This window comes from Nocardia sp. NPDC050175 (assembly GCF_044459885.1).
In the GTDB taxonomy this organism is placed as follows: domain Bacteria; phylum Actinomycetota; class Actinomycetes; order Mycobacteriales; family Mycobacteriaceae; genus Nocardia.
The window spans coordinates 579,560-637,230 of the sequence record NZ_JBITJI010000003.1 but is presented as its reverse complement, the minus strand read 5'-3'; the positions used below and the strand labels follow the sequence as shown (position 1 = coordinate 637,230).

Sequence of the window (57,671 nt, the reverse complement as noted above, 5' to 3'; positions counted from 1 at the left end):
ACGATCCAAGAAGCGGCGCGCCGCGTTGGCGATGGACCGGTAGTCGTCGCCGATCTTGTACACCACCACCCCGCCCAGTTCCAGGTTGATCTTCTGCTGGCTCACGCACGGCACCAGGATCTGGCTCTCGTGCGCCTCCAGCGAGATGAAGCGCACCTTGGTCAGGCCGGGCATGATGAAACTGCCGCGGCCGGTGACGATGCGGAACCCCATGCTCTCGCCGACCCCCGACGGTCCCTCACCGGCTCGGAAGCCCGAAATGATCAGCGCCTCATCGGGTTCGGCGACCCGCCAGGACAGGCGGAACAGCACAGCCAACACGATAAGAGCGACGACGATCCCGATGACGACCAAGATTTGGACGTCCATGATGCACCTTCATTTCAAGGGAGTGACTTCGACCGTGCGCCCACCGAGGCTCCCGATCACGAGAACCTGGGTGTGCTTCGGAATGGTTGTCTCCCCGTCGGCGGCCCGCGCCAGGAATCGTTCGGTCCCCGCCCGCACCTCGATCACCACCTCACCGAGATGGTCCGGCCGGATTGCCGCGGTCACGCGCGCAATCTTGCCGATTACGTCTGTCGCCACCACTCCTCCGACCCCGCCGCAGTTCGACCCTTCACGGTGACCCCACCGAATCCCTTGCCGCAAGCATCTTTACGGATTCGATACGGGCAAGTTCACCCCACCACGTCGACATCCGCACTCCCCTCAATATCCACACCCACCCCTCGACGCCCAGAAGCACCGCGAATCCCGAGAAAGAGTGCGGCTGTTGCGAACAGCGGTCCCGGCGATCATGCCCACACCCTCAGTGCCGGGCGCTCACCGTTTCTGTGAGCCGAACACCCGCTGTAGCGGGTGTGCAGGTTAAGGAAAGGGTGTTCGGCCACCGCAAAGGGCGCGCATCGGAGCCCCAGCGGCCCCGAAAACGTCCACACGACACGCTTATTCCTTCGAAAGCGCTCGAGAACAGCACCACAGCCAGATGACCACGCTGGAACGCGACATCACGCACCTGACCGATAACTAAGGTCGGGGACCCCACCTCACGTGCCCAGCACTACTCCGGTCATCCGATGAACCAGTCGACAACCTCTGGGACAGCACACCACCGGAGATCTCTCGGCACACCAACCCGGACCAGTACACCCAGAGACCCTCGGAAAGGTGGACCTTTCCGGGCAAGTGCTGCTTAGGACTCCGCAGGTGGACAGTCCATAGAAGCTGAAGACCTATCCACATTTTCCCGTGAGTAGTGTGGTCGCGTCGCCTGCCGTACCCGGCTTTAGGTGCACGTCAGGTGCGCGATGTCGCGTTCCCGAGGTGGTCATCTGGCTGTGGTGGCGTTTCGAGAGGCCAAAAATCAGCGAATCCCGGCTCCCGAGGTGGTGAAGCTACCGCCGTACACCCACTGCGTCAGCCCCACACCCAGTACAGGCGGTGTGGGGCTGACACAACGGGTGTACGGATGGGTTCTCACGCCGCGATCGGGTTGCGGTCGCGTCCCAAGCGCTTTGGACAACAAGCGGATGGCCGGATGTCGGCATTCGGCCCGTCGAGTGGTCCGGCGGTGGTCGCTGCGCATGAATTGTGCAGCCGCGCACGAAATTGCCAGCAATACCGTGCGCAGCTGCATAACCCGTGCGCGGGGAGGCTTCCTTGCCGATGGCGGCGCGGATCTGCACTCTCACTCGGGACCTGCACTCGCTCTAGGACCCTAGAGCCAGTGCAGATCCCGAGTGAGAGTGCAGCTGTTGCTGACTGGTGCTCCACGGTCTGCGGTAGATACAGACGCGCCGTCAAATCAGCGAATGCGGGCGCCAGGCGCGGCCGGTCGTGGTCGCCGCGCATGAATTGTGCGGCCGCGCACGGTATTGCTGGCAATCTCGCGCGCAGCGGCACAACTCGTGCGCGGGGAGGGCTTCCTTGCTGTTGGCGGGGTGGATCTGCACTGGGGCTCGGGATCTGCACTGGGTTTAGGGCCCTAGAGCGCGAGTGCAGGTCCCGAGTTAGTGGGCGGATTTCGTCGATAGCGGTTGCGTTGGCGATGTGGGTAGGAGGGTTAGTTGAGAGGGGCGGTTGGGTTGGGGCCGGTCCACTGGTCGAACAGGCGGTCTACGTCGCCGGTGGCGAGTTGGGTGGCCAGGTAGGTGTTAAGGGTGGTGGACAGGAGTGGGTCGTCCTTGCGGAGTAGCAGTACCTTGCCGAAGGAGTCGAAAGGCTTGTCCGGGTGCAGGACCTGGAGACCCGGGTGCTGGCGGACGCGGTAGCGGCCCTCGACGGCGTCGGTGACGAAGACGTCGGCTCGGCCCTGGTCGATCTCGTCGAAGAGGGTGAGATTCTCTGGCCAGAGGGTCAATTGGGCGGCGGGGAAGTTCTTGCGGGCGAACTCCTCGTTGGTGCCACCGCGATTCGCGATCACCCGCACCTCGGGGCGGTTGATCTGCTCGATCGTCGCGTACTCGGTCTCGTTGCCGCGGCGGGTGATCGGTGTCTTGCCGTCGGTGCCGTAGGTGATCGAGAAGTCGGCGAAGGCGCGGCGGGCGGGCGAGTCGGAGATGCCGCCGACGGCGATATCGCAGTGCAGCGCAGCGAAATCCGTCTTCATGGACGCCCAGGTGACCGGTACGAACTGGACCGGGCGACGGAGTACCTCGGCGAATCCACGCGCCAGATCGATGTCGATGCCGCGATATTCGCCCGCGCCCTCGGCGATCGAGTACGGCGGATAGTCCCCCGGCGTGCATACGCGCAGGGCGTTGGCGTCGTCAGCTCCCGCCGGAATCGCCGGTGCCACAAGGACTGTCCACCCGGCAAGCAGCACCGCCGCGATGCGACCGAACAGCCGCGTCACTCGCATCGCTCAGTTCTCGTTGCGCGCCTTGGGGAATTTCTTCTGCCGGGCTACCCAGCCGGCCATCTTGGTCCAGTGCGACTTGCGCGGGGTGACGATCGAGGTCAGCTCGCGGTCCCACTCGTCGGCCTCGGTGAGGCCGTCGACGGTGGCGACGAGTTCCTTCGCGGTGGCCAGATCCGCGACGACCCGGTCGCCGAGGATGCCGTCGGCGCCGACCAGCGTCACGCGGACACCCGCGCGGCCGACCGGCTGCAGTACGGCGGTGGCCGAACCGTCGTGATCGGCGACGAATCCCTTGACGGACTCCACGAGGGCGCCAGACAACTTCACCGGGACCGTGGCGGCATGAGCACTCATGGACGTTAGTTTACCGACCAGTAGGAAACGGTCCAGCCCCCGTGCCGAATTCTCGGCGTGCGCATACTGGCTCCTCCGAATCTGACGCGCCTGCCGAACGGGTGTAGAACAGATCCCATGCGTGCGATCCAGGTGTCCGAACATGGTGGTCCCGAAGTACTGCAGTACGTCGAGGTGCCCGACCCGCGAATCGGACCCGATCAGCTGCTCGTCGACATCCAAGCTGTTGGCATCAACTACATCGACACCTACATCCGCACCGGCCGCTACCCGCAGGCCGTGCCCTATATCCCCGGCTCCGAGGCCACCGGCGTGATCGCCGAGGTCGGTGCGAACGTCACCGAGTTCGCCGTCGGCGACCGAGTCGCGTGGGCGACCGGACCGGGCAGCTATGCCGAGCGCGTTGCGGTGGACGCCGCCGTGGCCATCGCGGTGCCCGACGATGTCGACCCGACGGTCGCCGCCTCCGCGCTGCTCCAGGGCATGACCGCGCACTACCTGCTCGAATCGATCTACACACCGCAGCCGGGCGAGACCGTCCTCGTGCACGCGGGCGCGGGTGGCGTCGGGCTGATCCTGACCCAACTCGCCGTGGCGCGCGGCGCGCGGGTGATCACCACGGTGTCCACCGACGCGAAGGAAAAGCTGTGCCGCGAGGCGGGCGCCGCCGAGGTGCTGCGCTACGACGACGATCTCGCCGACCAGGTCCGCGCGCTCACCGACGGTGTCGGCGTGGCGGCGGCCTACGACGGCGTCGGCGCCGCCACCTTCGAAGCCAGCCTCGCCTCGCTGCGCGTCCGCGGCATGCTCGCCCTCTTCGGCGGCGCCAGCGGCCCGGTTCCCCCGTTCGACCTGCAGCGCCTGGCGGGCTCGGGCTCACTCTTCGTCACCCGTCCGACGTTGGCCCACTACCTCCGCGACCGCACCGAATTGCTTTGGCGCGCAACAGATGTCCTCAACGCTATCGCCAACGGCACCGTCCAGATCCGCGTCGGCGCGACCTACCCCCTCGCCGACGCCGAACAGGCGCACCGCGACCTGGAGGCCCGCAAGACGACCGGCTCCATCGTCCTGCTCCCCTAACCCGCCGCACGCCTTCTGACGTCCCGCACCACGACTCACCGCACCAACACGCGTGCGGATGTCAGAAGTCGTGCGCCTGTTGGCCAGACCGTCGCGCCGGACTCCTCCGCGCGAGTGAGGCCCAGCAGTTCCTCGGCGTGACCTCGGCCGGCGGCCCGCCCGCTGCACTACCAGCCGCACGCCTTCTGATGTCCCGCACCAGAACTTGCCGCACTGACACGCGTGCGGGTGTCAAAAGGCGTGCGGCGGTACGCATCCGCGGGCGCTAGTAGTCGAGGCCGGTCAGCCCGCGGTAGATGAACCGGGTCAAGCCGTCTACGGCCTGTTTGTCGGTCAGCTCGACTGCACCGTCTTCGACGGCCTGCACCATGCTCGTGGCGAGCAGGAACATCATGGCCAGACTGGCATCGGGCGTGCTGGGCAGGGTGAGGCCGCGCGGGCCGAACGCGTCCAGGTGATCGGCGATGTCGCGGCGCTGCTGAATCGCGAACTGCCCTGCCTGCCTGGCGAATTCATCGTTGACCAGGGCCGCCTGCTGGATCGATCGGAACACCGCCCAGTGCTGCCGCGCAGCGACCCAGTACCCCTCGACGTGGAAGCGGATCGCCGCCGGATCGGTGAAGTCCGCGTTGTGGTCCGGCCCCTCGGCCGTCACGTCACTCGCCGCCGCGACGTCGTTCAACAGCGCCTGAAGTAGTTCTTCCTTGCCCGCGAAATGGTTGTAGAACGACCCGGCCGCACGCCCTGCCGCGGTCGTGATGTCGACGATCTTGGTGTTCAGGTAGCCACGCTCGGCGAACAGCCGTAGGGCCGCTGCCTTCAACGCGAGCTCGGTCTCGGCCGACTTCTCTTTGCGACTCATCGACACCTGCACCCACCTCCTTGACAGGGAACGTACCAACTCTCATACTGAATTCACATTCACTGAATAGTGGTTCATATAGGAGAAAAAGTGCAGAACCAGGTACTCATCGCGGGTGCGGGCCCCACCGGATTGACCCTCGCCCTCGAACTGGCCCGCCGGAACACGCCGGTGCGGATCATCGACCAGGCCACCGAGTTCTTCGCAGGCTCGCGCGGCGACGGCATCCAGCCCCGCACGCTGGAGGTGTTCGACGACCTCAGCGTGATCGACGCGGTGCTCGCGGCGGGCATCCCGGTGCCGATCATGCGGGCTTACCTCGGCGGTGAGTTCGTCGGCGAGCGCCGGATGTGGGAGCCGATCGAGCCGACACCCGCGCTCCCCTACCCCAATCCGTGGGTGCTCGGACAGTCCAGGACCGAGGGGATCCTGCGCGATCGGCTCGCGGAATTCGGCGTGCGGGTCGAACTCGGCACGGCGCTGGCGGAATTCACCCAGGACGCGACCGGTGTCACCGCGACCCTGACCTGCGATGGCGTCGCGGAAACCGTACGCGCCGCCTACCTGGTCGGCGCCGACGGCGGCCGTAGCACGGTGCGCAAAGCGCTGGGTATCGCGTTCGAGGGCACGACCGACGAATCGCTGCGGATGCTGCTCGGCGATGTCCGGGCCGACGCCCTCGACCACGAGTTCGGCTACTGGTTCGCCGGGGCCGACCGCCCGATGGAGGGAATCGCCATGTCCCCCTTGCCCGGCGGCCGCCAATTCCAGTTCGCGGCCCCGCTGACCGGCGACGCCGAGCCGACCCTCGCGGTGCTGCAGGAGTACGTCGACCGCTACTCCGGCCGCACCGACATCACGCTGACCGACCTGACCTGGGTGACCGTGTGGCGGCCGAATGTCCGGCTGGCCGAACGGTTCCGGGACGGACGTGTCTTCCTGGCCGGCGACGCGGCCCACGTGCACCCGCCGACCGGCGGGCAGGGCATGAACACCGGCATCCAGGACGGCTACAACCTCGGCTGGAAGCTGGCCGCCGCGCTCGACGGCGACGAATCACTGCTGGACAGTTACGAATCCGAGCGCAGGACGGTCGCCGCCCGCGTGCTCGGCGTCAGCTCCGAGCTGCTCGACAAATTGGTCGACGGTCACGAGGACGCGATGCGGCGTGGCCCGGAGACCCAGCAGTTGGACATCAGCTACCGCGACATGAGCGACCGCCGCCCGCTCGTGCTGGGTGATCGCGCCCCCGACGCCCCGCTGAAAGACATGGCGGGCAATCCGATTCGCCTGTTCGACCTGTTCCGCGGCCCACACGCGACGCAGCTGTACTTCGGCGGAACCGGCGAAATCCCGACGGACGCCTACGCGGTCGTCCGCCCCGGCAGCACCGCATCCGGACGCTACGTCGTCGATGTCGATGGTCACGCGTTCGCCGCCTACCACGCGGTCGACGGAACCCGGGTCACCATCCGGCCGGACGGCTACATCGGCGAGATCAGCTGAAGAAGCTGCCCAGGGTGTCCCAGCCCAGCACGGAATCCACCGCGAGACCGCAGAACACCACGGCGAGATAGTTGTTCGACTGCAGGAACAACCGCAGCGGCTTCACCGACTCGCCCCGTCGCACGCCCGAGTAGAGCTGGTGCGCCATGAGCAGGAACCACGCTCCGGCCACCAGCGCGACGGCGGTATAGACCACGCCGGCCGCGGGAGCCAGGGCCAAGGTGGTGAGCACGGTGAGCCAGGTGTAGATGACGATCTGCTTAGTCACCACCTGCTCGGTCGCCACCACCGGCAGCATCGGTACGCCCGCCGCGCGGTAGTCCTCCTTGTAGCGCATGGCCAGCGCCCAGGTATGCGGCGGCGTCCAGAAGAAGATGACACCGAACAGCGCGATCGCGGGCCAGCCGATGCCGCCGGTGGCCGCGGACCAGCCGACCAGGGCGGGCATGCAGCCCGCGGCGCCGCCCCACACCACGTTCTGTGAGGTGCGGCGCTTGAGGCCGAGGGTGTAGACGAAGACGTAGAACAGGATCGTCGCGACCACCAGCACGCCACTGAGCAGGTTCGCCTGCCACCACAGCCAGGCGAACGAGGCGAGGCCGAGCACCACACCGAACACGAAGGCGTGCGAGGTGGGCACCGCCTCCCTGGCCAGCGGGCGCTTCGCGGTCCGCTTCATCACCTTGTCGATATCGGCGTCGGCGACGCAGTTCAGGGTGTTCGCACTGGCCGCGCCCATCCAGCCACCGAACAGGGTGACCAGGATGAGGCGGATGTCGATGTGCCCGCGATCGGCCAGCAGCATCGTCGGAATCGTCGCGACGAGCAGCAGTTCGATGACCCGCGGCTTGGTGAGCGCGATATACGCGAGCACCCGCCGGGTCAATCGGGACGGCAGGCCCGGACCCGTGAACCGGTCGGCCAGCGCCGTCGGAGCGGAGCCGTGCGCGTCATTGCCACCCGGCTGTTGCCCAATCCGCACTGTTTCTCCTCGCACGCTGTGCATCGCATCCGGCATGGACCAAGCAGCGCGCTCGGTCCCGCCGACCTGGATGCGCGAGAGCTGGACCTTCGCCCGCCTCGGCGCCCCTTCAGCCGTGCGGCGCGGCTACTACTACAGAGGATGGTAGACCCCCGCCGACCCTGCTCCGCGCATAGCCCCACGCAACAACATCCGAAATGTGGTCCAGCACACGGGGCGATCCACACCGCCGCAGCACACACGGCTGCGGCAAACCTCGTCGTCACCTATCGACCCAACCCACCTCACACAAAGCGAGTCTTACGAGCGCCGTTCGCGGCCCGTCTCGCGTCCCGCCCGCGCGGCAAATAAACACAGGGTTCCCCTCGTGCCGCTCAACGGGCACATCTAGGGTGGTTGGGTACACACCCGGTAAGCACGCGCGCTGCCGTGCGTTCATCGCCGCCAGTATTGCCGCCGTCGACGAAACCAATGTCAGGAGAACCTCGGTCGTGTCAGTCACAGACGACATCCGCGCCCTCACTCAGCCGACTCACCCGGACGACTGGACGGATCTGGACACCAAGGCCGTCGACACCATCCGAGTGCTCGCCGCGGACGCGGTGCAGAACGCCGGAAACGGGCACCCTGGCACCGCGATGAGCCTGGCGCCGCTGGCGTACTCCCTGTATCAGCGCACCATGCGGATCGACCCGAGCGATCCGAGCTGGGTCGGCCGGGACCGCTTCGTGCTGTCCTGCGGTCACTCCAGCATTACTCAGTACATCCAGCTGTACCTGGCCGGTTTCGGCCTGGAGCTCGATGATCTGAAGAACCTGCGCAAGTGGGGCTCGCTCACCCCGGGCCACCCTGAATTCCGGCACACCGACGGCGTCGAGATCACCACCGGCCCGCTGGGTCAGGGTCTGGCCTCCGCGGTCGGCATGGCGATGGCCGCCCGCCGCGAGCGCGGCCTGTTCGATCCGAACGCCGCGGCAGGCGCCAGCCCGTTCGACCACTTCATCTACGTGATCGCCTCCGACGGTGACATGGAGGAGGGCGTCACCTCCGAGGCGTCCTCGCTCGCGGGCACCCAGCAGCTCGGCAACCTCGTGCTGATCTACGACGACAACAAGATCTCCATCGAGGACGACACCACCATCGCGTTCACCGAGGATGTCGCCAAGCGCTACGAGGCGTACGGCTGGCACGTCCAGGTGGTCGAGGGTGGCGAGGACGTCGTCGCCATCGAGTCGGCGCTGGCCGCCGCCAAGGCGGAGACCGGCAAGCCGTCGATCATCGTGCTGCGCACCATCATCGGCTACCCGGCGCCCACCAAGATGAACACCGGTGCCGCGCACGGCGCCGCACTGGGCGCCGACGAGGTAGCCGCCACCAAGAAGGTGCTCGGCTTCGATCCGGAGCAGAGCTTCGAGGTCGACGCCGCGGTCATCGAGCACACCCGCAAGGCCGTCGAGCGCGGCAAGCAGGCGCACGCCGCCTGGCAGCAGCAGTTCGACGCGTGGGCCCAGGCCAACCCGGACAACAAGGCCCTCTTCGACCGGCTCGCCAAGCGCGACCTGCCGAAGGGCTGGGCCGAGAGCCTGCCGACCTACGAGCCCGACCCGAAGGGCGTCGCCACCCGCAAGGCGTCCGGCAAGGTGCTCGCCGCGCTGGCGCCGGTGCTGCCGGAACTGTGGGGCGGCTCGGCCGACCTCGCCGAGTCGAACAACACCACCATGTCCGGCGAGGGCAGCTTCGGCCCCGAGTCGATCTCCACCGGCATGTGGAAGGCCAACCCGTACGGCCGCACCCTGCACTTCGGTGTGCGCGAGCACGCCATGGGCGCGATCCTCAACGGCATCGCGCTGCACGGCCCGACCCGCCCGTACGGCGGCACCTTCCTGGTGTTCAGCGACTACATGCGTCCCGCGGTGCGCCTGGCCGCGCTGATGCGCGTGCCCGCCATCTACGTGTGGACGCACGACTCCATCGGCCTCGGCGAGGACGGCCCGACGCACCAGCCGATCGAGCACCTCGCCGCGCTGCGCGCCATCCCCGGCCTCAACGTCGTCCGCCCGGGCGACGCCAACGAGACCACCTACGCGTGGCGCACCATTCTCGAGCGCGACAGCAGCGAGCACACCTCGCACTTCTCGGTATCCGAGCTGCCGCACCAGGACGGCCCGTCCGCGCTCGCGCTGACCCGCCAGGATCTGCCGATCCAGGAGGGCACCAGCTACGAGGGCGTCGCCAAGGGCGGCTACATCCTCGCCGAATCATCCACCGGCACTGCGCAGGTGATCCTCATCGCTACCGGTTCGGAGCTCCAGCTCGCCGTCGACGCCAGGACTACATTGGAGGCGCAGGGCATCGGCACCCGGGTGGTCTCGATGCCGTGTGTGGAGTGGTTCGACGCGCAGGACAAGGCGTACCGGGACGAGGTGCTCCCGCCCGCGATCCGCGCTCGGGTCGCCGTCGAGGCAGGTATCTCGATGCCATGGCACCGGTTCGTCGGTGACGCGGGCGAGACGGTCTCGATCGAGCACTTCGGTGCTTCCGCCGATCACAAGACCCTGTTCCGCGAGTTCGGATTCACCGCCGACAACGTCGTTGCCGCTGCGCAGCGCACACTCGAGAACGTGAAGGGATAAGCGCTCATGGCACAGAACGCGAATACCGCCGCCCTCTCCGCGGCAGGCGTATCCGTATGGCTCGACGACCTGTCCAGGGATCGGATCCAGTCCGGCAACCTGGCCGAGCTGATCGAGACCCGCAGTGTCGTCGGGGTCACCACCAACCCGACGATCTTCCAGGGCGCACTGAGCAAGGGCCACGCCTACGACGGACAGCTGAAAGAGCTTGCCGCCCAGGGCGCGGACGCCGATGCCGCGATCCGCACCATCACCACCGACGACGTGCGCGCGGCCTGTGACGTCTTCGCCGGCGCGTTCGAGGCGTCCAACGGCGTCGACGGCCGCGTCTCCATCGAGGTCGATCCCCGGCTCGCGTTCGACGCGGACAAGACCGTCGCACAGGCCATCGACCTGTGGAAGACGGTCGACCGGCCGAACCTGTTCATCAAGATCCCGGCCACCGAGGCGGGCCTGCCCGCGATCACCCGGGTGATCGCCGAGGGCATCAGCGTGAACGTCACGCTGATCTTCTCCGTCAAGCGCTACCGCGCGGTGATGGGCGCCTACCTCGACGGGCTGCGCGGCGCCAAGACCGCGGGCCACGACCTCGGCAAGATCCATTCGGTCGCTTCGTTCTTCGTGTCCCGGGTGGACACCGAGATCGACAAGCGGCTCGAGGCGATCGGCTCCGACGAAGCCCTCGCGCTGCGCGGGCTGGCCGGAATCGCCAACGCGCGCTTGGCTTATGCCGAATATCAGGACGTGTTCGACGGTGGCGCGCACACCTCGACCTACAACCACCTCGGTGCTGCGGGCGCGAATCGGCAACGGCCGCTGTGGGCTTCGACCGGTGTGAAGAACCCGGAGTACTCCGACGTCATGTACGTCACCGAGCTGGTCGGCACGAACACGGTGAACACGCTGCCGGAGAAGACCCTGGAGGCGGTCGCCGATCACGCCGAGATCCGCGGCGACACGCTCAGCGGCACCGGCGCGGCGTCGCAGGAGGTGTTCGACAAGCTCTCCGCCGTCGGCATCGACCTCGACGACGTGTTCGAGGTGCTGGAGCGCGAAGGCGTGGACAAGTTCGAAAAGTCTTGGGCGGAACTGCTTTCCGCCACGACCGAAGAGCTGGCAGCAGCCGATACGGCCAACGCGGGGCCCTCCGTGGCCACGCAAGCTACCTCCTCCGGGCCTGACGCGTCGGCCGAGGCCGGGAAAAACTGACGACGATGGCCGGCCCCAAAACCCCGACCTGGCAGAACCCGCTGCGCGACGAGCGGGACAAGCGGGTGCCGCGCATCGCGGGCCCGTGCAGCGTGGTGATCTTCGGTGTCACCGGTGACCTGTCCCGGAAGAAATTGATGCCGGCCATCTACGACCTCGCGAACCGGGGGCTGCTGCCCCCGGGTTTCGCGCTGGTCGGCTTCGCCCGACGGGATTACGCGGACGAGGACTTCGCCAAGGTCGTGCTCGACTCGGTGAAGACGCATGCCCGCACGCCCTTCCGCCAGGAGGTCTGGGACCACCTGGCCGAGGGCATCCGTTTCGTGCAGGGCAGTTTCGACGACGATCAAGCCTTCGCCACCCTCGCCGACACCTTGGCGAAGCTGGACAAGGACCGCGGCACCGGCGGCAATCACGCCTTCTACCTGTCGATTCCGCCGAACATGTTCCCCGTGGTGCTCAACCAGCTCTCCGAGCACGGGCTCGCGCAGCCGAGCTCCACCGACGCCGCAGGCCGTAAGCCGTGGCGGCGGGTGGTGATCGAGAAGCCGTTCGGGCACGATCTGGAAAGCGCCCAGGAGCTCAACGCGCTGGTCAACGGCGTGTTCCCGGAGGAGACGGTCTTCCGCATCGACCACTACCTCGGCAAAGAGACGGTGCAGAACATCCTGGCGCTGCGCTTCGCCAACCAGCTCTACGACCCGATCTGGAACGCCAACTACGTCGACCATGTGCAGATCACCATGGCCGAGGACATCGGATTGGGCGGGCGCGCAGGCTATTACGACGGCATAGGCGCGGCCCGCGACGTCATCCAGAACCACCTGCTGCAGCTGCTCGCGCTCACCGCGATGGAGGAGCCGATCAGCTTCCAGCCCAAGCAGTTGCAGGCCGAGAAGATCAAGGTGCTCTCGGCCACGAAACTCGTTGAGCCGCTGGACGAGACGACCGCGCGCGGGCAGTACGCGGATGGCTGGCAGGGCGGCGAGCAAGTGGTCGGCCTGCTCAACGAAGAGGGTTTCGATCCGGAATCGCGCACCGAGACCTACGCCGCGATCACCCTCGAGGTCGACACGCGTCGCTGGGCCGGGGTGCCGTTCTACCTGCGTACCGGAAAACGGTTGGGGCGCAGGGTCACCGAGATCGCGGTGATCTTCAAGCGGGCGCCGCACCTGCCGTTCGATCAGACGATGACCGAGGATCTCGGCCAGAACGCGCTGGTGATTCGGGTGCAGCCGGACGAGGGCATCACCACCCGGTTCGGCTCGAAGGTGCCGGGGTCGAGCATGGAAGTGCGCGACGTCAACATGGATTTCAGCTACGGCGAGGCGTTCACCGAGTCCTCCCCCGAGGCCTACGAACGGCTCATCCTCGACGTGCTGCTCGGAGTTCCGTCGCTGTTCCCGGTGAACGCGGAGGTCGAATTGTCCTGGGGCATCCTGGATCCGGTGCTGGAGCGCTGGGCCGAAGAAGGTAAACCCGAACCGTACGAGGCGGGCACCTGGGGTCCGTCCTCGGCCGACGAGATGCTCGCCCGCACCGGGCGCGAATGGCGGCGGCCGTGATCATCGACATTCCGAACACCACCACCGGCGAGGTCACCAAGCGGATCGTGCAGCTGCGCGAGAGCAACGGCGTAATCACCATGATGCGGGTGCTCACCCTGGTGGTGTGCACGCTGGACAGCTCCGAGGCCGAGGACGCCATCGACGCCGCCAACGACGCCAGTCGCGAACATCCTTGCCGGGTGGTCGTTTTGGCGCGCGGCGATCGAGACGCCGAGACCCGCCTCGATGCCCAGATCCGGGTCGGTGGCGACGCGGGCGCGGCCGAGGTGATCGTGCTGCGGCTGCAGGGTGAGCTGATCAATCACGAAAGCAGCGTCGTCATCCCGTTCCTGCTGCCGGACACCCCCGTGGTGGCCTGGTGGCCGCGCGGCGCCCCGGAGTTCCCGTCCAAGGATTCGGTGGGGCGCTTGGCGACTCGGCGCATCACCGACGCCACCTTCGCCGCCGACCCGCAGGCCGCGATCAAGAAGCGGCTCGCCTCCTACGCCACCGGCGACACCGATCTGGCGTGGAGCCGGATCACCTACTGGCGCGCGCTGCTGGCCGCCGCGCTGGACGAGCCGCCGTTCGAGCCGGTGGACTCGGTGCTGGTCTCCGGGCTACGCGACGAACCGGCGCTGGACACCCTGGCCGGTTGGCTCGCCATCCGCCTCGGCTGCCCGGTGATCCGCCGCTCCGGTGCGCTGCGGGTGGAGATCCACCGCCCGTCGGTGTCGGTCACCATCGAACGCCCGCAGACCGGGCGCACCGCGACACTGACCCGCACCGGCGATCCGGATCAGCGAATCGCCCTGGCACGCCGCGAAACTCGCGACTGCCTGGCCGAGGAACTGCGCAGGCTGGACGCCGATGAGATCTACGCCGAGGCGCTCGCCGGAATCGAGAAGGTGACCTATGAGTGAGTCCGCCAGCGACACAGTCGAAGTCCACATCGATACCGAATCACTGGTCGCCGCCGCGGCGGCCCGGTTTGTCGAAGTGGTCGTCGCCGCCCAAGCCGAGCGCGGCACCGCCTCGGTCGTGCTGACCGGCGGCGGCACCGGCATTGGTCTGCTCGAACTGGTCCGCAAATCTCCCGGTGATATCGACTGGTCCAACGTCGATTTCTTCTGGGGCGATGAGCGTTTCGTGCCCGCCGGTGATGCGGAACGCAACGACCTCCAGGCCCGCCAGGCCCTCCTCGACCACGTCCCTGTGGAACCGGCCCGAGTACATCCGGTCGCGGCCTCCGACGGCGAATACCCCGACCCGATCGAGGCCGCCGCCGAATACTCCACGGCCGTACACGCCTACCTCGCCGAACACGGCTCCTTCGACCTGCACCTGCTCGGCATGGGCGGCGAAGGCCACATCAACTCCCTGTTCCCGCACACCGACGCGGTCCGCGAGCAACACGAACTCGTTGTCGCCGTAACCAATTCACCCAAGCCCCCACCGGTCCGCGTCACCCTCACCATCCCCGCCATCCGCCGCACCCGCCACGTGGTACTGGTCGTCGGCGGCGCGGCCAAGGCCGAAGCGGTCGCCGAAGCCATCTCCGGCGCAGACCCCGTCGACATCCCCGCCGCGGGGGCGGTTGGCCTCGAATCCACCGCCTGGCTGCTCGACCAAGATGCGGCGTCAGCCCTGCAACTCCCGGACTGACCGCCGCGTTCGGGCAGGTGATTGCGCCCATCGCACAGGGAGGATCCGCCCCTTCTCGAGACCGGCACTCGCTGTCGGCGACGTGACGTGCTGCCAATTGAGACTCACGATCGGCGCCCACAACCGTCCCGAGAAAGAGTGCGGCCGTGGCTAACTCGGGCGGGCGCCAGTGCAACGAGGCCAGCAAGATCCCACTCAACGCACCGCTCCAGGCTGCCGATCGCCAAACGGGACCTGGTGGCGGACATCGAGTAGGCCCCGCCACCATCACCCACTCAACGCACCGCTCCAGGCTGCCGATCGCCAAACGGGACCTGGTGGCGGACATCGAGTAGGCCCCGCCACTATGTCCCATACGATGCATCAACCCCGGGCTGCCGGTCGCGCCATACCGGCCATGGCGCCGGACATCGAGTGGCGCCGTCACCATGTCCCATTCGGCGACCGCCCAAAGCGGTCCCCAACCCGTGACGGTTCAGTTGCCGTCCGGCGAGCCGGCAATGCTGAGGCAGACATTGTGGCCGGATCTGGCGCCTTCAGTACGGCGAACCTGTTCGGCATTCAGCCCTGATTGCCAACTATTCGCATGCGGCGAGCTCGTCGCACGGGAATTAGTCCGGCGAGACCGTCGATGACGCGCAAAATCATCGGATGACCGATAAGCTGGCGCGAATGAGCGAGCGGGACGCGAACCCCGGATCCAGCCCGGGCAAGGTTCTTGATGATCGGTTTCGGGCGGCGGTCGGTGCGCTGACGCCGGGGCGTGCGGCGGTGGACGACATCGCACCCGGGATCACCGGCGAGGTCTTGCTGGAGTTGTTCGAGTCGCAGGCGACGAGCAGGCAGCTGGATCTGGCGGCTCGGCAGTTGGGGGCGAGTAAGCGCGGGTATTACAGCATCGGGTCGTCGGGGCACGAGGGGAATGCGGCGCTCGGGGTGGCGCTTCGGGTGACCGATCCGGCACTGCTGCACTACCGGTCCGGCGCGTTCTTCGTGCAGCGCACCCGGCAGGTGCCCGGCCTCGACCCGATCCGTGACGTGCTGCTCGGCATCGTCGCCGCGGCAGCGGATCCGATCTCCGGCGGGCGGCACAAGGTGTTCGGCAGCAAGCCCGCCGCCATCATCCCGCAGACCTCGACCATCGCCTCCCACCTCCCCCGCGCCGTCGGTCTCGCCTTCGCGATCGATCGTGCCGCGCGGCTTGGCATTTCGAGCGAGTGGCCGTCGGATGCGGTGGTGCTGTGCAGTTTCGGCGACGCTTCCGCCAACCACTCCACCGCGGCGGGCGCGATCAACGCGGCGATTCACACTGCCCGCCAAGGCGTTCCGCTGCCCATCCTGTTCCTCTGCGAGGACAACGGCATCGGCATCAGCGTCCCCACGCCCGCCGATTGGATCCAACAGGCCTACGGCTCCCGCGCCGGCCTGGAGTACTTCGGCGCAGACGGCTGCGATCCCATTGACGCACTGACCACGTCGACCGCGGCCGCCGCCTGGGTCCGCGAGCACCGCAAGCCCGCCTTCCTGCACCTGCGAACGGTCCGCCTCTTGGGCCACGCCGGTTCCGACGTCGAAGCCGCCTACCGCCGCCCCGCCGACATCGCCACCGACCTCCTCCGCGACCCGGTCACCGCCACCGCCCGCCTGCTCGTCGCCACTGGCGTAGCCACCCCGGCCGAAGTCCTGGCCCGCTACGACGACATCGCCCACCGCGTCACGACGACAGCCGAAACCGTCTGGCGCGAACCGAAATTGACGTCTTCGGCGGCGGTTCTGGCACCACTCGCCCCTTCCCACCCTGCACTGATACGCGAGGACGTGCTGCGAATCGGCACAAGACTAGGCGATTCGGCGGCACCCAAGACCGGACGGCCAGCGGTCGAAGCCATGTCCAACACCGTGGCACCCGAGACCGGACGGCCGCCGACCGAAGCCCTGTCCAATACTGCGACACTCGAAGCCGGGCGGCCTGCGGTCGAAGCGCTTCCCGGCACGGCAGTGCCACCCTATAGATCGACAATCGGCGCGACCGACACTGCGGTTGCACAGAATGGCGTGCAACCGGGCAGTCCTGCGGGCAACCTAGGAGCGTCGGCCGACCCATCACCAAGTACTGCGCCCCAAGCGGCCGCATTGCACACCGATGCCGCACGCGCCACCTCCGTGCCGCAGGCTGCGGAACAACCCGCCGATAGCGGACCGAATCATGGTGCAGCGGTGGCGGATCCGATGACTCTCGGCCAAGCAATCAACCGAACCCTGGCCAACCTGCTGACCCGCGACCCCGACGTACTCGTCTTCGGTGAGGACGTCGGCCGCAAGGGCGGCGTGTACGGCGTAACCAAGGGTCTGCAAAAGCAATTCGGCAAGCGCCGCGTGTTCGACACCCTGCTCGACGAGCAGAGCGTGCTCGGTACCGCCCTCGGCACCGCGCTCGCCGGTTTCATCCCGATCCCCGAAATCCAGTACCTGGCCTACGTGCACAACGCCGCCGACCAACTGCGCGGCGAGGCCGCCACCCTCTCCTTCTTCTCCAATGGGAGTTACCACAATCCGATGGTGGTCCGCATCGCCGGCTACGCCTACCAAAAAGGCTTCGGCGGCCACTTCCACAACGACAACTCCATCGCGGCCCTCCGCGACATCCCCGGCGTCATCGTCGCCTCCCCCGCCCGCGCCGACGACGCCGCCGCCCTCCTGCGCACCTGCGTCTCCGCCGCCCGAGTAGACGGCCGCGTCTGCATCTACCTAGAACCCATCGCCCTGTACCACACCCGCGACCTGCATGAACCAGGCGACAATGCCTGGCTCGCACCACCTTCCGACACCACCCACGCCGAAATCGGCCGCGCCCGCATCTACGGCGACGGCACCGACCTCACCATCGTCACCTTCGCCAACGGCGTCCCCATGAGCCTGCGCGTCGCCCGCCGCCTGGCCGACCGAGGCATCCGCACCCGAGTCCTCGACCTCCGCTGGCTCTCCCCCCTCCCCCTGGACGACCTCCTCCAACACGCCCGAGCCACCGGCCGAGTCCTCATCGCCGACGAAACCCGCCACAGCGGCGGCGTCTCCGAATCAATCTGCGCAGCCCTGATCGACGCAGGCTTCGAAGGCCGCATCTCCCGAGTAACCAGCGAAGACACCTTCATCCCCCTAGGCCCCGCCGCCGACACAATCCTCCTCGACGAAGCAAAGATAGAAACCGCCGCCGGAAAACTCCTGGCGGAGTAAACGTGTCAGGCCACCACGAGGACACCGTCCCTGAAGAACACCTGCGATACCAGCGATACCAGCAAGGCTTGGCTGCCGTAACCGACGCGGCCGAATCCGAACTCGTGGCCACCGTCCGACGCGACCCAGATCAGACCATGGCCGAGTCAGCCGTGTCGGAACATCTGAATACCCGTGCGGCGCAACTGATTCAACTCGGCGCCCGCCAATTCGATCAATGGGCTGTCGTTATCACCGAACAGGTCGCCGGCCACGACTTCCTGATCCGCCGTCTACAGGAATGGTCCCTCCTGAAGTCGATCACCCTGAACCATCCATGGACCCCCGAGGACGTCCTCGCCACCACCGACTGGTTCCAACGCAAGGTCGTCGACACCGCAACCTCCCCCGCCGCCCTAACCCTGCTGGCCGCCAAAGGCCGAACCCGACAAGTCCGCACCACCGCCACCCTCCGCCTGCGCCCCCGCAGATAGAAACCCGCACCCTGACTCGGGATCAGCACTCGGAATAGGGCCCTATTCTCAGTGCCGATCCCGAGTCAGGGTGCAGATCTTGGTCACATACGGGCGGGGCGGTGGGAGTGGGGCCTGGGTGATGTAGCCGTCGTATGGCGTGCTTCGCTGGCGAGCCAGTGCTGCGCGTATTCGGGTTGCGGGGTGTTCGGTGGTCAGGTCTTGCCATGTCCATCGGACGAGTTGGAATCCGCACGCGCGCATCGCATCCTCGCGAAGCTTCTCGGCGAACACCGCATCGCCGGGTTCTTGCCCGGAGCGAAGCAGTCGTCCGTATTTGATCCGGCCGTCGAACTCGCACAGCACTCCGGTGCCCTCGAGATAGAAGTCGACTCGTCCCAAGACCTTGTGCGCCGAGGTGAAGACATTTCCTTGGGAAACCGGTGCGGGCAACTCGAGCCGCGCGAACATCGCGCGGCTACGTGACTCGCCCACGCTCTCACTGTGCCCGTCCAAGAACGACACCACGCGATGCGCAGCTGCGATGCCGCGGCGGGACTTCGCCACCTCTAATTCGGCCGCGAGGTCGTTTCCTGACAAGCCGAAGTCACGTACCAGCGCGTCTCCGGTAACGACTGCCGACTCGAACGGCAATGTCCGCGCCAGATCTACCACCGTCCTGGCCGGCGTCGTAACCAACAGACCATCCATCTCGACCACAGCATCCATCGGCGCACAGTGAACCTTGACGTCCGACTTGATCCGACCGCCGTAACGGCGGTTTCGCGTGACCATGACCCGGTCCAACGGTGCCTGCCACAGTGGTGCCCCATAGATCACTGCGGCGGACTGATGACTGACGACCGCGTCATCCGCCATGGTCGGCTCGATGGCGTCGATGAGCGTCCGGTGCCGATCGACGTCATCGAGTTCCTCATATTGCAAGCGCTCGACATAGGCACCCCACCGCAACCGATGCCAGTCGGTGCCGGTATATCGGCGACGAATCTCTTCGTCACTGAGCCCACGCCGCAACTCCGCACCCCGCCGATGCACATCCAACTGCCCCATGCCAGCGATCATCACCGCCCCTCCCCCCGCCCACCACCCACCACCCCGTAAATGTGCATAACTCGGGCCCTGTGGATAGAAATCCGCACTCTCACTCGGGACATGCACTCGGAATAGGGCCCTATTCCGAGTGCATGTCCCGAGTGAGAGTGCGGGTGCTGTGCGCGTGCGCGGCGCTTTTACGTGCGCGGATCGTCAGCCCAGGTGGATGGGGAACGCGGCCAGGTCGTTTTGGGTGAGGACCGGGAAGTTGCGGATTTCCTCGTCCGGCACCGCGAGGCGGAGGTTGGGGAAGCGGTCGAAGAGGGCGGGTAGGGCGATGCCGGCTTCGAGGCGGGAGAGGGCGGCGCCGGGGCAGATGTGGGGGCCGTGGCCGAAGGTCAAGTGGCGGTTGGAGGTTGAGCGGGTGATGTCGAAGTCGTCGGAGTTCTCGCCGTGTACCGCGGTGTCGCGGCCGATGGCGCGGTAGGACATGACGACGCCCTCGCCCTTTTCGATGACGGTGTCGCCGATGGTGATGTCCTCGGTGGCGAAGCGCATCAGGAGGTGGCTGACGGGGCTGTCCCAGCGCAGCGTTTCCTCGACGACCTGCTTCCACTCGATGTCGCCGCTGCGCACCTTGTCCAGCTGTTCGGGCCGGGCCAGCAGGGCGCGGACAGCGTTGAGGATGAGGCCGACGGTGGTCTCGTGACCGGCGGCGACCAGCGCCTTCAGGTTGCCGACCACTTCCTCTTCGGTCAGCGGCTCGCCACCGTCGGCGGCCAGGATGAGGGCGCTGGTGAGGTCGTCGGTGGGGTTGGCGGTCTTCTTACGCACCAAATCCGTGTAGTAGACATCCATTTCATCGATCACCCGCAACCGCTCGTCCTGCGGGGTGACCAGTGAGAAGAAGGCTTTGTACCAGGTGAGCAGCATCGGGTGATCGGCGCGATCCACCCCCATCAGCTCACCGACGACGCGCATCGGCAGCGGGTAGGCGAAGACCTCTTTCAGATCAACGACAGCATCGCCACTGCTCGAGGCGCTGAGATCGTCCAGCAGCTCGGCGGTTAGTCGCTCGATGACGGGCCGGATCTCCTCTAGTCGACGCGGCGACAACGCCTGCGTCGTCTTGATCCGCAGCCGCCGATGCTCGGCCCCATCCACCGTGAACATGGACCGACCGGCATCGATCATTCCGATCAACGGCCACTGCCGCGTCACCACGCCGGAGTTCCACAGCGACCAGCCGCTGATGTCCTTGATCAGCCGAGGATCGACGAGCAGCTGCCTGGCGACGGCATGCTCGGTGATCGTCCAGGCGGGCACGCCGAGCAGTTCGATCCGCGCGACCGGACCATTCGTGCGCAGATAGCTGGTCTCACCAGCGAGGTCACCGACCATCGGATCGATGGCGAATGGACATGTTTGGGTCACGGGGTACCTCCGACTGCACGAACTGGGGTGAAACGAACCGGCAAAGACGTCATGCCGCGCAGGAACGCCGACGGGCGGCGCACCAGGTTCTGCGCGGGAACCATGAGATCGATATCGGGCAGCCGATCGAGCAGCACCTCGATGCTGGTCCGCGCGATGATCTCGGCCAGTTGCTGAGCCGGGAACGGGCACCGGTACTCGCCATAGCTGAACGCGAAGTGCGCACTGTTACCCGTGTGCGCGGGCTCGACACCGTCGACCAGATGTTGGCGCACATGCGGATCCGCGTTGGCGGCGGCCAGGCCGAGCAGCAGCATGTCGCCCGCCCGAATCACCTTGTCCGCCAACCGGGCATCGCGCGCCGCCCAGCGCCCGGCGAGGATCTGGGTGGGCGTGTCCTCCCACAGTACCTCGTTCATCGCCTCGCCGACACTGCGCCGCCCGCCGCCGAGCGCCGCGGCGAACCGATCGTCGGTGAGCATGAGCCGCACCGAGTTGCCGATCCAGTCGGCGGTCGGCAGATGCCCCGCGGCGGTGACCGCCATCAGGTCCTGCACGTACTCTTCGTCGCTGAACGAACCGGGATGCGCCAGCATCCGCGACACCAGGTCGGTGCCCGGCCGCGCCTTCTTCGAGGCGAGCACCTGCTGCATCTGCTCGTAGTACCGCCCGTACGCGGCTTGCGCGTCGGCGCCACCGTCGGCGAGCGCCTTCATGCTCCACGCCAGGCGCGGCCCGTCCTCGTCGGGGAAGCCGAGCGCCCAGGCGAGCGCGAGCACCGGCATCGGCACGGCGAACTCGGCGACCAGATCCGCCTCGCCCCGGCCGCAGAACCCGTCGATCAGCCGGTCTGCCAATTCCTCACAGGTGCGGCGCAATTCGAACGGATCGACCGATTCCAGCGCGGGCTCGACCATCGCCAGATGCCTGCGATGCTCGGCACCGGCGGTGAAGTAGATCGACGGCCGCGGCTGCCCGACCATCGGCAGCAGCGGCCAGTCCTCGGGGATGTTCGGCCACTGGTTCCACAGGCTGACGTCGCGCGGGAACAGCTCCGGATCGCTGGTGACCTGGTGCAGCTCGCGGTACCCGATGACGAGCCAGGCCGGAACATTGCCCGGCAGCTCGACGGACACGACAGGCCCGTGCTCACGGCGCATCTCGCGGTAGAGATGCTGCGGGTCGGTGTGGAAGCGCGGGCCGCTCAACGGCACCGCGTCGTGGTCGACCGGGCAGCCGCCGGTGGCAGCCGATGATGCGGCGCTCGAGATGGTCATGATGCGGTCTCCGCTCGCGGTGCATCGGCATAGATGTGCTCGACCAGGCTGATCAGCACGCTCTTACAGGATTCGCGCGACCTGGCGTCGCAGTCGACCAGCGGCACCTGCGGATCCAGGTCAAGGGCGTCGCGGACTTCGTCGAGTCGAGAGGGCCCGCCGAAGTTGTTGCACGCCACCACGAATCGGGTGTGCTGGGCTTCGAGGCGGTCGATGGCGTACCAGGAGTCGGCGATCCGGCGCTGGTCGACCAGCACGATCGCGCCGAGGGCACCGGAGAACAACCGGTCCCAGAGGAAGAAGAAGCGTTCCTGCCCCGGCGCGCCGAACAGGTAGAGCACGTTTTCGGCGTCGATGCTGATGCGCCCGAAATCGAAGGCGACCGTTGTCGTCGACTTGCCCGGCGCACCGCTCGGATCATCGATGCCGATGCCCGCGTTGGTCATCGTCGCCTCGGTGTCGAGCGGGCGGATCTCGCTGACCGCGCGGACCATGGTGGTCTTGCCGACCCCGAAACCGCCGACGATGACGATCTTCAGTCCCTGGCGGGTCGCGCTGTTCAGCGGTGCGTCGGCACGGGCGGGCCGAGCGTCAAAGGTTGCGGAGTCCAACGAGCACCTTCTCGAGGGTGGTGGAGTCGGGCACCGAATTCCACGGCGCGTCAGGGTAAGCGGGGCCGTTGCTCGGATGCCGGACGGTGATCTTGCCTGCGTGCAACAGGTCCGACAGCAGGATGGTGGCGATGCCGACCGGGATGCGCAGCTCGGCGGCGATCTCGACGACCGCGGTGGGCGCGCGGCACATGTCCAGGATCGCGACGTGCTCGGACTGCATGCCCTGGGTCGGATCGCATTCGCTGACCACGAGGGTGACCAGGTCGAAGCTGTCGGAGTCCGGTTTGCTGCGTCCCCCCGTCAGTGTGTAGAGCCGGTCGGGATCGTCGTCGCGCCCTGGCCTGTTCACGACACGCTCGCTCCCCCGACTCGTGGCTTGGACGCGAGATGATGGCCTAGCTGCTCGACCAGCTCCCGCATGTTGTGCCCGACCAGGCCGGCGTCCGCGTCCTCGGCGGCGACGACCGCGATATGCGCGGCCAGCCCCGCCTCGACGATGAACAGGATGCCGCCGTAGAACTCCGTCATCGACTGGCGCACACCGCCTCTGCCGTCACCGAATTCGACGGAGGCGCCGTGCGACAGGCTCTGGATGCCCGCGGCGATGGCCGACAGCTGGTCGGCCTTGTCCATGCTGAGTTCCGGGGTGTGGCAGATCTTGAGGCCGTCGCCGGAGAGTAGTAGCGCGTGGCGGGTGCGCGGGGTGCGGGCGAGCAGTTGCTCCAGCAGCCAGCTGAGTTGCGACGGAACAGACGTTGTCATCGATCATTCTCCACGGCAACGGTAGGGGACGGGGAAGGTGTTGCGGCAGCGGAGTTGTCGGTGTCACGACCGGCCAACGCACGCTGGAACGCACCGAAGGCCGCCGGTGTCGACGCGGGCGGGGTCGCCGCGGGCGCGTCGAGCGAGGGTAGCGAGAGGCCGGCGGGATGGACCGCGGCCAAGGTGCTGCCGCGGCGCCGTTTCGGCAGGCCCATGCTGGTGTGCTCGGCGGCGGGCTCGGGCAGCGCGGCGGGTTCCGGCAGCGCCTGTTCGGCGGCCAGGGGTGTCGGCGCGGCGGGCTTGGGTGTCAGCGCGACGGGCTGGAGTGTCGGCGCGACGGGCTTGGGTGCGATGGCGACCGGCGAGGTCGCGCCGGGCAACGTCGAGGTCGGTATCGCCGGGTTGGTGGCCAGGGACGCCGGTTGTGAACGGTCAACGCGCGCAGTGAGATCCCGAGGAACCACCACGACCACTGCGGTGCCGCCGATGGCGGACGGCCGGTAGGACACGGTGAGACCGTGCTTGCGGGCGAGGTGCCCGACGACCGCGAGACCGAGCCGCGTGCCGCTCAACGACGACAGGTCCGACGAACGCTGGCCGCGCCCGTCCTGGGGTGCGTTCGACACGGTCTGTTCGGCGCGGCGCAGCGCCGATTCGCTCATCACCAGGCCACTGTCCTCGATGGTGAGCACCACGCCCGCAGGCACTTCGGCGGCATAGACATGCACCTCGGTGGTGGGCGGGGAGAAATTACAGGCGTTGTCGAGCAGTTCGGCCAGCGTGTGCATCACGCCCTCGGCCGCGTGACCGGCGATGGCGATCTCCGCGATGGCGCGCAACCGGACCCGCTGATAACCCGCGACGCGGCCCATCGCGCCACGCAGGATCGACTCCATGGCAATGGGTTTGGCCCAGCGCCGCCCGGATCGGGCGCCGCTGAGTACGGCGATGCTGTCGGCGAGGCGGCCTGCCTGCGCGGTGCGATGGTCCAGGTGCAGCAGGTCGGCGAGCACCTTGGGATCGGCGTGCCGGTGTTCCATCTCGCGCAGCTCGGCGAGCATGCTGGTGGTCATCGCCTGCATGCGGCCCGCCGCACCGGCGAACGCGGCCATCGCGGCGGACCGGCGGCTGTCGCTGCTCTTCGCTTCCCACGCGTGCACGCCGGCGGCCTCGCTCGCGGCCGCCATCCTGGCCGTGGCCTCGGCGGTGATCGCCGCTGCGGACTCGCGGGCCCGCCGGGCGGCACCGCGATAGTGCACGGCCGCAGTTGCCGTGGCGCACAACGCGATAGCGGCGGTGACCGCACCCGCGGTCAGCGGAATGCGGAAGTCGGTCGGCGCGTAGTACACCGCGATCACCACGACCACCGAGGTGATCGCGGCGCAGGTGAGCAGGGCTAACAAGGGCATGCGCAGACGTCGAAAGAGTGGTTCCCGACGCTCGCCTTCCGGCGCATTCAATGACTGTGACAAGTTCCGTACTTTCGCACTCACGTTCACGACGAAGGCATGCTCTACGAGTCCCGACCCCTCCTGCGCAGTTCGGGCTGCACCAAATGTACAGACCACCAACCGGTTCCGCATCTCGGCGAACGCATCTAATATGCGTTGTTAGCAAGTTGCGCAATAGTTGTATTGTATTGCGCTACTTTATTTTTCAACGATGGTTGCGAACCGGCTTGCTACCGATCGGTAGTTTTCCGATCATCGCTTCGTCACACGGCGGTCACACTGCCGCCGTCCGTTGTCCTCGTCGAGGCCACGTCGAATCCCGTGTTGGCACGCCGGACCCGTATCCCCACGATTCGGATTCGACCGGGGAATACTGGATAGCCAATGGCAGGTGACGACCAGCAGTGGAGGGCACGGGATGACGATGATGTCCATGCTCGGCGAGGTTCGGCCGGAGCACGATCGCGCGGCGGACGGCGAACTCGTGCTCCTGCACTATCTGCGATCGTTCCGTAAGCCGGTGCTCGAGGTGTGGTCGGCGGCGACCGATCGCGGGCAGTTGGCGCGGTGGCTCGGCGCGGTGTCGGGCGGCAGCGGGAATCTGACGATCGAACCGATGGACGGACCGGTGTCACGTCCGGTCGCGGTCCGGGTCGGGCACTGCCAGGCGCCGCACGAGTTGATCGTGCACATCGACGGGTGTCTGCTGGAGATTCGGATGACTCAGGTCGGTGTGGTCACCAATGTCGAGCTGGTCCGTCGTCATGTCAGCCCAGCCGACGCACGCGAAATCGGCCCGCGCTGGCAGTACCTGCTGGATCGGCTCACCGCCTACCTGGACTACCAACCGCTGCCGCAGTGGGCCGACTACCCGAAGCGGGAAGACGAATACCGCTGAGCTCCACCCTCAGACGAAGAAGCCCGCGATCCCCCAGCCCGGCCTGGCCTGTGCCTCGCGGATCCACTCCATGCACGATTCGATCGCGGCGAGCACCTCGTGGTCGATCTCCTCACGCTGTCGAAGGGTGGTCGATTCCCATTGCACCAGGGCTTCCGCGCATTGCTCCGGGGTCCATTCGCCGTAGCCGGGTAGCTCCTCAGGCTCCGGGAGGGCGGCGGGTAGCGCGTGGTAGACGAAATCGGCGAGGCTGATCGCCTTGATGCCGAGCTCGGCGAGACCCTCGTCGACCTGTTCCAGCCAGCTGCCACGGAACGGCGAGAAGTAGCGGTTGTCCAGGAATCGGCCGTAGAACTGGCAGATCGTTTGATATGCGTACGCGTATTGGAAGCCGTAGCCCTGATCGAACGGCCCACCGTCGATGACCGCGCGCACCGCGTCGTAGCGCGGCGGGGCACCGTTGGCGATCTCCTCGGCGAACCAGTCGTCGGCATGCGCCAACTGCGCCTTGAACCGGCCACCGATCATCCGCCGGAGCTTGTCGTCCCGCGAACCGATCGCGGCCCTGACCCTATCTAACTCGACGACGTAAACGCTCAGGCTGTAACTCATGATCGAACATTAGCGACACCCACCGACACGAACGGCGCACCAGCCGAGGGCCTTTGGCATCGCCAGCTGTCAGAGCGCCGGACAGTCAGTGGTCGCACTCGACAGCGGTGCCGGTTTCCTATCTCGGACAAAGAGTGCGAACCCCAACCCTGTTGCGATCGCAGTTGCGCTGCCCGACAACAGGAATGCCCGACTGATACCGAAATCGGCGATGACCATCCCGGCCACGGCCGCGCCGAGCCCGGACCCACCGTTGCATGCCACGTTGACCAGAATGGCACTGTGGGTCTTGTGGGCAGCTCCCTCGGTCAGGGCGTCGGCCAGCAGATATACCGTCATGACCGCAGGACCTATCGCCACACCGACCAAGACCAGCAGCGGAACCGCGAGACCCAGTCCGTGCACGGTGGCAAGCAGCGCGGCGCCGACTCCCAGCAGCAACGCAAGAACTATCAGCCGCACCGAGGCGCTCGTACTCCAGTTCCGACGGCCGTAGAGCAGTGCGGCAACCGCGCTGCCCAACGCCAGCACGGCGAGCAGCCCACCCGCGAGCGAAGCACGACCGGCCTCGGTCGCCAAGGCAGGCACCGTCACTTCCATCGCGCCGATCGTGAACCCGACCCCCGCGAACACCACCAGCAGCCATCGAATTCGCCTGGCCACCACCGAGAACTTGCCGCCACCGGCCTTGCTCTCGGTCGATTCCAGACGCCCCTTCTCCGCCGCCGAAGCCATCAGCAATCCGCCGAGCACACACACCGAACCAGCGACCAGCACGGCAACACCGGGCCCCGCGAGTGCCACCGCGCCGGTCGCTACCAAAGGCCCGACGACCAGCGTCGATTCCTCGACTACCGAGTCCAACCCGAACGCACGAGCAACCCACTGCTGCGGCAACTTCCGCGACCATCCGACCCGCATCAAGGCACCGAATGGTGGTGCGCTGCAACCCGATAACGTCACCAATGCGGCCAACAGCCATGGCGTGTCACTGCGCGCGGCCGGCACCAGGATCACCAACGCCGATCCGCTGACCAGTGACAACACCAGCAGCGCCGCACTGTGCCCGACCCGTACAGAAATCCAGGACCGAACCGGCCCCGCCACCACCATGCCGATCGCGAACCCCGCCATCGTCAGACCCGCGACCGAGAACGATCCCGTGGCCTGCTGAATGAACAGCACCACCGCGACCGGGATCATCCCCACCGACATTCGGCCGACGAACGCACCCGCGAACAGCAACGGAATACCGCGCGGCCGCAACAGATCCAGATAACCTGGGGAACTCTCGCCGATCTCCGACTGACTCACGATTCCGCCCTCCCCGACGAACCCGATCGAACCCCTACCACAGCGATCATCATCGATCGTCCAGGTGGTCACAAACTATTTTCGGTTCGACAGCCGTGAGTTGTGCCTAGCGAATACCGCCAACAGTCATGCCTGACAACGCCTTTGGTGGCAGATGCGGTGGTCGGCGAGTGCTAGGCGGGCACGTCGGATGGGTTGGTGACGAGTTCGCGCAGGTGGGCGGTGAGTAGGTTGTTGACCTCGGTCGCGCGTTCCAGTTGGACCAGATGGCCCGCGTCGGCGATCTTGGTTACTTCGCGCAGGTCGGGGACGGAGTTGCGCAGGGTCGTGAGCGGGTCGCGGCCGCTGAAGCCTTCCATGTCCGGGTCGTGGTCGCCATACATGAAGTAGGCGGGGACGGTGACGGAGGCGTCGGCGTAGTCGGCGGTGAGTTCCCAGTTGCGGTCGAGGGCCCGGTACCAGTTCAGGCCGCCGGTGAAGCCGGTACGTTCGAAATCCTGGGCCAGGGTGTCGAATTCGCTCAGGGAGAGCCAGCGCCATGGCAAGGCAGGTGCCTCGGGGAGGACGTCGAGATATCCGGTGCCCTCAGCGGGGAACTGCCAGGTGTCGAGGTAGTGATAGTCGGCGCTGAGCGAGTAGTAGACCCGGGTCAGGAATTCCCTTGTGCGAGCTGCCAGTTCGGCATCAGCGACGCCAGGTGTCTGAAAGTAGTGCAGGTGCAGGAAGTGTCGCGCAGCGGCCTTCGCCCAGAGTTGGGACGGCGAGCGTGGCGGGCGGGGCGCGAAGGGGTTGTTCAGCACGATGACGCCGCGCACTCGCTCCGGCGCGCGTAATGCCAACTCCCACACCAGCGCCGCGCCGAAGTCCAAGCCGACGAACACCGCCTGTTCGGCTCCGATGTCGTCGAGCAGGGCGAGCAGGTCACCGATCACCGCTTGATTCGTGTAGGACTCGACGTCGGTCGGCACATCGGTCTGCCCGTAACCGCGCAGGTCCGGAGCGATGGCTCGATACCCGGCGGCTGCTACGGACTCCAGTTGGTTGTGCCAGATGAACCAGGTGTGCGGGAAGCCGTGACAGAAGATCACCGGATACCCCTCGCCCTGCTCGGCGACGTGCATTCGGACGCCGTTGGCGGTCACGAACCGATGCGTCAACTCCACTGCGGCCTCCAAAACCTAGAACGTGTTCTCGTTTCACGGTAGTGTCCTGAAGTCGTGAGCGGAATACCTAACCCACTGACCGGCAAGATCGCGGTGGTCACCGGCGCGAGTCGCGGCATCGGCAAGGGCATCGCCTTGGAGCTCGGTGCGGCGGGTGCGACGGTGTACGTCACCGGGCGCACGGATACCCCGGGTCGACTGCCTGGCACGGTTGGCGAAACCGCCGCAGCGATCGACGCGGCTGGTGGCGTCGGCGTTCCGTTCGTCTGCGATCACCGCGACGACGAGGCGGTGCAGCGCCTGTTCCAGCAGATCCGCGACGACCACGGACGCCTCGACGTACTGGTGAACAACGTCTACAACTCCCCCGCCGCGGCACGCTGGCTCGGCAAACCGTTCTGGGAGGTCCCGCCGAAAGCCTGGGACGAGACCTTCGACATCGGCGTCCGATCCCATTACGTAGCAAGCGTTTACGCGGCACCGCTGCTGATCGAGTCGGACGGCTTGATGGTCAACATCTCGTCACCCGGCGCACAGCGCTACATGCACAACGCGGTATACGGCGTCGCGAAGACCGCACTGGACCGCCTCACCGCGGACATGGCCCACAACCTGGCCGATACGAAGGTCACCGTCGTCTCACTATGGCCCGGCATCGTGGACACCGAACTCCTGCAACTAGTTCCAGCCGACGCCCAAGGCCAACGCCTGGTCACCTTGCCAGGCGAAGGCACCTTCGACCTCACCCAGGCCGAAACCCCCCACTTCCCCGGCCGCGCAGTAGTCGCCCTCGCCAACGCCCCCGACCGCCACACCCGCACCGGATCCGCCTGCCGCGTAGCCGATCTCGCCGACGCCTACTCCTTCACCGACCTAGACGGCCGCATCCCCCGCACCGACTAACCCCACCCACCGCTTCCACAAACACCCGCACCACTTCCCAGAATCCGCGCACCCTCTCGGGATCTGCACCGACATTAGGGCCCTATTCCGAGTGCAGATCCCGAGAGAAGGTGCAGATCCGCGCCGCCAACGGCAAGGAATCCCCTCCCGCGCACAAGTTGTGCAGCTGCGCACAAAATTGCTGGCAATTTCGTGCGCAGCTGGACAATTCACGCGCGCCGACCACCGTGGATCACTCGACAGTCCGACCAATGACTACTCGATCTTGTCCAAAGCGCTTGGGATACAACTCCAGCCAGACGACCACGCTGGAACCGCCACCACCCCTTCCTCCAAAGCGCTTGGAACGCAACCACAGCCCGATCGCCCCGCGAAAACCCATCCGTACACCCGTTGTGTCAGCCCCACACCCAGTACAGGGGGTGTGAGGCTGACACAACGGGTGTACGGCTTGTATCTTCCCCACCCCGGGAGCCGGGGTTCGCTGATTATCGAACTCTCGCAACGCAACCGCAGCCAGATGACCACGCTGGAACCCGCACTACGCCGCCCTGGTCTAAACCGCTTGGACACAACCCAGGCCAGATGACCCCCGCTGGAACCGCCACCACCCCACCTCCCCTTCCTCCAAAGCGCTTGGAACGCAACCACAGCCAGATGACCACCTCGGGAACGCGACATCGTGCACCTGACGTACACCTAAAGCCGGGTACGGCAGGCGACGCGCCCAGCACTACTCACGGGAAAACGTGGATAGGTCTTCAGCTTCTATGACCTGTCCACGTGCGGAGTTCCTTAGAAGCTCTTGCCCGATAGGTTCACCTTTTCGGGGGTCTGTGGGTGTACTGGTTCGGGTTGGTGTGCTGAGAGATCTCCGGTGGTGTGCTGGCCCAGGGGTTGTCGACTGGTTCATCGGATGACCGGAGTAGTGCTGGGCGCGTCAGGTGGGGTCCCCGACCTTAGTTATCGGTCAGGTGCGTGATGTCGCGTTCCAGCGTGGTCATCTGGCTGTGGTGCTGTTCTCGAGCGCTTTCGAAGCAGTGAGTGTGTCGTGTGGGCGTTTTGGGGGCCGCGGGGGCTCCGATGTGCACCCTTTGTTCTGGCCGAACACCCTTTCTTCAACCCTCACACCCGGTGCAGGGGGTGTGAGGGGTACAGAAACGGTGAGCGGCCGACCGAGGGGGTGTGAGGTGCACGATCAACGACACCCGAGGTGGCGCTATCAGCGAAATCTGCACTCTCTCTCGGGATCTGCACTCGGAATAGGGCCCTAAAGCCAGTGCAGGTCCCGAGAGAGAGTGCGGATTTCGACGGCATGGGGCTTAGGCGACGGCGAGGAAGCGTTGGACTGCGCGGGAGGGGGTGGTGTGCCATGCGAGGTAGACGTGGGTTGGTGGGGCGTCCGGGATGTCCAGGTAGACAACTCCAGGATGGGGTGCGCGGGTGCGGGCAACGGCGGGGGCGCCGCCGATGCCGCGGTTGGCCGCGACCAGTTCGATCCACTCCTCGAAGTTCCGGCAGGTGATGATCGGGCGGTTCGGGTCGCGCTGATCCCACGATTCGGCGTGGGTGGTGCCGGATACCACGTTCACCACGAGCGGATATCCGGCGAGATCTGCCCAGCGCAGATCGGTTGCCGTCGTGAGCGGTGAGTTCGCGGCGACGGCGAGTATCCGCTGTTCGGTGGCGATCAGCCGCGATTCGAGATGGCCGGGCAGTTGGGTCTCGCCGCGGTATATGGCGATATCGATGGACCTGGCGTCGAGCGCGGCCAGCGGATCATCGATGCGTCGGAGCGTGATGCGACCGCCGAGTGCCTCGTAGCGGCGACGGGTCGCGGCCAGCCAGGTGGTGGGCAGCAGCCAGGCGAACCCCACCTCGACGGCGGCACGGGACCGGAGCTGAGCGGTGACCGTGTCGACGTCGGCGAGGATTCGCCTGGCATGCGCCAGCAGTTCGGCACCCTCCTCGGTCAGTTCGAAGCGCCGGGACGTGCGTTCGATGAGACGGCACTCGATGTGCCGCTCCAGTTGCTGGATCGTCCTGGTCAGCGCGGGTTGGCTCAGGTGGAGTCGGACGGCGGCGCGGGTGTAGTTCGACTCCTCGCACAGCGCGACGTACGCGCGGAGATGCCGTAGCTCGATATTCGCCGCCCCACCTACGCTCGGACCTCCCGCCGCAGACGAAGGCGCTCTGTCCGGCAGCGCATCTTCGTCCATGCTTCCAGCGTATACATGGTGCACAGAAAGCATTTCACAGACGAAAAACCAGACCGTACGGTCACTGTAGTGACCGCAACCCTCGCTCCCGCACCGCGCCACAGCCTCGCACCCGCCTTCGCCGCCGCCGCGGGATTGGCCGCCGCGATGGGTGTCGGCCGGTTCGTCTACACGCCGCTGCTGCCGATCATGGTGGACGCGCACCAGATCACCACCAATGACGGCGCGGTGATCGCGACCGCCAACTACGCGGGCTATCTACTCGGCGCCATTCTGCTCACGCGCTGGCCGGAACTGAACAGCCGCAACATCTTCCGCATCTCCGCCGTGCTGCTGATCATCAGCGAGTTGCTGATGGCCGTGCCCGCGCCGACGATTTTCCCTGCGGCACTGCGCCTTATCGCCGGTGTCACCAGCGCCGTCATCTTCGTCGCGTGCGCCGGGGTCGCCGCCAGACACGGCAGCAGTCGGGACGCGGCCGGAATCGCCATCAGCGGAGTCGGTTTCGGCATCGCGCTCACCGGGTTGCTGGTTTTGGCGGTGCGACCGTTCCTGGGTTGGCAGAGCATGTGGCTGGTCTCGGCAGCGCTGACCGTGGTGTTGCTGATGCCCGCGTTGCGTCTCGATATCCAGCCCGGTCGCCGCGCGGGCAAGGCCACCATCCGGTCGAAGGGTGCGTGGCGGGCGCTGCTGGTCTCCTATTTTCTGGAGGGCCTCGGGTACATCGTGATCGGCACGTTCCTGGTGGCAGCGGTCAGTGATCAGCGCGGACAAGTAGTCGGCGCGTGGATTTGGGTGGTGGTCGGCGCGGCCGCGGTGCCTGCCACCGTGCTGTGGGGTGTTGCCGCGCGCCGCTGGAGTCCGGCGGTCGCGATGCCGATCGCGCTACTGGCGCAGTGTGTTTCGGCGGTGCTGCCCGCCGTGTCGGCCGCGGTGTGGCCTGCCCTGCTGTCGGCGGCGCTGTTCGGCGCGACCTTCGTCGGCATCGTGATGCTGGCGATTCGGATCGGCGGTGAACTGTCGGACGGCAACGTGGCGGCACCACTCACCGCCGTCTATGGCGCGGGGCAGATGCTCGGTCCATTGGTGGTGGCGCCGGTAATCGGCGACAGCTATCCGGCCGCGTTCGTCATCGCCGCCATGGTGCTGGCGGGCGCGACGATCGCGGCCGGTGTGGTGACGCGCCTGATCAGGCGAACTTGATCTCCAGGCCGATGCCGACGATGGCGATGAGCCAGACCAGGCCGGTGAAGACAGTGATTCGGTCGAGGTTTTTCTCCACAACGGTCGAGCCAGAGAGGCTGGACTGCACACCGCCGCCGAACAGGCTGGACAGACCTCCACCCTTGGCGCGGTGCAGCAGCACCAGCAGCACCAGCAGCACGCTGGCGATGATCAGGAGGATATCGAGGAACATCCGCATGCCGGACAGTGTATGCGGACGATCCGATCCCACCGAATCAGGCACTCGGCAAGGGCGATCCTAAGCAGGCAAGATCGCGACCAAGTGGGTGATCTGGTCGTCCCCAATGGTGAATTTGTACGCCTCCTGCTCGCGGATCTGATCCTGCGCGGTGAGCCTGACCTGGTGCTGGTGCATGTGCTCGGCCCAGGACCGGACCACGAACGCCTCGACGTAGCGGTCCAGCACGCCGATGTCGCGATACAGCCGCCACTCCATCGCGCCGGTGCGCTGCCGGGACCGGCCGACGAACACCATCGCGGTCATGAACTCGTCCAGATTCTCCGGCGGCACGTCATAGGTGCGCAGCACCATGACCGGTCCGTCGGCCGGATCGGGTTCGACGACGACCTGCGGTTCCGGCCAGAACGCCGCAGGCGTCTGATCCATGTTCTCCGCGTTGTGACTGATCGGCAGCCACACCGTGCTCACCGCGCAGAGCCCGAGCAGCACCGCCGCGGTCAGCAGCGCGAACACCGGCCCGGCCGCGCCGGCCACCACACCCCAGACCAGCGAGCCGATCGCCTGCCCGCCCATGAACACCAGCAGATACACCGAGAGCCCGCGCGCACGCACCCACGCGGGCAGCAGCAACTGCATGGTCGAGTTCATCGTGGACATGGCGAGCAGCCAGGCGAAACCGGCGAAAACCAGCAGCACCAACACCAGCGGCACCACGTGCAGCACCGCGGTGCCCGCCGACGCGATCCCGAACAGCACGGCGGCCGTGCTCAGCCGCTGCGTGGGCGTCATCAGGGTGCGCAGCCGCGAAAGACCGACCGCGCCGAGCACCGCACCGATGCCGAGCGCAGCGAGCATCAGCCCGTAGCCGGACGAGCCGAGCCCGAGTTCGTCGCGCGCGATCACCGGCAGCAGCGCCCAGATCGCGCTCGCCGGTGCGATGAACAGGATCGAGCGCAACAGCACCCGCCGGATCGCGGGTGCCGCCTTGATGAACCGGGTCCCGGCCTGCAGCGCCGCCAACGGGCGCTCGCTCGGCAGCAGCCGATCCGTCGCGGGCCTGCGCCACAACGCGAGCACCGCGACGATGCCGCCGAACGACACCGCGTTGAGCACGAACACGAACGTCGGCCCGGACAGCGAGACCAGCACACCCGCGATCGCGGGCCCCACCGCTCGCCCGATATTGATGCTCATGCTGCCAAGCGCGGCCGCCGACGGAATCTGTTCGCGCGGCACCAGTTCCGGCTGAATCGCCTGCCAGGCGGGCCCGGTGAGCGCCTGCCCGCAGCCGATCAGGAACAGCAGAATGAGCAATACCGAGGGGGTGGTGTGCCCGGTCGCCGTCGACACCGCGAGCACCGCGGCGAGCACCGCCATCGTCGACTGCGCGCCCAGCAACAGCCTGCGCCGATCGACCAGGTCGGCGATCACGCCGGACGGAATGGCAAGCAGCATCACCGGCAGCGTGATCGCGGTCTGCACGAACGACACCAGCACGGCCGCATTCGGCTCGTCGACCAACACCCACTGCGCGCCGACGGTCTGCATCCAGGTGCCCAGGTTCGACACCAGTTGCGCGATCCACAACGCGCGATACACCCTCGACCTCAACGGAGCCCAGGTCGAGACAGCGGTGTTAGGCGCGGTGATCACTCACCGAAGCTTAGCCATCCGAACGGCAGGGTCGCCGCGCCGGTCGTGACGGCACGCCGTCGCGGCTGGACCGCGCCAGCCCGATCCTGGTCGGCGCGCCGAGGAATGTCGTCGAGGCGCTCCCATGGTGATCGAACGTACGAGGATCGACATCGTCGCGCATCGTGCGCGAGCTGATGTGACGTCGCGTGAGCGAGCGTCAGCGAGAAGACCGAAAATACAGCGCGCCGGTGCGCACGACGGGACCGAGGGCCAGCGAGGTGGAGTCGTCTATGTGTCGGCCTCCGCCACGGTAGGAGCGGATCGGTTGCGGCTCAGTCCATCCGGCCCGTGGTTTCGCCGGTGCTCGGGCGACTGCTCGCGAGAATCAGTGCCACAGTGAGGAGGGCGGCACCGAGCATACCCAGTGGAGTCAGTCGTTCGCCGAGGACGATGGCGGCGAGGATTGCGCCGGTGAGAGGTTCGAGCAGAGCGAGGATCGCGGCGGTGCCGGGTCCGGCGTCGGGTAGGCCGCGGAAGTACAGGGTGTAGGCGATTGCTGTCGGCACCAATCCGAGGGCAGCGAGCAGGGCGAAGCTGCCGATGTTCGGGGCGAACGTGATTCCGGTGGTGATCGCCAGTGGGGCGAGTAGTGCTGCGCCACCGGTGAATCCGAGGCCGGTCGTGGTCATCGGGTCGAGGCCGGGTACCGGCCGGGCACTGATCACGGTGACCGTCGCGAACGCCGCTGCGGCCACGACGGCGAGAGCCGCACCGGCAAGCAGTCCAGCGGATCCCACCTCATCAGACGGAACGCCGACCAGCAGTGCCAATCCGGACAGGGCCAGCCCGATAGTCGCGGCCCGCCTGCGATCCACGACACGCCGGCCGGTGAGCTGTTCCAGCACTGCGACCACCACTGGTGACGCACCGATGGTAATCAGCGTGGCGACGCTGACCGACGACGCCGCTACCGCCCCGAAATAGCACGCCTGGAAGGTGGCGGCCAATACCGCGACCGCGCCGATTCTGCGCCAGGCCAAGAGATTTCGAGGCCAAGGCCGCCGGGTTGCGGCAAGGAGGGCAACAAGCAACAACCCGCCGACGGCAAGTCGGCACGTGGCCACCGCGATCGGTGACAACCCGGTGGCACGCCCGAGCAGCGTACCGAGCAAACCGCCGGTGCCCCAGAGCATTCCGGCGCCGACGAGGTAGACCAACCCGGAACGGCCGGTCGTAGACAGAGATATGGACATGAAAGGTTCGCGCTCCTGCGACAGAGAGGGATGGGGTCGCGGAAGCGAGGTGCACAACGAATGCCGAACAGACGCACAAGCCCGTACCGTCCGTCCTCAGACCACGCATCGCCACAGCGAATGCGCAGATACGCGGAACGAGCATCACCGAACTCGGCTGCTCAGACCGCACATCGCCGTAGCGCGCAGTAACGGGGGCACCACCCGACGCGGTCCGTCAGACCGCGCTTGGCTGGGCTGATACGGAAGTACGCCTACACCTCGCTCAGGAGGCAGGCGGCGGAGTAATCGGGAAGCATCGATGCACGGGGCCGATCCTAATGGCCAGCGGCGCGGCTTGTCGCATGCATTGCCGCTCGGGCGCTCGCAGTGCTGGATCTGCCGCAGTCCTGCCCGCCGACTCGACACTCAGCCGATAGGGACGCACACACGATTACCGCTCGAGCGCGCGCAGCAACGGATCTGCCGCGATCCTGGCCGCGGTCTCGGCGTCCGGCAGGTAGGGGCGTGCTCGTACGATCCACTCGGAGCGCAGTTCGGGGATCGTCACCTGTTGTTCGTCCCAGTCGGAATACAGCCGACCGGTCCAGTCCATTTCGGCTGCGCCGTCGGGGTCGCCGAGGGTGTGGGCAAGGTGGTCGTTCCATGCCGAGTACGACGTGGCAAGCGTGCAGGCCTCCGGCGCACGGAGTTTCAGCAACCACCTACCGTGCGCCCATTCATGGTCTCCGAGAAGCGCATTCGCGGTGCGCCGGACGGAACCGCCGCGAAGTCCGCGACCCGGCCAGCACCATACCGGCGGCGAATCTCCGCAATCGATACCGCGCCTTGCCATTTCGGCGGCCATCACCCGGAACGCCGGCCGAAAATTCGAGGACACCAGATCCCAGCTCGCACGGTAGCAACCACTCTCGCGCACCGCGGCGACCACCTCGGGTGCCTGCAGCGTCCACAACCTCATCCGCGCGACCTATTCCTCCGCCGAACCGGCGTAGGTGCGCAACAGGTCCGCGACCAGCGTGAGGACCGATTCGTCGAGTTCGGGCCGCTGATACACACCTCGAACGACCGCCTGCCCCGAGAACACGTGCAGCGCCATGAAGAAAATGGGTTCGCGCAGCCGCTGCGGGAACTGGTCCAGCACTCCCGTGTGGTCTACTGCGGCGGCGATCTCGTCGTAATAGCTCTCGACCGTCGGCGCGATCCTGACCCGCAGTTCGGCGTCCGACCGGGCCGCGAGGTAGATCTCGCGCAGCGCGTGGGTGACGCCGTCGGACTGGGCCTCCTGCAGGAAGCGCAACGCGGTGTCGAGCGGGTTCGCGTGCTCGCCGAGGTGTTCCATCACCACGGTGAACGCGGCGAGTTGCCGCGCGACGATCTCCTCTGCGGTCCGCACGATCAGGTCGAGCCTGCTGTCGAACTGCCGGAACATCGCCCCGACGGACAGCCCGGCCCGCCCGCAGATCTCCTGCACGGTCGTGCGCTGATAGCCGACCTCGCCGATCGCGGCGATCGTCGCGTCGATCAACTTGGCGACGGTGGCGGCGCGGCGTTCCTGCTGCGTCCGGCGTGGACGCGGTGTTTCGGCGCTCCCGGTCATGATTGCCCATCCTGCCCGGTCCGGCTCGAACCGGCCGTCATCGGGTCAGCGTGATCGTTGACACAGCGACAGCGTGGACCCTACAGTCGACCCGCCAGTTAGGAAATAGTTGCTCTCTTTTTACCCGGGAGCTGGCTCGCAATGTTGCGTAGAGGTCGAGGAGTTCCGAATGAAGATGGGCACTGCCGCAAGCACCAAAAGGATGGTCGCGCACACTTGCCTGGCTCTGACCGCGGGGTTGACCGTCGCGGTATGTCCATTGACGATCGCTGCCGCACATGCGGATCCGGTTTCGGTGGCACCCCCGCTACCGTTCCCGCTGCCGCCCGCTCCGCCGTTCTTGGACCCTGGGTTCTACAACCCCGATCCGGCCACGGTGGCCGCAGCCCAGCCGGGTGAGATCCTGTCCGCGCGCCAGGTCAACCTCGCCAATGCCTGGCTGATCCCGCTCAACACGCGAGCCTGGCAGTTGTCCTATCGCAGCACCAACACCCGCGGCGAAGCCATTCCCGCGGTCGCCACGGTGATCGTGCCGTATCGCCCAGCACCCAGCGGGCAGCGCGGACTGGTCTCGTTCCAAATCGCCGAGGATTCGCTCTCGCAGAACTGCGCACCGTCCTATGCCTTGCAGATGGGGTCGCTGCCCAACCCGCTGAATCCGATTCATCAATTGGAGTTCATCGAGATACAGGCCATGCTCCAGCTGGGGCACGCAGTGGTCATCCCCGACCATGAGGGACCGAACGCGGCCTACGCCGTCGGCCCCCTCGGCGGCCGGATCACCCTCGACGGGATCCGCGCGGCAGAGAACTTCGACGAGGCCGGTCTGCCCGGCGCGGCCACCCGCACCGTCCTGTGGGGCTACTCCGGCGGCGCCATCCCGACCGGACATGCCGCCGAACTACAACCCCAGTACGCGCCCGAGCTGAACCTCGTCGGCTCCGCGACCGGCGGCCTGATGGCCGACATCACCATGGCCGCCGACTACAACAACGGCACCTCGACCTTCGGTGGCGCGGTGCTCGGTGGATTGTTCGGCGTGGCAAGGGAATACCCGCAGGTCAACAAGTTCATCGATCAGTACATGAACCCGTTCGGCAAGGCATTACGGGTGGTGCACGAAGGGCAGTGTGTCGCACTGCAATTCGCGGGCTTCCCGTTCGTGAACATCAAAGGCCTGTTCGACTACCCCGGCGGTGATCCGCTGCGCGCGCCCGAAATGCAGCCAGTACTGAACGAATTGGCCCTCGGGCGGCGCGGCACCCCCACCGCGCCGATCTACATCTACGAGGCCCCGCTCGACGAGGTCATGCCGGTGAACGCGGTCAACAAGCTCTACGACACCTACTGCAAGGATCCGAACGCCAAGGTCGCTTACACCCGTGACCTGCTCAGCGAACACGGTGTCGCCGCCGTCTCAGGTGCGGGTTCGGCCGTGATCTGGCTGAACGATCGGCTCAACGGCATCCCCGCCGCGGATGGCTGCAACAATCGCGACGTCCCTTCGGAGATCCTCGACCCCGGCGCGATCGGCACGGTCGTCAACACCATCGGCGGAGTGCTCGCCTCCGCGCTCGGCATGCCGGTCTGACCTGCCGAACACCAGGCCGAACCGCACGCCGTCGGTAGCATCGCCGTCATGTCGGCTACCTTTCTGCGGTTCGGCCCGGTCGCCCTGTTGGCTCTCCTCGCGGTCACCGCCTGCTCGAGCGGCGACTCGGACTCGAACTCGACCGCGCCGACCCTTGCGGGCCGCACCTTCCTCTCCATCGCAGTCGACGGCGCGCCGATCCCCGGCGGCGGCCCGCTGACCCTCTCCTTCAAAGACGACCGGATCGCCGCAGACGCGGGCTGCAACTCCTATTCGGGCGCGGTCGCACTGGACAACAACAAACTGCACGTGACCGGCCTGGCAGGCACCCTCATGGCCTGCGCAGGCGACCACGCGGGTGCCGACGAATGGCTCAACGGCCTACTGACTTCCGATCCCACCTGGCAACTCGACGACACCAAGCTGACCTTGAAGAACGACAAGCTGACGGTGACCATGCAGGACAAGAAGGTGGCCAACCCGGACCGCCCGATCAAGGGCCGCACTTGGATCGTCACCGCCCTCATCACCCCCGACGCCCAAATCCGTTCCCAGACAATCGATGAGGTGAAACCAACCCTCACCATCTCTGAAGACGGCACCGTCTCCGGCACCGCAGGCTGCAACCGAATGACCGGCCACGCAACAGGTCCCGACACCGACCTCACCTTCCAAATCGCCACCACCAAGATGCTGTGCTCCCCCGAGGTAATGGAGGTCGAGCAAGCAGTCTTGAAAGCCTTGGACGGCAAGACAACCGCCACGGTAGACGCCGACACCCTCACCCTCCGCAACACCAACGGCAACGGCCTCACCCTCCGCGCCGAGTAATCAGCACACGACGAACCCGTCCTCCAGATAGGCCGTAATGCCCTCGGCCCGAGCGCGGTTCGCTGCCGCCACCCGCCTGGCCAGCACCGCAGGCAGACGCGCCGCTGCCGCAGCCGTGTCACACCAGGCCCAGCTCCGAAGCTCTTGCGCAGGAAGCGATATCGCCTCGGCCTGTTCGGCGCTCAGCACTCCACCGTCGAAGACGAGCATCACCCCATCGGTCGGATAGCGGCCCGACGGAACCCAATCCAGTACCAGCAGCCGCCCGATGGGCACCGTCAGTCCCAACTCCTCGCCGATCTCCCGGACGACTGCGACGTATGGCGATTCATCGGCTTCCACAACGCCGCCCGGCAGTTCCCAGTGGTCCTTGTATGTCGGCTCGACCAGGAGCACCCGTTCCGCCTCGTCGACGAATAACGCACCGGCCCCCATAGGCTTACGCGGCAGCGCCGCAAGGTATTCAGCTCGCTCGGTCGGCATGGGGCACAGACTATCCACAACAGAGCAGAGCCGGGCAGCGCTGACGCGGTGCCCGGCTCTGGTGGGTGGAAACGGTTACGGCAGGGGGCCACCTGCGGCGATTGCGGACAGGGTGGCGAACTCGTCACCCTTGAGCGAGGCGCCGCCGACCAGGGCACCGTCGATGTCGGTTTGGCCGACGAGCTCGCCGACGTTCTTGGCGTTGACCGAGCCGCCGTAGAGCACCCGGACGCCGGCGGCGATCTCCGGGGAGGCCAGCTTGGCCAGCTCCGCGCGGATCGCGCCGCAGACTTCCTGCGCGTCGGCGGGGGTGGCGACCTTGCCGGTGCCGATGGCCCAGACCGGCTCGTAGGCGATGACGACCTTCGAGATCTCCTCCGCCGTCAGGCCTTTCAGCGAACCACGCAGCTGCTCGAGGTTGTACTCGACGTGCGTCTTCGCCTCGCGGACGTTCAGGCCCTCACCGATGCAGACGATCGGCGTGATCCCGTACTTCAGCGCCTGCTTGGCCTTGGCCAGCACGGTGGCGTCGTCCTCGTGGTGGTACTGCCGCCGCTCGGAGTGACCGACCGCGACGAAGGTGCAGCCGAGCTTGGCCAGCATCGCGCCGCTGATCTCGCCGGTGTAGGCACCCGAGTCGTGCGCCGAAATATCTTGCGCCCCATAGGTGAGCAGCAGCTTGTCGCCCTCCACCAGCGTCTGCACGCTGCGCAGATCGGTGAACGGCGGCAGCACCGAGACATCGACCTTGGCGAAGTACTTCTCCGGCAACGCGAAGGCGATCTTCTGCACCAGCGCGATCGCCTCGAGGTGGTTGAGGTTGAGCTTCCAGTTGCCCGCGATGAGCGGCTTCCTGGCGAGAGACTTGGTCACAGTCGTAGCACTCCTCAATCTTCCAGCACTGCGATGCCCGGAAGTTCCTTGCCCTCCAGGTATTCCAGCGACGCGCCGCCGCCGGTGGAGATGTGCGAGAAACCGTCGTCGGGCAGCCCGAGCGCACGCACGGCCGCAGCCGAGTCGCCACCGCCGACCACGGTGAACGCGCCCTTACCGGTCGCGGTGACGATGGCCTCGGCCACGCCCTTGGTACCGGCCGCGAAGCTCTCGAACTCGAACACGCCCATCGGGCCGTTCCAGAACACCGTCTTCGCCTCGGTCAGCAGCGCGGCGAACCGGCTGGTCGACTCGGGGCCGATGTCCAGACCCATCCAGCCGTCCGGAATCTCGTGTGCCGGAACAACCTTCGAGTCCGCGTCGGCCGCGAACTTGTTCGCCACCACGATATCGCGCGGCAGGTGAATGACGTCCGCGTACCGGTCGAGCAGGTCCTTGCAGGTGTCGATCATCTCTTCCTGCAGCAGCGAGGTGCCCACCGAAAGGCCCTGTGCGGCAAGGAAGGTGAAGCACATGCCGCCGCCGATGACCAGCGTGTCCACCTTCGGCGCGAGCGCCTCGATGACCGCGAGCTTGTCGGAGACCTTGGACCCGCCGAGCACGACCGCGTACGGCCGCTCGGTGTCCGTGGTCAGCTTGGCGAGCACCTCGACCTCGGCGGCGACCAGCTTGCCCGCGTAGTGCGGCAGCAGCTCGGCCACGTCGTACACCGACGCCTGCTTGCGGTGCACCACACCGAAGCCGTCGGACACGAACGCGCCGTCGTCGCCGACCAGCTCGACCAACGCGGCGGCGAGCTTGGCCCGCTGAGCGTCGTCCTTGCTGGTTTCGCGCGGGTCGAAGCGGATGTTCTCCAGCAGGAGCACATCGCCGTCGGTCAGCCCCTCGGAGCGCGCGAGCGCGTCCCCGCCGACCACGTCACCGGCGAGCTGGACGTTGCGGCCCAGTTCCGCGGCGAGCTTCGCGGCGACCGGCGCCAGCGAAAGCTTCGGGTCCCGCTCGCCTTTCGGCCGGCCGAGGTGCGCCGTGACGACCACCTTCGCGCCGGCCTCGGCCAGCGCCTTGATGGTCGGCACCGACGCGATGATCCGACCGGGATCGGTGATCTGGCCGCTGTCGTCGAGGGGGACGTTCAGGTCGGAGCGCACGAGCACGCCCCGACCTTCGACACCCTCGCTGAGCAGATCGTCGAGAGTTTTGACTGTCATGGCCTCAGAGCGACTTGCCGACGAGGCCGATGAGGTCGGCGAGACGGTTCGAGTAGCCCCACTCGTTGTCGTACCAGCCGACGACCTTCACCTGATCGTCGATGACCTTGGTCAGCGGCGCGTCGTAGATGCAGGAGTGCGGGTCGGTGACGATGTCGCTGGACACGATCGGGTCCACGTTGTACTTGAGGTAGCCCTTCAGCGCGCCCGCGGCGGCGGCCTGGTACGCGGCGTTGATCTCCTCGATCGAGGCCGACTTGGCCAGCTTCACGGTGAGGTCGGTGACCGAGCCCGTCGGGACCGGCACGCGCAGCGCGTAGCCGTCCAGCTTGCCCTGCAATTCGGGGAGCACCAGGCCGATGGCCTTCGCGGCGCCGGTGCCGGTGGGCACGATGTTCAGCGCGGCGGCGCGGGCGCGACGCAGGTCAGCGTGCGGCGCGTCCTGCAGGTTCTGGTCCTGCGTGTACGCGTGGATGGTGGTCATCAGGCCACGCTCGATGCCGAAGGCATCGTGCAGCACCTTGGCCAGCGGGCCGAGGCAGTTGGTGGTGCACGAGGCGTTGGAGATGATGTTCTGGCTGCCGTCGTACTTGTCGTCGTTGACGCCCATGACCACGGTCAGGTCCTCACCCTTGGCGGGTGCGGAGATGATGACCTTCTTGGCGCCGGACGCGAGGTGGCCCTTGGCCTTCGTCGCGTCGGTGAAGATGCCGGTCGACTCCACGACCACGTCGACACCCAGGTCGCCCCACGGCAGTGCCGACGGGCCCTCCTTGATGGCCAGCGCCTTGAGCCGCTGGTCACCGACCACGATGGTGTCGTCGCCGTCGAGCGAGACGTCCTGCGGCAAGCGGCCCAGGATCGAGTCGTACTTGAGCAGGGTCGCGAGAGTCGCGTTGTCGGTGAGGTCGTTGACCGCGACGATCTCGATGTCGGTGGTGCCCAGCGCCTTCTGCGCCTCCACCGCCCGGAAGAAGTTACGTCCGATACGACCGAAGCCGTTGATGCCTACCCGGACAGTCACGTTATCGCTCCTCAGCTTTCAAGCGGATCATTCCGATGTCTTGTAACAGTAGTGCCCGCCTGTTATCGCACTGACATGCACCTGGACACACCACCACGGTAACCAGCGAAATCAATCACCGACCGGTCTGTTTCCTCACAGTACGGTGCGCCTACCTGCGGCGCAGCACCGTCAATCACCCTGGCATTCCAGGGCGGTACCCCCGCAGGGGTGACATACGTCCCCTTTGCCGGAATCCGCACCCGCCCGCGAGAATCCGCACCGACTCTCGGGAGCCGCACTCGGAATAGGGCCCTAAAGCCAGTGCAGGTCCCGAGACAGAGTGCGGCTGTGGCGCTCATCGGAACGGATGCGCGGGACAGCGGTCCGGCCGGGTGCCCCTGAGGGCAACCGGCCGGGTGACGACTTTGTCAGGCCTCGTCGAGCAGTTCGGCGGTGACGGCGGACTCGGTATCCGGGATGCCGAGTTCCTTGGCCCGCCGGTCCGCCATCGACAGCAGGCGCCGAATCCGGCCCGCCACAGCGTCTTTCGTCATCGGCGGGTCGGCCAGCTGGCCGAGTTCCTCCAGTGACGCCTGACGATGCTGCACGCGCAGCTTGCCCGCGGCGGCGAGATGGTCGGGCACGTCGTCGCTGAGGATCTCCAGCGCGCGCTCCACCCTGGCGGCCGCGGCGACCGCGGCCCTGGCCGAGCGGCGCAGGTTGGCGTCGTCGAAGTTGGCCAGCCGGTTCGCGGTGGCCCGCACCTCGCGGCGCAGCCTGCGCTCCTCCCAGACGATCCGGGTGCCGTGCGCACCCATTTTGGTGAGCAGCGCGCCGATCGCCTCGCCGTCGCGCACCACGACCCGATCGGTGCCGCGCACCTCCCGCGCCTTGGCGGTGATGCCCAGCCTGCGGGCCGCACCGACGAGCGCGAGCGCCGCCTCCGGACCCGGGCAGCTGACCTCCAGCGCGGAGGAGCGACCGGGCTCGGTGAGCGAGCCGTGCGCGAGAAACGCTCCGCGCCAAGCGGCTTCGGCGTCGGCGATGCTGCCGCCGACCACCTGGGCCGGCAGCCCGCGCACCGGACGACCGCGCACATCGAGCAGCCCGGTCTGCCGGGCCAGCGCCTCGCCCTCCTTGGACACCCGCACCACGTAGCGGGAGGTCTTACGCAGACCGCCCGCGCCGAGCACGTGCACGTCGGAGCCGTAGCCGTATAGCTCGAAGATCTCCCGGCGCAGCCTGCGTGCGATGGAACCCATGTCCACCTCGGCCTCGACGATCACCCGCCCACCGACGATGTGCAGGCCGCCCGCAAAGCGCAGCAGCGCGGACAGTTCCGCCTTGCGGGAACTGACTTGCGACACCGTGAGCCTGCTCAGCTCGTCTTTCACATCGGCTGTCATCGCCACGAGACGCGCTCCTTTCCACCCAACCCGGAACGCACATCCTGACCCATGTGCCGTCCCTCGACTCGAAGCCCTGCCATTTGCGGCCGAGGTTGCCGGATCAGTTGATCCAGTGCGGCGGCAAGCTTTCCGGGGTGATGCCGGTCCGTCCCCGCCTCGGCGACATCGGAGAAGGTTACCCGTGCGCGCAACTGTTCGGCGGCTCTCGCCACATGTTCTCTTTCGCGACCCTCGGGCACCGAGCCCGAATCGACCAAAACTTCGTCGACCACGAATTCCGGTGCGTGCTGGGACAATACATGCAGGTGCCGTTCGGCGGAGAAACCCGCCGTTTCGCCGGGCTCGGCGGCGAGGTTCAGCACGAGAACTTTTCTGGCTCGGGTGTACACCAGCGCCTCTCGTAGTTCGGGGACGAGCACATGGGGGATGACGCTGGTGAACCAGGATCCTGGTCCGAGAACGACCACGTCGGCGTGTTCGATGGCCGAGGTGGCTTCCTGACTGGCCGGCGGGTCGGACGGGATCAACCGCACCCGCCGCACCTTGCCGGGGGTGGTCGCGATGGCGACCTGACCGCGAATGCACCGGCTGACGCGCGGATCCGCTTCCAGCCCAGCCACATCCGCTTCGATATCGAGTGCGATAGGCGACATGGGCAGCACCCGTCCGGTGATGCGCAGCATCTTCGCGAGTTCGTCCAACGCGGCGACGGGGTCGCCGAGTACCTCGGCCAATCCGGCGAGGATGAGATTGCCGACCGAATGACCGGCGAGCGCGCCGGTGCCGCCGAAGCGATGCTGCACGGTCTGCGTCCAGATACCGTCGGACTCCTCGGCCAGCGCGGCCAGCGCCATCCGCAGGTCGCCGGGCGGTAGCACGCCTAGTTCGGCGCGTAGGCGACCGGACGAGCCGCCGTCGTCGGCGACGGTGACGACCGCGGTGATCTTCCCGGTCAGCCGCCGGATGGCGGTCAACGTCGCGTAGAGGCCGTGCCCACCGCCCAGCGCGACAATGCTGGGATCCGATTCCCAACCCGTCATGCCTGCGCCTCGCTGACGCTCGGCTCCGGCATGCCGGAAGGGCGGCGCTGCGACATGATTCGTTCGCTGCGCTCTCTCATTCTCGCCCCAGATCCCGATGCACGACCCGCACGACGTCGGCGGATCCGTCGGTGCCCTCGCTCATCAGTTCGCCGAGAGCCTCGGCGATCGCCACGCTGCGGTGCTTGCCTCCGGTGCAGCCCACTGCCACCGTCATGTATCGCTTCCCCTCTTGGCGGTAACCGTTCATGGTCAGGTCGACCAGGTGGTGGCAGGTACGCAGGTAATCGTCGGCGCCGGGGCGCGACAGCACGTACTCGCTCACCACTGATTCCTGACCAGTGTGTTCCCGCAATTCCGGTATCCAATGTGGATTAGGTAGAAAACGCACATCCAACACCATGTCGGCGTCCAGTGGAACCCCACGCTTGAAGCCGAAGGATTGCACGGTCAGCTGCAGCGCGCTGGGCGCGCCGCCGCCGAAGGCCTCCTCCAGCTTGCGGTGCAGCTGATGGATGGACAGTTCGGTGGTGTCGATGACCAGGTCCGCCGCGGTTTTCACGGCCGAGAGCCGGATCCGTTCCGCGGCGATGCCCGCCGAGAGTGTGCCATCTTTGCTCTCGCTCTGCAGCGGGTGCCTGCGGCGGGCGAAGCCGAAGCGCCGGATCAGCACGTCATCGGAGGCTTCGAGAAACAGCACCCTGGTCCCGATGCCGAGCTTGCGCAATTGATCGGTGACCACGGAGAGGTCGCCGGTGAAAAACCTGCTGCGCACGTCCATCACCAGGGCGAGGCTGCGGATCGGCGGCTCGGCGGACGCACCGAGTTCGACCATCCGGCCGATCAGCTCCGGCGGCAGGTTGTCCGCGACGTACCAACCGAGATCCTCCAGCACGCGGGCGGCGGTGCCGCGGCCCGCGCCGGATAGTCCGGTCACGATGACGACCTCGACCTGCGGGTTCGCCGCTGCGACAGCGCTCGAGGGGCTGGCCCGCCCCTCGGTCTGTCGCGGATTCCCCGCAGTGTTGTTCGATTCGACGCGTGTCATGTCCTACCGGATCCGTCTCTTGGTTACCTCTCGAATCATCCCGCACTGGCCCCGGTATCGGGCGCAGACATGCGCGATTACCTGCTGTGGTGCACGTAGACGCTGATTCCCTGGCTCGCTCGCTGACGCCTGCTCACAAACATGTGATGGAACGGTACCGAGGATATAGGTGGATGGCAGGGAAGCCGATGATTCCGATGTTTCTCAGCCCCCCTGCAATGCGGCGAGTACCGCTTTCGCGGTGGCCAGCCCGATGCCGGGGACCTCGGTGATCTGCTCCACCGTGGCCTCCTTCAGTTTGGCGACGGAACCGAAATGGGTGACCAGCGCGGTTCGGCGCGCCGCACCCAGCCCGGGCACCGAGTCCAGCGCGGACGCGGTCATCCGGCGGGAGCGTTTGCTGCGGTGGAAGGTGATCGCGAATCGGTGCGCCTCGTCGCGGACCCGTTGCAGCAGGAACAGGGCCTCGCTGTTGCGCGGCATGATCACCGGATCGCTCTCGCCGGGCACCCACACCTCCTCGAGGCGTTTGGCCAGGCCGATCACCGCGACATCGGTGATGCCGAGTTCGTCGAGCACCTCGGCGGCGGCCGCGACCTGGGGTGCGCCGCCGTCGACGACGTAGAGGTTGGGCGGGTAGGCGAACTTGCGCGGACGGCCGGTATCCGGGTCGATGCCGGGCCGGGAGAGGAGTTCCGTTGTGTCGTCGGCGTTTTCGGCCTCGAGGTCTTCGCTGGCCATCAGGTCGCGTTCCTTTTGCAGCTTGTAGAAGCGCCGCCTGGTCACCTCCCTGATGCTGCCGACGTCGTCGGAACGGCCGTCGCCCGCGGCCTCCTTGATGGTGTAGTGGCGGTACTCGGATTTGCGGGCCAGGCCGTCCTCGAACACCACCAGCGAGGCGACCACGTCGGTGCCCTGCACGTGACTGATGTCGACACATTCGATCCGCAGCGGGGCGCTGTCGAGTTCGAGTGCGTCTTGAATGGCTTGTAGCGCAGCCGATCTCGAGGTGAGATCGCCCGCGCGCTTGAGCTTGTGCTGCTGCAGCGCCTCCATCGCGTTGCGCTGCACGGTCTCGGCGAGGGCCTTCTTGTCGCCGCGCTGCGGCACCCGCAGGTGCACGGCCGAGCCGCGCAGGTTCGACAGCCACTCCTGGAGCTGGTCGGCGTCGGCGGGGAGTTCGGGGACCAGCACCTCGCGCGGCACCACGGTGGCGGGCTGCTCGGCCTCGCCGAGTTCGGCCACCGAGACCTGTTCGCCGTAGAACTGGGTGAGGAACTGCTCGACCAGCACCGCCAGCTCGCTGCCCGCCTCCGGTGCGTCGATGGCGTCGCCGGATTTGTCGACCACCCAGCCGCGCTGGCCGCGCACCCTGCCGTCGCGGACGTGGAAGATCTGCACCGCCGCCTCCAACTCGTCGGTGGCGAAGGCGATCACGTCGGCGTCGGTGCCGGTGCCGAGCACGACGGCCTGCTTCTCCAGCGCGCGGCGCAGCGCCTGCACGTCGTCGCGCAGGCGCGCGGCGTTCTCGAAGTCCAGGTCCTCGGCGGCCTCCTGCATGCGGCGCTCGAGCTGGCGCACCATGCGGTCGGTGCGGCCGGCCAGGAAGTCGCAGAAGTCCTCCACGATCTGGCGGTGCTCGGCGGCGCTGACCCGGCCGATGCACGGCGCCGAGCACTTGTCGATGTAGCCGAGCAGGCAGGGGCGGCCGATCTGGTTGTGCCGCTTGAACACTCCGTTGGAGCAGGTGCGCGCGGGGAACACGCGCAGCAGTAGATCGAGGGTTTCCCTGATCGCCCAGGCGTGTGCGTAGGGGCCGAAATAGCGCACGCCTTTCTTGCGCGCGCCGCGGTAGACGAACAGGCGCGGGAACTCCTCGTTCAACGTGACGGCGAGCACCGGATACGACTTGTCGTCGCGGTACCGCACGTTGAATCGCGGGTCGAATTCCTTGATCCAGTTGTATTCGAGCTGCAGCGCCTCCACCTCGGTGGAGACGACCGTCCACTCCACGCTCGCCGCCGTGGTGACCATCTGCCGGGTGCGCGGATGCAGCGACGCCACGTCGGCGAAGTACGAGTTCAGCCTGCTGCGCAGGCTTTTTGCCTTGCCGACGTAGATGACCTGCCGATGTGCGTCCCGAAACTTGTACACCCCGGGTTCGACGGGAATCGTGCCCGGCTTGGGCCGGTACGTCGCTGGATCTGCCACCCATCAAGCCTATCGAGGACGTCCGACAGGTCCGGCACAGCGCCGGGTTCCGCGTGCCGGTCCGAGCGGTCGCGCGATAAACCGCCGAAACTTACTGCGCGACATGAGCGTTTCCGTTGCGCGCGCGACTTCACGATTCGTCGATGTCGAACCATGCCTTGGCTTCGGCGCGGGTCAGTTGATAGACGACGGCTGTCGACGCACCGACCGAATAGAACATAGCCACGATCCACTGCTCGAACGGCACATCGATGGGATGGGTTCGCCAGCCGACCACAGCCTGCGCGACCGCCAAGATGATCGCCAGCACCCGCACGCCGCTCGCGCCGACGGTGAAACCCAACACGACCAGGGCGAGCAACCAGCTGAACAGGAACTGAATTGCCGCGCCACCTGCGGCTTCGCCCCCGAGCGTCAGGCCCATGAGCACCGCGTACGCGAGGCCGAATCCGGCCAGACCGAAGGCGGCTTCCTTGGCTTCCCGCGCGGGCTCGGGCATCGCGCTCAGGGCCCATAATCGCTCGGCGACGGCCAGATCATCGTCCGAAAACTCCGCGCCCACGGCGCTCCCCCACTTCCGATCCACACTCTCGGCCCGAGTCAACGGGCGCGCGGGCAGAACGGTAGATCACCGGGGAGAGCCGGACAACTCGGACGGAATTACCGTGACCCAAAAATGATCTGGCCGTGATCGGCCGGGTCCGGGTGATCGTTGCTAGTGCGAAAGTCCGTGACTGCGTAGGGCGTCGCGGAGCCCGGACGGACGTTCCTGGGTCGGCACCGCGTTCACCAGGGCGAATCGGCAACCGAGGGCGGTCGCGCCGCCGTCCGCCTCGGCGCTGTCGCCGATCATCAGGGCCGCCTCGGGTTCGACGCCGAGTTTGTCGAGGGTCGAGGCGAAGATGCGCGGATCGGGTTTCACCGCGCCGATCTCGAAGGAGAGGGCGAAGGCGTCGATGTAGCGGTCCCAGTTCCGGGTGGTGAAGGCGGGACGGATGTCGAAGGCGATGTTGCTGACCACGGCGACCTGAATGCCTTGGGCCGCAAGCAGACTGAGGACCTCGTCGACGTCTGGGTAGGGCGTCCAGGTCAGGGGATCGATCAGGCGCTCGTAAAGGATGGCCGCCTGGTCGTCGGTGGGGACACCGGACCTGCGCAGGACCTCCATATAGGCCTGCCGATGCAGCTTCGGATCCAGGTCGCGGTTGTCCCACGCGTACTGGCCGTCCGTGCCGAACTGGACGAGTTGCTCGACCGGCGCCGTCATTCTGCGCAGGATCTCGGTCTTCTCGTGCACGTCGAACGCCCGGCCGTCGGCGCCGACCATATGGTCCACCCACGAATCGTCGTCCTCGAGTCGAAACAAGGTCCCGGAATAGTCGAAGAGCACCGCCTCGATGGTCACGCGGCCAGCCTACCGATGGATCCGCGGTGCACGGGGTCGTCGCAGGCCACGGCCCTGCGGGTAGCGACGGACCGGCCGGTTCCGGACGACAAGTGGTGGCGCGCAATCGAGTTCATCCCGACAGGTGGGAAACCTCGGCACCCATTGGTGCGTCGAATTCTCTCGAGGTCGATCGACGGACCGCCTCGACAACTCCCCGGCGTTGATCGACGGACCGCCCTAGCGTTGGTACGACAAACCCTCCCGCAGTGTCGGTGGCGAGCGTTAGAGTCCCCCCATGAGGCGCTCGCGAGGAACGTGGACGGGTGTGGCGGCGGCGTTGCTGCTCGCCCTCGGGACGATCACGGCTTGTTCGTCCGACGAGGACAAGGCGGCCGGCGTCTGCGACACGGTGCCGAACGGGACGCCGGTGGCCGCGACGCCTGCCGGTACCACGGGCGGAAAGACGCCCGACATCAGCACGAATCCGGAGATCGCCACCGGGTATCGGTCGGGGATGACGCCGGTACACACGAAGACGTTCGCGGTGTCGACGGCGAACCCGGTCTCGACGAAGGCCGCGTGTGCGGTCCTGCGGGACGGCGGTACCGCCGCGGATGCGCTGATCGCCGCGCAGGCGGTGCTCGGATTGGTGGAACCGCAGGCCTCTGGCCTCGGCGGCGGCTCGTTCATGATGTATTACGACGCGGCCAGCAAAACCGTCGACGCCTACGACGGACGCGAGGTCGCGCCCGCCGCGGCGACCGAGAATTATCTGCGCTGGGTCGACGACGTCGACCGGAGCCAGCCGAAGCCGAACGCGCGGGCCAGCGGCCGATCCATCGGCGTACCCGGCGTTTTGCGGATGCTGGAGATGGCGCATCGCGATCACGGCAAGACCGGCTGGCGCGAACTGTTCGATCCCGCCATCCAGCTCGCCGATCACGGCTTCCCGATCAGCGCCCGCTTCGCCCAGCAGATCGCGGAGTCGGCCAAGGATCTCGCCCTCGACGACGCCGCGAAGGCCTACTTCCTGAATCCCGACGGCACCGCCAAGGCCGCCGACACCACGCTGACCAACCCCGCCATGGCGAAGACGTTGGGCGCCATCGCCTCCGACGGCGCGCAGGCCTTCTACACCGGTGCGATCGCGAAAGACATCGTCGACGCGGCCACCACCACCTCCGGCGGCCGCACCCCCAGCCTGATCACGACCGCCGACCTGGCGAACTACCAGGCGAAGAAGCGCACCGCGCTCTGCACCAGCTACCGCACCCACGAAATCTGCGGCATGCCGAGCCCGTCCTCCGGCGGCATCACCGTCGCCTCGACCCTCGGCATCCTGGAAAACTTCGACCTCGCCGCCCTGCCCCCGGACAACCTCGGCTCCGGTGCCGAAGCCCGCAACGGCGGCAAGCCGAAGGCCGACGCGGTGCACCTCATCTCGGAGGCCGAGCGCCTCGCCTACGCCGACCGCAACAAGTACGTGGCCGACACCGATTTCATTCCGCTGCCCGGCAATTCACCACAGACCCTGCTCAACAAGGACTACCTGAAGCAGCGCGCCGCCCTGATCGACCGCGGCCACAGCATGGGCACCGCGCAGCCCGGCGACTTCGGCCCCGTCCCGCTCGGCGTCGGCCCGCAGCCGCCGGAACACGGCACCAGCCACATCTCCGTGGTGGACAAGTACGGCAACGCCGCCGCGATGACCACCACCGTGGAATCCGCGTTCGGCTCATTCCACATCGTCGACGGCTTCGTGCTGAACAACCAGCTCACCGACTTCTCCGCCGACCCGGTCGGCACCGACGGCGTCCCCGTGGCCAACCGCGTCCAGCCCAACAAGCGCCCGCGCAGCTCGATGGCCCCCACTCTGGTCTTCGACAAGGCCGCCGACGGCACCCGCGGCGCCCTCAGCTACGTCACCGGCTCCCCCGGCGGCTCGGTGATCATCCAGTTCGTCGTGAAAACCTTGATCGGCATGCTCGATTGGGGCCTCGACCCCCAGCAAGCCGTCTCCTCCCTCTCCTTCGGCGCGGGCAACGGCCCGGAAACCGGCCTCGGCGGCGAACACCCGAGCATCATCACCGCCGACAACGGCAACAACGACCCCTTGGTCACCCGCCTCCGCGAACTAGGCCACAAGGTCTCGATAGCCCCGCAATCCAGCGGCCTGAGCGCACTCCTACACGACGGCCAAGGCTGGGTCGGCGGCGCCGACCCCCGCCGCGAGGGCGCGGTCCTCGGCGACGACCGCTGACCGCCGGGTCAGCGGGACAGGAGCATCGGGTAGACGACGGGGCCGTGGTCGATGGTCAGTTCGCCCTGCTGGACGAAGCCGAAGCGTTCGTAGAACGGCAGGGTCGCGCGGGAATTGCAGACCACGAAGCAGGGTTCGACGGAGCTGGCGAGGCGCTGTTCGAGCAAGGAGGAGGCGAAGCCCTGGCGTTGGGAATCCGGGCGGGTGCCGACTGCGGCCAAGTATAGGTGTGGCACGCCGGGACGGGCGTCTTCCATTTGGCGCGACGCCGCGAGCGCTCGCGGCAGGTGCCCCTTCAGCGCTCGTAACAGGCTGAACGGCTTGGCGATCGAGGAGACGATCCCGGCGGGTTCCCACAGCGCGACGCTGACGATGTTCCCGTCGTCGTCACACGCGGCGTCGACCATGCCGGTCTCGGCCCGCGACGCGATGCGCGAATCCCAGAAGCCCGGCAACGCGTGCTCCCGCATCGCCGGCCGCGGCCAGAGATAGGTCATCAGCGGATCCTCGGCGAAGGCCGCCGCAAGGACGAACGCACCGGTCTGCATAAGTGCAGGTTAACGGGCCACCCAGCGCATACCCCGGCATGAACCCCCGACACGCGACCCGTGTCGGAGTCCGCAGGTCACTCCTGGTCGGCGGTGTACTTCGCGCCGAGCTCGCGCAGCTTGTCCATTGCCTGGGCGGCGTGTTCTTTGTCGTTGGAGCGGATGGCAAGCATCGGGACGTAGTCGTCGTTGACGAGTTCCAGGCGGGCCCACGCTTTTTTGTCGGGGAAGGTGACGCCGCGAACGGTATCCCACGGGAAGTCGCTGTCGCCCAGGATGTTTCGGACCGAGACGCCGTTGGCGCCGACACGCACCCGGGGACGAGTGAGCAGCAGGACCGCAGCGGCGATGAGCAGACCGATGCCGATCATCGCGAGCTGATCGGCGACGCGGAAGTTGACGCCGGTGGAACCGGTCCGCAGCCAGATGCCACCGGCCAGGAACGCGATGGCGATCACGGCGGCGACTATCCGTGCGGTGCGCACCGCACGGCGCGGCCGAACCTCGAGTTCCCATTCGGGCAGATCACCTTGTCCCACAACAGGTTCGGCGTTCCTCCGGAAGATCCGTACGACCGGCATCAGATACCCGTCCCCTGCACGCGTTGCGGCAACGCACCGGCACATCGCCGCACAGCACCGCCCGGCATCAGGTGAGGGAACGGATCTTGCTCAGCCACGCCCACTGACAGGCTCTGCTCGGCCATGCTCACTATGCGGACTGCCGCAGCGAGCGCAGCGTGAGCGCGGCATCGAGCGCCGCAGCGCAGGCCTGCTCGCCCTTGTTCTCGGCGGAACCAGGAAGCCCGGCGCGATCCAGCGCCTGCTCTTCGTCGTTCGTGGTGAGCACCCCGTTCGCCACCGGCGTACCAGCGTCCAACGAAACCCGGGTGAGCCCGGCGGTCACCGCATCACAGACATACTCGAAATGCGGTGTGCCACCACGAATCACCACGCCGAGCGCGACCACCGCATCGTGCGAGCGAGCCAGCTCCTGCGCCACCACCGGCAGCTCCATCGCGCCCGCGCACCGCACCACCGTGACGTGCACGACGCCGGCGTCCTTGGCCACCTGCTCGGCGTTCGCCACCAGGGTGTCGCAGATCGTGGTGTGCCAGCGCGACGCGACGATGCCGAGTTTCAGGTCCTTGGCATCCGCGAGCGCGAAAGTCGGTACGCCGGTACCGCTCATCGATGTCTGCCTCTCCGTGAGTTAGCGGGCGCTCTCGCCCAGATCGATGTCGTCGAGCCCGATCAGGTCGTGGCCCATCCGGTCGCGCTTGGTCCGCAGGTACCGCAGGTTTTCGGCGTTGGCGCGCAACGGCATCGGCACCCGGTCGGTGATCTGCAGCCCGTATCCGTCCAATCCGACCCGCTTGGCCGGATTATTGGTGAGCAGCCGCATCGTGCGAATCCCGAGGTCGACCAGGATCTGCGCGCCGGTGCCGTAGTCGCGCGCGTCGGCGGGCAGCCCGAGCTCCAGGTTCGCGTCGACCGTGTCGTGGCCGGAGTCCTGCAGCTGGTAGGCCTGCAGCTTGTGCATCAGCCCGATGCCGCGGCCCTCGTGCCCGCGCATGTAGAGCACCACGCCACGGCCTTCCTCGGCCACCATTTCCAGCGCGGCGTCCAGTTGCGGACCGCAGTCGCAGCGCAGCGAGCCGAAGACATCGCCGGTGAGGCACTCCGAATGCACCCGCACCAGCACATCGTCGCCGTCGGCGATATCGCCGCGCACCAGCGCGACATGCTCGACCTCGTCGTAGATGCTCTGGTAACCGACGGCCATGAATTCGCCGTGCGCCGTGGGGATCCGCGCCTCGGCGACCCGGATGACGTGCTTCTCGTGCCTGCGCCGCCAGGCGATCATGTCGGCGATGGAGATCATCGCGAGGTTGTGTTCGTCGGCGAAGACGCGCAGTTCCTCGGTGCGGGCCATGTGGCCCTCGTCCTTCTGGCTGACGATCTCGCAGATCACGCCCGCCGGCCGCAGCCCGGCCATCCGGGACAGGTCGACCGCGGCCTCGGTGTGGCCGGGACGGCGCAGCACGCCGCCATCTTTCGCGCGCAGCGGCACCACGTGGCCGGGGCGGGTGAAGTCGTCGGCCTTGGCCTCGTCGGAGGCGAGCAGCCGCATGGTGGTGGCGCGGTCGGCACCGGAGATGCCGGTGGTGATGCCCTCGCGGGCGTCGACCGACACGGTGTAGGCGGTGCCGTGCTTGTCCTGGTTCATCGCGTACATCGGCGGCAGGCCGAGCCGGTCGCAATCGTCACCCGTCAGCGGCACGCAGATGTAACCGGAGGTGTAGCGAATCATGAAGGCCACCAGCTCCGGGGTGGCCTTCTCGGCCGCGAAGATGAGGTCGCCCTCGTTCTCGCGGTCCTCGTCGTCGACGACGACAACCGCCTTACCGGCGGCGATGTCGGCGACTGCGCGCTCGATGGTGTCGAACCTGGTCACGTCTGTTGTGCTCCATCTCGAAATAGGTCCGCCCCTACACTACGGCCTGACTCGCGGATGTTGACCGCCCGGCCGCTCACCCGCGCTGCTGCAATCGTTCGACGTACTTGGCGATGACGTCCACCTCGAGATTGACCGTGGTCCCGACGGTGGCGAAGCCGAGGTTGGTCATGGCGAGCGTGGTGGGGATGAGCGAGACCTCGAACCAGTCCCTGCTGTCGGCTTCGGCGGGCTCGTCGGCGACGCCGAGGCCGGAGACGGTGAGCGAGATGCCGTCGACGGTGATCGAGCCCTTCTCCACTACGTAGCGGGCGATCGCGTCGGGCAGCGAGATGCGCACGACCTCCCAGTTCTCCGAGGGCGTGCGCGAGAGCACGGTGCCGGTGCCGTCGACGTGGCCCTGTACGAGGTGTCCGCCGAGGCGACTGTTCAGCGCGGCGGCGCGTTCCAGGTTGACCTTCGATCCGGTGTCCAGCTTGCCGATGCTGGAGCGGTTCAGCGTCTCCTGCATGACGTCGACGGTGAACGAATCGCCGCCGATCACCTCGACGACGGTCAAACACACGCCGTTCACCGCGATCGAATCACCGTGCCCGGCATCGGAGGTCACCAGTCCACCCCGGATCGTCAGCCGGGCGGCGTCGGCCAGCCGCTCGGTGGCGACGATCTCGCCCAGTTCCTCGACGATGCCTGTGAACATGCCTGACTCCCTGTCGCGTCGTTGTCCCCGGTTGCGGAACAGCCCGGCCGCGACGGGTATTCCCGCCGGTCGGTGCCGCTGGACTCAGCTTAACGACGGCTCGTCGTAGCCGACAGTACGGTTCCGCGTCGGGGAAACCATCGGACCTCATCCCGGCAACCGCCGAGGGAATCAAACCGCCTGCCGGGCCACACCCGCCTGACCATACGGCCAATAACGAATTAATCCCGAATTAAGTTCGAGCATGCGGATATAACGCACAATTCATGTCGGAGATAATTGTTTGAACGCATTATTGATACCGCAAAGTTGCGTTTTGCAGACCTCTAGCAAACCCGCGAATCCTTGGCATACCCAGTTGCAACACACTTTTAACGTTTGCTTGCGCCGTGACAGAAATAGAAGCAATATTGTTATGTAGCTGATTCCTACCGTTCAACTTCCGATCCGAGCAGTTCGATGCGGAACCGTTCGACCTGGTGACGCTGGTGCAGACCCAGGAAGTTCGACCCAGGGATTGTCCACCACTCGAGGAAGTCAGATAACCACAGTGGGTCAAATCAAGTTCGACACAGTTGGGGGCGCGGAGTGACC

52 protein-coding genes and 1 pseudogene (2 of these 53 running past the window's edge) are annotated in these 57,671 nt (G+C 66.9%); 16 read left to right on the top strand and 37 right to left on the bottom strand.

What is annotated here, in order from left to right; genetic code table 11:
• The 4 genes from ACIBK2_RS13905 to ACIBK2_RS13890 form a co-directional block, all read right to left on the bottom strand.
• Nucleotides 1-369, bottom strand: partial view of a flotillin family protein gene (locus ACIBK2_RS13905; RefSeq protein ID WP_396966980.1) — the 5' portion only. The gene continues 1,089 nt to the left of window position 1, outside the view; 369 of the gene's 1,458 nt are visible here — the first part of the coding sequence; the start codon lies at nt 367-369; the stop codon falls past the left edge of the window.
• 9 nt (nt 370-378) lie between these two features.
• A complete protein-coding gene (locus tag ACIBK2_RS13900) occupies nt 379-555 on the bottom strand; it encodes a hypothetical protein (RefSeq protein ID WP_379289043.1) in 177 nt (58 codons plus the stop codon).
• A gap of 1,510 nt (nt 556-2,065) precedes the next feature.
• Entirely contained in the window at nt 2,066-2,863 is a 798-nt protein-coding gene (locus tag ACIBK2_RS13895) for a transporter substrate-binding domain-containing protein (protein WP_396966977.1), read from the bottom strand.
• A 3-nt stretch (nt 2,864-2,866) separates the two neighbouring features.
• Entirely contained in the window at nt 2,867-3,217 is a 351-nt protein-coding gene (locus ACIBK2_RS13890; protein ID WP_396966975.1) for a hypothetical protein, read from the bottom strand.
• Nucleotides 3,218-3,334: 117 nt separating this feature from the next.
• Between ACIBK2_RS13890 and ACIBK2_RS13885 the strand changes: the two genes are divergently transcribed.
• Complete coding sequence (locus ACIBK2_RS13885) at nt 3,335-4,300, top strand: quinone oxidoreductase family protein (protein WP_396966973.1); 966 nt, start codon at nt 3,335-3,337, stop codon at nt 4,298-4,300.
• Nucleotides 4,301-4,565: 265 nt separating this feature from the next.
• Here ACIBK2_RS13885 and ACIBK2_RS13880 read toward each other — a convergent pair whose 3' ends face one another.
• On the bottom strand, nt 4,566-5,162 hold the full coding sequence (locus ACIBK2_RS13880; protein ID WP_396966971.1) for a TetR/AcrR family transcriptional regulator: 597 nt from the start codon (nt 5,160-5,162) through the stop codon (nt 4,566-4,568).
• A 90-nt stretch (nt 5,163-5,252) separates the two neighbouring features.
• Here ACIBK2_RS13880 and ACIBK2_RS13875 point away from each other — a divergent pair, with 90 nt between their 5' ends.
• On the top strand, nt 5,253-6,668 hold the full coding sequence (locus tag ACIBK2_RS13875) for an FAD-dependent monooxygenase (protein ID WP_396966969.1): 1,416 nt from the start codon (nt 5,253-5,255) through the stop codon (nt 6,666-6,668).
• On the opposite strand, the gene ACIBK2_RS13870 is transcribed toward ACIBK2_RS13875, so the two are convergent.
• On the bottom strand, nt 6,661-7,650 hold the full coding sequence (locus ACIBK2_RS13870; protein ID WP_396966967.1) for a heme o synthase: 990 nt from the start codon (nt 7,648-7,650) through the stop codon (nt 6,661-6,663). The genes ACIBK2_RS13875 and ACIBK2_RS13870 overlap by 8 nt on opposite strands.
• A 491-nt stretch (nt 7,651-8,141) precedes the next feature.
• On the opposite strand from ACIBK2_RS13870, the gene tkt reads away from it, so the two are divergent.
• The 7 genes and pseudogenes from tkt (at nt 8,142) to ACIBK2_RS13835 (ending at nt 18,411) form a co-directional block, all read left to right on the top strand.
• Entirely contained in the window at nt 8,142-10,283 is a 2,142-nt protein-coding gene (tkt, locus tag ACIBK2_RS13865) for a transketolase (RefSeq protein WP_396966965.1), read from the top strand.
• 6 nt (nt 10,284-10,289) lie between these two features.
• Nucleotides 10,290-11,408: pseudogene (gene tal, locus ACIBK2_RS13860) on the top strand (transaldolase); the annotation flags it as partial.
• Between the two features lie 89 nt (nt 11,409-11,497).
• On the top strand, nt 11,498-13,057 hold the full coding sequence (zwf, locus tag ACIBK2_RS13855; protein ID WP_379292155.1) for a glucose-6-phosphate dehydrogenase: 1,560 nt from the start codon (nt 11,498-11,500) through the stop codon (nt 13,055-13,057).
• Nucleotides 13,054-13,962: a glucose-6-phosphate dehydrogenase assembly protein OpcA gene (gene opcA, locus ACIBK2_RS13850; protein ID WP_357392050.1), complete on the top strand. Its 909-nt coding sequence runs from the start codon at nt 13,054-13,056 to the stop codon at nt 13,960-13,962. The genes zwf and opcA overlap by 4 nt, the downstream gene beginning before the upstream one ends.
• Nucleotides 13,955-14,704 carry a 6-phosphogluconolactonase gene (gene pgl / locus ACIBK2_RS13845; protein WP_396966962.1) on the top strand — a complete coding sequence of 250 codons (750 nt, stop codon included), beginning with the start codon at nt 13,955-13,957 and terminating at the stop codon, nt 14,702-14,704. The genes opcA and pgl overlap by 8 nt, the downstream gene beginning before the upstream one ends.
• A 672-nt stretch (nt 14,705-15,376) precedes the next feature.
• Complete coding sequence (locus tag ACIBK2_RS13840) at nt 15,377-17,938, top strand: thiamine pyrophosphate-dependent enzyme (RefSeq protein WP_396967234.1); 2,562 nt, start codon at nt 15,377-15,379, stop codon at nt 17,936-17,938.
• Between the two features lie 2 nt (nt 17,939-17,940).
• Nucleotides 17,941-18,411, top strand: coding sequence for a hypothetical protein (locus ACIBK2_RS13835; protein ID WP_396966960.1), 471 nt, complete (start codon nt 17,941-17,943; stop codon nt 18,409-18,411).
• A gap of 48 nt (nt 18,412-18,459) precedes the next feature.
• Here the strand turns inward: ACIBK2_RS13835 and ACIBK2_RS13830 are convergent, their stop codons facing one another.
• The 7 genes from ACIBK2_RS13830 to ACIBK2_RS13800 form a co-directional block, all read right to left on the bottom strand.
• Nucleotides 18,460-19,473, bottom strand: a complete 1,014-nt coding sequence (locus ACIBK2_RS13830; RefSeq protein WP_396966958.1) for a hypothetical protein — start codon at nt 19,471-19,473, stop codon at nt 18,460-18,462.
• A 183-nt stretch (nt 19,474-19,656) separates the two neighbouring features.
• A complete protein-coding gene (locus ACIBK2_RS13825; protein WP_396966956.1) occupies nt 19,657-20,877 on the bottom strand; it encodes a cytochrome P450 in 1,221 nt (406 codons plus the stop codon).
• Nucleotides 20,874-22,154 (bottom strand): cytochrome P450, encoded by a 1,281-nt coding sequence (locus ACIBK2_RS13820; protein WP_396966954.1) that lies wholly within the window; start codon nt 22,152-22,154, stop codon nt 20,874-20,876. Before ACIBK2_RS13820 ends, ACIBK2_RS13825 begins: the two co-directional genes overlap by 4 nt.
• Nucleotides 22,151-22,765 carry an ATP/GTP-binding protein gene (locus ACIBK2_RS13815; protein WP_379291990.1) on the bottom strand — a complete coding sequence of 205 codons (615 nt, stop codon included), beginning with the start codon at nt 22,763-22,765 and terminating at the stop codon, nt 22,151-22,153. Before ACIBK2_RS13815 ends, ACIBK2_RS13820 begins: the two co-directional genes overlap by 4 nt.
• Entirely contained in the window at nt 22,746-23,117 is a 372-nt protein-coding gene (locus tag ACIBK2_RS13810; protein ID WP_357392043.1) for a DUF742 domain-containing protein, read from the bottom strand. Before ACIBK2_RS13810 ends, ACIBK2_RS13815 begins: the two co-directional genes overlap by 20 nt.
• Complete coding sequence (locus ACIBK2_RS13805) at nt 23,114-23,530, bottom strand: roadblock/LC7 domain-containing protein (RefSeq protein WP_150408408.1); 417 nt, start codon at nt 23,528-23,530, stop codon at nt 23,114-23,116. The genes ACIBK2_RS13810 and ACIBK2_RS13805 overlap by 4 nt, the downstream gene beginning before the upstream one ends.
• Nucleotides 23,527-24,939: an ATP-binding protein gene (locus ACIBK2_RS13800; RefSeq protein WP_396966951.1), complete on the bottom strand. Its 1,413-nt coding sequence runs from the start codon at nt 24,937-24,939 to the stop codon at nt 23,527-23,529. Before ACIBK2_RS13800 ends, ACIBK2_RS13805 begins: the two co-directional genes overlap by 4 nt.
• A gap of 460 nt (nt 24,940-25,399) precedes the next feature.
• Here ACIBK2_RS13800 and ACIBK2_RS13795 point away from each other — a divergent pair, with 460 nt between their 5' ends.
• A complete protein-coding gene (locus tag ACIBK2_RS13795; protein ID WP_396966949.1) occupies nt 25,400-25,879 on the top strand; it encodes a hypothetical protein in 480 nt (159 codons plus the stop codon).
• 9 nt (nt 25,880-25,888) lie between these two features.
• Here the strand turns inward: ACIBK2_RS13795 and ACIBK2_RS13790 are convergent, their stop codons facing one another.
• The 3 genes from ACIBK2_RS13790 to ACIBK2_RS13780 form a co-directional block, all read right to left on the bottom strand.
• Nucleotides 25,889-26,491, bottom strand: a complete 603-nt coding sequence (locus ACIBK2_RS13790; protein ID WP_396966947.1) for a hypothetical protein — start codon at nt 26,489-26,491, stop codon at nt 25,889-25,891.
• A gap of 69 nt (nt 26,492-26,560) precedes the next feature.
• Entirely contained in the window at nt 26,561-27,805 is a 1,245-nt protein-coding gene (locus ACIBK2_RS13785) for an MFS transporter (RefSeq protein WP_396966945.1), read from the bottom strand.
• 173 nt (nt 27,806-27,978) lie between these two features.
• Nucleotides 27,979-28,968, bottom strand: a complete 990-nt coding sequence (locus tag ACIBK2_RS13780) for an alpha/beta fold hydrolase (protein WP_396966943.1) — start codon at nt 28,966-28,968, stop codon at nt 27,979-27,981.
• Nucleotides 28,969-29,022: 54 nt separating this feature from the next.
• On the opposite strand from ACIBK2_RS13780, the gene ACIBK2_RS13775 reads away from it, so the two are divergent.
• The gene (locus tag ACIBK2_RS13775) at nt 29,023-29,871 is read left to right on the top strand and encodes an SDR family NAD(P)-dependent oxidoreductase (protein WP_396966941.1); all 849 of its coding nucleotides are present in this window, start codon (nt 29,023-29,025) and stop codon (nt 29,869-29,871) included.
• A gap of 1,322 nt (nt 29,872-31,193) precedes the next feature.
• On the opposite strand, the gene ACIBK2_RS13770 is transcribed toward ACIBK2_RS13775, so the two are convergent.
• On the bottom strand, nt 31,194-32,090 hold the full coding sequence (locus ACIBK2_RS13770) for a LysR family transcriptional regulator (protein ID WP_396966939.1): 897 nt from the start codon (nt 32,088-32,090) through the stop codon (nt 31,194-31,196).
• A 69-nt stretch (nt 32,091-32,159) separates the two neighbouring features.
• Between ACIBK2_RS13770 and ACIBK2_RS13765 the strand changes: the two genes are divergently transcribed.
• Nucleotides 32,160-33,293, top strand: a complete 1,134-nt coding sequence (locus ACIBK2_RS13765; protein ID WP_396966937.1) for a YbfB/YjiJ family MFS transporter — start codon at nt 32,160-32,162, stop codon at nt 33,291-33,293.
• On the opposite strand, the gene secG is transcribed toward ACIBK2_RS13765, so the two are convergent.
• From secG to ACIBK2_RS13740, 5 genes are all read right to left on the bottom strand, one after another.
• Nucleotides 33,280-33,513 (bottom strand): preprotein translocase subunit SecG, encoded by a 234-nt coding sequence (gene secG / locus ACIBK2_RS13760; RefSeq protein WP_357392034.1) that lies wholly within the window; start codon nt 33,511-33,513, stop codon nt 33,280-33,282. The genes ACIBK2_RS13765 and secG overlap by 14 nt on opposite strands.
• A 60-nt stretch (nt 33,514-33,573) precedes the next feature.
• A complete protein-coding gene (locus ACIBK2_RS13755; RefSeq protein WP_396966935.1) occupies nt 33,574-35,169 on the bottom strand; it encodes an MFS transporter in 1,596 nt (531 codons plus the stop codon).
• Between the two features lie 314 nt (nt 35,170-35,483).
• Nucleotides 35,484-36,404, bottom strand: a complete 921-nt coding sequence (locus ACIBK2_RS13750) for a DMT family transporter (protein ID WP_396966933.1) — start codon at nt 36,402-36,404, stop codon at nt 35,484-35,486.
• 433 nt (nt 36,405-36,837) lie between these two features.
• The gene (locus tag ACIBK2_RS13745; RefSeq protein ID WP_396966931.1) at nt 36,838-37,365 is read right to left on the bottom strand and encodes a hypothetical protein; all 528 of its coding nucleotides are present in this window, start codon (nt 37,363-37,365) and stop codon (nt 36,838-36,840) included.
• A gap of 9 nt (nt 37,366-37,374) precedes the next feature.
• A complete protein-coding gene (locus ACIBK2_RS13740) occupies nt 37,375-38,004 on the bottom strand; it encodes a TetR/AcrR family transcriptional regulator (protein ID WP_396966929.1) in 630 nt (209 codons plus the stop codon).
• 169 nt (nt 38,005-38,173) lie between these two features.
• Between ACIBK2_RS13740 and ACIBK2_RS13735 the strand changes: the two genes are divergently transcribed.
• Together ACIBK2_RS13735 and ACIBK2_RS13730 are read left to right on the top strand one after the other, a co-directional pair.
• Entirely contained in the window at nt 38,174-39,595 is a 1,422-nt protein-coding gene (locus tag ACIBK2_RS13735; protein WP_396966927.1) for a lipase family protein, read from the top strand.
• Nucleotides 39,596-39,643: 48 nt separating this feature from the next.
• The gene (locus ACIBK2_RS13730) at nt 39,644-40,426 is read left to right on the top strand and encodes an META domain-containing protein (RefSeq protein WP_396966925.1); all 783 of its coding nucleotides are present in this window, start codon (nt 39,644-39,646) and stop codon (nt 40,424-40,426) included.
• Here ACIBK2_RS13730 and ACIBK2_RS13725 read toward each other — a convergent pair whose 3' ends face one another.
• The 10 genes from ACIBK2_RS13725 to ACIBK2_RS13680 form a co-directional block, all read right to left on the bottom strand.
• On the bottom strand, nt 40,427-40,909 hold the full coding sequence (locus ACIBK2_RS13725) for an NUDIX domain-containing protein (RefSeq protein WP_396966923.1): 483 nt from the start codon (nt 40,907-40,909) through the stop codon (nt 40,427-40,429).
• A gap of 75 nt (nt 40,910-40,984) precedes the next feature.
• Entirely contained in the window at nt 40,985-41,782 is a 798-nt protein-coding gene (gene tpiA, locus ACIBK2_RS13720) for a triose-phosphate isomerase (protein WP_396966921.1), read from the bottom strand.
• Between the two features lie 14 nt (nt 41,783-41,796).
• Entirely contained in the window at nt 41,797-43,011 is a 1,215-nt protein-coding gene (locus tag ACIBK2_RS13715) for a phosphoglycerate kinase (RefSeq protein WP_396966919.1), read from the bottom strand.
• Between the two features lie 4 nt (nt 43,012-43,015).
• The gene (gap, locus tag ACIBK2_RS13710; RefSeq protein ID WP_396966917.1) at nt 43,016-44,035 is read right to left on the bottom strand and encodes a type I glyceraldehyde-3-phosphate dehydrogenase; all 1,020 of its coding nucleotides are present in this window, start codon (nt 44,033-44,035) and stop codon (nt 43,016-43,018) included.
• A gap of 410 nt (nt 44,036-44,445) precedes the next feature.
• Nucleotides 44,446-45,429: a DNA-binding protein WhiA gene (gene whiA / locus ACIBK2_RS13705; protein WP_396966915.1), complete on the bottom strand. Its 984-nt coding sequence runs from the start codon at nt 45,427-45,429 to the stop codon at nt 44,446-44,448.
• Complete coding sequence (gene yvcK / locus ACIBK2_RS13700) at nt 45,420-46,466, bottom strand: uridine diphosphate-N-acetylglucosamine-binding protein YvcK (protein ID WP_396966913.1); 1,047 nt, start codon at nt 46,464-46,466, stop codon at nt 45,420-45,422. Before yvcK ends, whiA begins: the two co-directional genes overlap by 10 nt.
• A gap of 76 nt (nt 46,467-46,542) precedes the next feature.
• Complete coding sequence (gene rapZ / locus ACIBK2_RS13695; protein ID WP_396966911.1) at nt 46,543-47,514, bottom strand: RNase adapter RapZ; 972 nt, start codon at nt 47,512-47,514, stop codon at nt 46,543-46,545.
• 204 nt (nt 47,515-47,718) lie between these two features.
• Nucleotides 47,719-49,725: an excinuclease ABC subunit UvrC gene (uvrC, locus tag ACIBK2_RS13690; protein ID WP_379291970.1), complete on the bottom strand. Its 2,007-nt coding sequence runs from the start codon at nt 49,723-49,725 to the stop codon at nt 47,719-47,721.
• Between the two features lie 130 nt (nt 49,726-49,855).
• On the bottom strand, nt 49,856-50,287 hold the full coding sequence (locus ACIBK2_RS13685) for a hypothetical protein (RefSeq protein WP_396966909.1): 432 nt from the start codon (nt 50,285-50,287) through the stop codon (nt 49,856-49,858).
• 153 nt (nt 50,288-50,440) lie between these two features.
• Nucleotides 50,441-51,130, bottom strand: a complete 690-nt coding sequence (locus tag ACIBK2_RS13680; RefSeq protein ID WP_396966907.1) for an HAD family hydrolase — start codon at nt 51,128-51,130, stop codon at nt 50,441-50,443.
• A gap of 277 nt (nt 51,131-51,407) precedes the next feature.
• On the opposite strand from ACIBK2_RS13680, the gene ACIBK2_RS13675 reads away from it, so the two are divergent.
• On the top strand, nt 51,408-53,372 hold the full coding sequence (locus ACIBK2_RS13675) for a gamma-glutamyltransferase family protein (protein WP_396966905.1): 1,965 nt from the start codon (nt 51,408-51,410) through the stop codon (nt 53,370-53,372).
• An 8-nt stretch (nt 53,373-53,380) separates the two neighbouring features.
• On the opposite strand, the gene ACIBK2_RS13670 is transcribed toward ACIBK2_RS13675, so the two are convergent.
• From ACIBK2_RS13670 to ACIBK2_RS13650, 5 genes are all read right to left on the bottom strand, one after another.
• Entirely contained in the window at nt 53,381-53,920 is a 540-nt protein-coding gene (locus ACIBK2_RS13670) for a GNAT family N-acetyltransferase (RefSeq protein WP_396966903.1), read from the bottom strand.
• A 77-nt stretch (nt 53,921-53,997) separates the two neighbouring features.
• The gene (locus ACIBK2_RS13665; RefSeq protein WP_396966901.1) at nt 53,998-54,501 is read right to left on the bottom strand and encodes a PH domain-containing protein; all 504 of its coding nucleotides are present in this window, start codon (nt 54,499-54,501) and stop codon (nt 53,998-54,000) included.
• A gap of 130 nt (nt 54,502-54,631) precedes the next feature.
• Nucleotides 54,632-55,111, bottom strand: coding sequence for a 6,7-dimethyl-8-ribityllumazine synthase (gene ribH, locus ACIBK2_RS13660; protein WP_357392017.1), 480 nt, complete (start codon nt 55,109-55,111; stop codon nt 54,632-54,634).
• 21 nt (nt 55,112-55,132) lie between these two features.
• Nucleotides 55,133-56,377 (bottom strand): bifunctional 3,4-dihydroxy-2-butanone-4-phosphate synthase/GTP cyclohydrolase II, encoded by a 1,245-nt coding sequence (locus ACIBK2_RS13655; protein ID WP_396966899.1) that lies wholly within the window; start codon nt 56,375-56,377, stop codon nt 55,133-55,135.
• A gap of 76 nt (nt 56,378-56,453) precedes the next feature.
• Nucleotides 56,454-57,077, bottom strand: a complete 624-nt coding sequence (locus tag ACIBK2_RS13650) for a riboflavin synthase (protein WP_396966897.1) — start codon at nt 57,075-57,077, stop codon at nt 56,454-56,456.
• A gap of 588 nt (nt 57,078-57,665) precedes the next feature.
• Here ACIBK2_RS13650 and ACIBK2_RS13645 point away from each other — a divergent pair.
• Nucleotides 57,666-57,671, top strand: the 5' end (the start) of a protein-coding gene (locus ACIBK2_RS13645) for a hypothetical protein (RefSeq protein WP_396966896.1). 465 nt of this gene lie beyond the right edge of the window; the window shows 6 of its 471 coding nt (coding positions 1-6); the start codon lies at nt 57,666-57,668; the stop codon falls past the right edge of the window.

Coding starts and splice junctions, on each gene's coding strand:
- ACIBK2_RS13895 (WP_396966977.1), bottom strand. CDS start 2,863: ATGCGAGTGACGCGGCTGTTCGGTCGCATCGCGGCGGTGCTGCTTGCC.
- ACIBK2_RS13890 (WP_396966975.1), bottom strand. CDS start 3,217: ATGAGTGCTCATGCCGCCACGGTCCCGGTGAAGTTGTCTGGCGCCCTC.
- ACIBK2_RS13885 (WP_396966973.1), top strand. CDS start 3,335: ATGCGTGCGATCCAGGTGTCCGAACATGGTGGTCCCGAAGTACTGCAG.
- ACIBK2_RS13880 (WP_396966971.1), bottom strand. CDS start 5,162: ATGAGTCGCAAAGAGAAGTCGGCCGAGACCGAGCTCGCGTTGAAGGCA.
- zwf (WP_379292155.1), top strand. CDS start 11,498: ATGGCCGGCCCCAAAACCCCGACCTGGCAGAACCCGCTGCGCGACGAG.
- pgl (WP_396966962.1), top strand. CDS start 13,955: ATGAGTGAGTCCGCCAGCGACACAGTCGAAGTCCACATCGATACCGAA.
- ACIBK2_RS13840 (WP_396967234.1), top strand. CDS start 15,377: ATGAGCGAGCGGGACGCGAACCCCGGATCCAGCCCGGGCAAGGTTCTT.
- ACIBK2_RS13830 (WP_396966958.1), bottom strand. CDS start 19,473: ATGATCGCTGGCATGGGGCAGTTGGATGTGCATCGGCGGGGTGCGGAG.
- ACIBK2_RS13820 (WP_396966954.1), bottom strand. CDS start 22,154: ATGACCATCTCGAGCGCCGCATCATCGGCTGCCACCGGCGGCTGCCCG.
- ACIBK2_RS13805 (WP_150408408.1), bottom strand. CDS start 23,530: ATGACAACGTCTGTTCCGTCGCAACTCAGCTGGCTGCTGGAGCAACTG.
- ACIBK2_RS13800 (WP_396966951.1), bottom strand. CDS start 24,939: ATGCCCTTGTTAGCCCTGCTCACCTGCGCCGCGATCACCTCGGTGGTC.
- ACIBK2_RS13795 (WP_396966949.1), top strand. CDS start 25,400: ATGACGATGATGTCCATGCTCGGCGAGGTTCGGCCGGAGCACGATCGC.
- ACIBK2_RS13790 (WP_396966947.1), bottom strand. CDS start 26,491: ATGAGTTACAGCCTGAGCGTTTACGTCGTCGAGTTAGATAGGGTCAGG.
- ACIBK2_RS13770 (WP_396966939.1), bottom strand. CDS start 32,090: ATGGACGAAGATGCGCTGCCGGACAGAGCGCCTTCGTCTGCGGCGGGA.
- secG (WP_357392034.1), bottom strand. CDS start 33,513: ATGCGGATGTTCCTCGATATCCTCCTGATCATCGCCAGCGTGCTGCTG.
- ACIBK2_RS13750 (WP_396966933.1), bottom strand. CDS start 36,404: ATGTCCATATCTCTGTCTACGACCGGCCGTTCCGGGTTGGTCTACCTC.
- ACIBK2_RS13745 (WP_396966931.1), bottom strand. CDS start 37,365: ATGAGGTTGTGGACGCTGCAGGCACCCGAGGTGGTCGCCGCGGTGCGC.
- ACIBK2_RS13740 (WP_396966929.1), bottom strand. CDS start 38,004: ATGACCGGGAGCGCCGAAACACCGCGTCCACGCCGGACGCAGCAGGAA.
- ACIBK2_RS13735 (WP_396966927.1), top strand. CDS start 38,174: ATGAAGATGGGCACTGCCGCAAGCACCAAAAGGATGGTCGCGCACACT.
- ACIBK2_RS13730 (WP_396966925.1), top strand. CDS start 39,644: ATGTCGGCTACCTTTCTGCGGTTCGGCCCGGTCGCCCTGTTGGCTCTC.
- ACIBK2_RS13725 (WP_396966923.1), bottom strand. CDS start 40,909: ATGCCGACCGAGCGAGCTGAATACCTTGCGGCGCTGCCGCGTAAGCCT.
- ACIBK2_RS13715 (WP_396966919.1), bottom strand. CDS start 43,011: ATGACAGTCAAAACTCTCGACGATCTGCTCAGCGAGGGTGTCGAAGGT.
- yvcK (WP_396966913.1), bottom strand. CDS start 46,466: ATGACGGGTTGGGAATCGGATCCCAGCATTGTCGCGCTGGGCGGTGGG.
- rapZ (WP_396966911.1), bottom strand. CDS start 47,514: ATGACACGCGTCGAATCGAACAACACTGCGGGGAATCCGCGACAGACC.
- ACIBK2_RS13675 (WP_396966905.1), top strand. CDS start 51,408: ATGAGGCGCTCGCGAGGAACGTGGACGGGTGTGGCGGCGGCGTTGCTG.
- ACIBK2_RS13670 (WP_396966903.1), bottom strand. CDS start 53,920: ATGCAGACCGGTGCGTTCGTCCTTGCGGCGGCCTTCGCCGAGGATCCG.
- ACIBK2_RS13665 (WP_396966901.1), bottom strand. CDS start 54,501: ATGCCGGTCGTACGGATCTTCCGGAGGAACGCCGAACCTGTTGTGGGA.
- ribH (WP_357392017.1), bottom strand. CDS start 55,111: ATGAGCGGTACCGGCGTACCGACTTTCGCGCTCGCGGATGCCAAGGAC.
- ACIBK2_RS13650 (WP_396966897.1), bottom strand. CDS start 57,077: ATGTTCACAGGCATCGTCGAGGAACTGGGCGAGATCGTCGCCACCGAG.